The 57671-nt window shown below is 32.9% G+C and carries 55 protein-coding genes (1 of these 55 running past the window's edge); 28 read left to right on the plus strand and 27 right to left on the minus strand.

Features of this window, described 5'->3' with window-relative positions:
• The first annotated feature begins 190 nt into the window (after positions 1-190).
• From cyoE to tsaB, 15 genes are all read left to right on the plus strand, one after another.
• Positions 191-1093, plus strand: coding sequence for a heme o synthase (gene cyoE, locus Z053_RS0122255; protein WP_025667171.1), 903 nt, complete (start codon positions 191-193; stop codon positions 1091-1093).
• Positions 1084-1665 (plus strand): cytochrome c oxidase subunit 3, encoded by a 582-nt coding sequence (locus Z053_RS0122260; RefSeq protein ID WP_025667172.1) that lies wholly within the window; start codon positions 1084-1086, stop codon positions 1663-1665. The genes cyoE and Z053_RS0122260 overlap by 10 nt, the downstream gene beginning before the upstream one ends.
• Positions 1666-1804: 139 nt before the next feature.
• Positions 1805-2788, plus strand: a complete 984-nt coding sequence (locus tag Z053_RS0122265; protein ID WP_025667173.1) for a cytochrome c oxidase subunit 3 — start codon at positions 1805-1807, stop codon at positions 2786-2788.
• Positions 2789-2811: 23 nt separating this feature from the next.
• Positions 2812-3171, plus strand: coding sequence for a cytochrome C oxidase subunit IV family protein (locus tag Z053_RS0122270; protein WP_025667174.1), 360 nt, complete (start codon positions 2812-2814; stop codon positions 3169-3171).
• Between the two features lie 221 nt (positions 3172-3392).
• Complete coding sequence (locus tag Z053_RS0122275) at positions 3393-4046, plus strand: hypothetical protein (protein WP_025667175.1); 654 nt, start codon at positions 3393-3395, stop codon at positions 4044-4046.
• Positions 4047-4057: 11 nt separating this feature from the next.
• Positions 4058-4792, plus strand: a complete 735-nt coding sequence (locus Z053_RS0122280; RefSeq protein ID WP_025667176.1) for an SCO family protein — start codon at positions 4058-4060, stop codon at positions 4790-4792.
• A complete protein-coding gene (locus Z053_RS0122285) occupies positions 4785-5333 on the plus strand; it encodes a DUF420 domain-containing protein (RefSeq protein ID WP_025667177.1) in 549 nt (182 codons plus the stop codon). The genes Z053_RS0122280 and Z053_RS0122285 overlap by 8 nt, the downstream gene beginning before the upstream one ends.
• 45 nt (positions 5334-5378) lie before the next feature.
• Positions 5379-5579 carry a hypothetical protein gene (locus tag Z053_RS0122290; protein ID WP_407637492.1) on the plus strand — a complete coding sequence of 67 codons (201 nt, stop codon included), beginning with the start codon at positions 5379-5381 and terminating at the stop codon, positions 5577-5579.
• Between the two features lie 209 nt (positions 5580-5788).
• A complete protein-coding gene (locus Z053_RS0122295; protein ID WP_025667179.1) occupies positions 5789-6490 on the plus strand; it encodes an ABC transporter ATP-binding protein in 702 nt (233 codons plus the stop codon).
• Positions 6483-7712, plus strand: a complete 1230-nt coding sequence (locus Z053_RS0122300; RefSeq protein ID WP_025667180.1) for an ABC transporter permease — start codon at positions 6483-6485, stop codon at positions 7710-7712. Before Z053_RS0122295 ends, Z053_RS0122300 begins: the two co-directional genes overlap by 8 nt.
• A gap of 16 nt (positions 7713-7728) precedes the next feature.
• Entirely contained in the window at positions 7729-8991 is a 1263-nt protein-coding gene (locus Z053_RS0122305; protein WP_025667181.1) for an ABC transporter permease, read from the plus strand.
• A gap of 30 nt (positions 8992-9021) precedes the next feature.
• Complete coding sequence (locus tag Z053_RS0122310; RefSeq protein WP_025667182.1) at positions 9022-10140, plus strand: efflux RND transporter periplasmic adaptor subunit; 1119 nt, start codon at positions 9022-9024, stop codon at positions 10138-10140.
• 105 nt (positions 10141-10245) lie between these two features.
• Positions 10246-11760, plus strand: a complete 1515-nt coding sequence (locus Z053_RS0122315; RefSeq protein ID WP_231389258.1) for a TolC family protein — start codon at positions 10246-10248, stop codon at positions 11758-11760.
• A gap of 80 nt (positions 11761-11840) precedes the next feature.
• Positions 11841-13118, plus strand: coding sequence for an efflux RND transporter periplasmic adaptor subunit (locus Z053_RS0122320; RefSeq protein WP_025667184.1), 1278 nt, complete (start codon positions 11841-11843; stop codon positions 13116-13118).
• 134 nt (positions 13119-13252) lie between these two features.
• Positions 13253-13915: a tRNA (adenosine(37)-N6)-threonylcarbamoyltransferase complex dimerization subunit type 1 TsaB gene (gene tsaB, locus Z053_RS0122325; RefSeq protein WP_025667185.1), complete on the plus strand. Its 663-nt coding sequence runs from the start codon at positions 13253-13255 to the stop codon at positions 13913-13915.
• On the opposite strand, the gene Z053_RS0122330 is transcribed toward tsaB, so the two are convergent.
• From Z053_RS0122330 to Z053_RS0122375, 10 genes are all read right to left on the minus strand, one after another.
• The gene (locus Z053_RS0122330; protein ID WP_025667186.1) at positions 13869-14576 is read right to left on the minus strand and encodes a hypothetical protein; all 708 of its coding nucleotides are present in this window, start codon (positions 14574-14576) and stop codon (positions 13869-13871) included. The two genes, tsaB and Z053_RS0122330, sit on opposite strands and share 47 nt — an antisense overlap.
• A 327-nt stretch (positions 14577-14903) precedes the next feature.
• A complete protein-coding gene (locus Z053_RS0122335) occupies positions 14904-15614 on the minus strand; it encodes a hypothetical protein (protein ID WP_035096583.1) in 711 nt (236 codons plus the stop codon).
• A gap of 129 nt (positions 15615-15743) precedes the next feature.
• Positions 15744-17780, minus strand: coding sequence for a thioredoxin domain-containing protein (locus tag Z053_RS0122340; protein ID WP_025667188.1), 2037 nt, complete (start codon positions 17778-17780; stop codon positions 15744-15746).
• Between the two features lie 154 nt (positions 17781-17934).
• On the minus strand, positions 17935-18135 hold the full coding sequence (locus Z053_RS0122345) for a dodecin family protein (protein WP_025667189.1): 201 nt from the start codon (positions 18133-18135) through the stop codon (positions 17935-17937).
• 170 nt (positions 18136-18305) lie between these two features.
• Positions 18306-18689: a glycine cleavage system protein GcvH gene (gene gcvH, locus Z053_RS0122350; protein WP_025667190.1), complete on the minus strand. Its 384-nt coding sequence runs from the start codon at positions 18687-18689 to the stop codon at positions 18306-18308.
• A 4-nt stretch (positions 18690-18693) separates the two neighbouring features.
• Positions 18694-19788, minus strand: coding sequence for a glycine cleavage system aminomethyltransferase GcvT (gcvT, locus tag Z053_RS0122355; RefSeq protein WP_025667191.1), 1095 nt, complete (start codon positions 19786-19788; stop codon positions 18694-18696).
• 1 nt (position 19789) lies between these two features.
• A complete protein-coding gene (gene gcvP, locus Z053_RS0122360; protein ID WP_025667192.1) occupies positions 19790-22693 on the minus strand; it encodes an aminomethyl-transferring glycine dehydrogenase in 2904 nt (967 codons plus the stop codon).
• Positions 22694-22810: 117 nt separating this feature from the next.
• Positions 22811-24091, minus strand: a complete 1281-nt coding sequence (locus Z053_RS0122365; RefSeq protein ID WP_035096584.1) for a serine hydroxymethyltransferase — start codon at positions 24089-24091, stop codon at positions 22811-22813.
• Between the two features lie 241 nt (positions 24092-24332).
• Positions 24333-25166, minus strand: coding sequence for an AraC family transcriptional regulator (locus Z053_RS0122370; protein WP_025667194.1), 834 nt, complete (start codon positions 25164-25166; stop codon positions 24333-24335).
• A 267-nt stretch (positions 25167-25433) separates the two neighbouring features.
• Positions 25434-26345 carry a NifU family protein gene (locus tag Z053_RS0122375; RefSeq protein WP_025667195.1) on the minus strand — a complete coding sequence of 304 codons (912 nt, stop codon included), beginning with the start codon at positions 26343-26345 and terminating at the stop codon, positions 25434-25436.
• A gap of 519 nt (positions 26346-26864) precedes the next feature.
• On the opposite strand from Z053_RS0122375, the gene Z053_RS0122380 reads away from it, so the two are divergent.
• Positions 26865-27887, plus strand: coding sequence for a PorP/SprF family type IX secretion system membrane protein (locus Z053_RS0122380; RefSeq protein ID WP_025667196.1), 1023 nt, complete (start codon positions 26865-26867; stop codon positions 27885-27887).
• A gap of 63 nt (positions 27888-27950) precedes the next feature.
• Here Z053_RS0122380 and Z053_RS0122385 read toward each other — a convergent pair whose 3' ends face one another.
• Positions 27951-28463, minus strand: coding sequence for a rhodanese-like domain-containing protein (locus tag Z053_RS0122385; protein ID WP_025667197.1), 513 nt, complete (start codon positions 28461-28463; stop codon positions 27951-27953).
• A 43-nt stretch (positions 28464-28506) separates the two neighbouring features.
• On the minus strand, positions 28507-29679 hold the full coding sequence (locus tag Z053_RS0122390; RefSeq protein ID WP_025667198.1) for a vWA domain-containing protein: 1173 nt from the start codon (positions 29677-29679) through the stop codon (positions 28507-28509).
• Positions 29680-29896: 217 nt separating this feature from the next.
• On the opposite strand from Z053_RS0122390, the gene Z053_RS0122395 reads away from it, so the two are divergent.
• The 3 genes from Z053_RS0122395 (at position 29897) to Z053_RS0122405 (ending at position 33176) form a co-directional block, all read left to right on the plus strand.
• Entirely contained in the window at positions 29897-32110 is a 2214-nt protein-coding gene (locus tag Z053_RS0122395; protein ID WP_025667199.1) for a tetratricopeptide repeat-containing sensor histidine kinase, read from the plus strand.
• Positions 32111-32842 (plus strand): LytR/AlgR family response regulator transcription factor, encoded by a 732-nt coding sequence (locus tag Z053_RS0122400; RefSeq protein ID WP_025667200.1) that lies wholly within the window; start codon positions 32111-32113, stop codon positions 32840-32842. It abuts the gene before it with no gap.
• A gap of 115 nt (positions 32843-32957) precedes the next feature.
• On the plus strand, positions 32958-33176 hold the full coding sequence (locus Z053_RS0122405) for a hypothetical protein (protein WP_025667201.1): 219 nt from the start codon (positions 32958-32960) through the stop codon (positions 33174-33176).
• A gap of 141 nt (positions 33177-33317) precedes the next feature.
• On the opposite strand, the gene murI is transcribed toward Z053_RS0122405, so the two are convergent.
• From murI to Z053_RS0122445, 8 genes are all read right to left on the minus strand, one after another.
• Entirely contained in the window at positions 33318-34106 is a 789-nt protein-coding gene (murI, locus tag Z053_RS0122410) for a glutamate racemase (RefSeq protein ID WP_025667202.1), read from the minus strand.
• 91 nt (positions 34107-34197) lie between these two features.
• Positions 34198-34707 (minus strand): OmpH family outer membrane protein, encoded by a 510-nt coding sequence (locus tag Z053_RS0122415; RefSeq protein WP_025667203.1) that lies wholly within the window; start codon positions 34705-34707, stop codon positions 34198-34200.
• A 46-nt stretch (positions 34708-34753) separates the two neighbouring features.
• Positions 34754-35611 carry an OmpH family outer membrane protein gene (locus Z053_RS0122420; RefSeq protein ID WP_025667204.1) on the minus strand — a complete coding sequence of 286 codons (858 nt, stop codon included), beginning with the start codon at positions 35609-35611 and terminating at the stop codon, positions 34754-34756.
• Between the two features lie 35 nt (positions 35612-35646).
• Positions 35647-38277, minus strand: coding sequence for a BamA/OMP85 family outer membrane protein (locus Z053_RS0122425; protein WP_025667205.1), 2631 nt, complete (start codon positions 38275-38277; stop codon positions 35647-35649).
• A 4-nt stretch (positions 38278-38281) separates the two neighbouring features.
• Positions 38282-39019 (minus strand): isoprenyl transferase, encoded by a 738-nt coding sequence (locus Z053_RS0122430; protein WP_025667206.1) that lies wholly within the window; start codon positions 39017-39019, stop codon positions 38282-38284.
• A gap of 2 nt (positions 39020-39021) precedes the next feature.
• On the minus strand, positions 39022-39699 hold the full coding sequence (gene porG, locus Z053_RS0122435; protein ID WP_025667207.1) for a type IX secretion system protein PorG: 678 nt from the start codon (positions 39697-39699) through the stop codon (positions 39022-39024).
• A 99-nt stretch (positions 39700-39798) separates the two neighbouring features.
• The gene (locus Z053_RS0122440) at positions 39799-40683 is read right to left on the minus strand and encodes an NAD kinase (RefSeq protein ID WP_025667208.1); all 885 of its coding nucleotides are present in this window, start codon (positions 40681-40683) and stop codon (positions 39799-39801) included.
• Positions 40684-40729: 46 nt separating this feature from the next.
• On the minus strand, positions 40730-41386 hold the full coding sequence (locus Z053_RS0122445; protein ID WP_025667209.1) for a CBS domain-containing protein: 657 nt from the start codon (positions 41384-41386) through the stop codon (positions 40730-40732).
• A 100-nt stretch (positions 41387-41486) separates the two neighbouring features.
• On the opposite strand from Z053_RS0122445, the gene Z053_RS0122450 reads away from it, so the two are divergent.
• The 4 genes from Z053_RS0122450 (at position 41487) to Z053_RS0122470 (ending at position 46103) form a co-directional block, all read left to right on the plus strand.
• A complete protein-coding gene (locus Z053_RS0122450) occupies positions 41487-42200 on the plus strand; it encodes a pyridoxine 5'-phosphate synthase (RefSeq protein WP_025667210.1) in 714 nt (237 codons plus the stop codon).
• Positions 42201-42210: 10 nt separating this feature from the next.
• A complete protein-coding gene (locus Z053_RS0122455; protein ID WP_025667211.1) occupies positions 42211-42978 on the plus strand; it encodes an alpha/beta fold hydrolase in 768 nt (255 codons plus the stop codon).
• Between the two features lie 282 nt (positions 42979-43260).
• On the plus strand, positions 43261-44508 hold the full coding sequence (locus Z053_RS0122465; RefSeq protein WP_025667212.1) for an OmpP1/FadL family transporter: 1248 nt from the start codon (positions 43261-43263) through the stop codon (positions 44506-44508).
• A gap of 5 nt (positions 44509-44513) precedes the next feature.
• Positions 44514-46103 (plus strand): SGNH/GDSL hydrolase family protein, encoded by a 1590-nt coding sequence (locus Z053_RS0122470; RefSeq protein WP_316930206.1) that lies wholly within the window; start codon positions 44514-44516, stop codon positions 46101-46103.
• Between the two features lie 71 nt (positions 46104-46174).
• Here Z053_RS0122470 and Z053_RS0122475 read toward each other — a convergent pair whose 3' ends face one another.
• Positions 46175-47605, minus strand: a complete 1431-nt coding sequence (locus Z053_RS0122475) for a thrombospondin type 3 repeat-containing protein (RefSeq protein WP_025667214.1) — start codon at positions 47603-47605, stop codon at positions 46175-46177.
• 151 nt (positions 47606-47756) lie between these two features.
• Here Z053_RS0122475 and Z053_RS0122480 point away from each other — a divergent pair, with 151 nt between their 5' ends.
• From Z053_RS0122480 to clpX, 4 genes are all read left to right on the plus strand, one after another.
• Positions 47757-48104 (plus strand): phage holin family protein, encoded by a 348-nt coding sequence (locus Z053_RS0122480; protein WP_025667215.1) that lies wholly within the window; start codon positions 47757-47759, stop codon positions 48102-48104.
• A 95-nt stretch (positions 48105-48199) separates the two neighbouring features.
• Positions 48200-49522, plus strand: coding sequence for a trigger factor (gene tig, locus Z053_RS0122485; RefSeq protein ID WP_025667216.1), 1323 nt, complete (start codon positions 48200-48202; stop codon positions 49520-49522).
• A 101-nt stretch (positions 49523-49623) separates the two neighbouring features.
• Entirely contained in the window at positions 49624-50298 is a 675-nt protein-coding gene (gene clpP, locus Z053_RS0122490) for an ATP-dependent Clp endopeptidase proteolytic subunit ClpP (protein WP_025667217.1), read from the plus strand.
• A gap of 95 nt (positions 50299-50393) precedes the next feature.
• On the plus strand, positions 50394-51626 hold the full coding sequence (gene clpX, locus Z053_RS0122495; protein ID WP_025667218.1) for an ATP-dependent Clp protease ATP-binding subunit ClpX: 1233 nt from the start codon (positions 50394-50396) through the stop codon (positions 51624-51626).
• Between the two features lie 86 nt (positions 51627-51712).
• On the opposite strand, the gene Z053_RS0122500 is transcribed toward clpX, so the two are convergent.
• Both Z053_RS0122500 and Z053_RS0122505 read right to left on the minus strand, forming a co-directional pair.
• Positions 51713-52051: a hypothetical protein gene (locus Z053_RS0122500; protein ID WP_025667219.1), complete on the minus strand. Its 339-nt coding sequence runs from the start codon at positions 52049-52051 to the stop codon at positions 51713-51715.
• A 244-nt stretch (positions 52052-52295) separates the two neighbouring features.
• Complete coding sequence (locus Z053_RS0122505; protein WP_025667220.1) at positions 52296-53828, minus strand: GH3 auxin-responsive promoter family protein; 1533 nt, start codon at positions 53826-53828, stop codon at positions 52296-52298.
• Positions 53829-53973: 145 nt separating this feature from the next.
• Between Z053_RS0122505 and Z053_RS0122510 the strand changes: the two genes are divergently transcribed.
• Positions 53974-54768, plus strand: coding sequence for a DUF2797 domain-containing protein (locus Z053_RS0122510; RefSeq protein ID WP_025667221.1), 795 nt, complete (start codon positions 53974-53976; stop codon positions 54766-54768).
• Here the strand turns inward: Z053_RS0122510 and Z053_RS0122515 are convergent.
• From Z053_RS0122515 to Z053_RS29165, 4 genes are all read right to left on the minus strand, one after another.
• Positions 54765-56177, minus strand: a complete 1413-nt coding sequence (locus Z053_RS0122515; RefSeq protein ID WP_051476121.1) for a pyridoxal phosphate-dependent decarboxylase family protein — start codon at positions 56175-56177, stop codon at positions 54765-54767. The genes Z053_RS0122510 and Z053_RS0122515 overlap by 4 nt on opposite strands.
• A 149-nt stretch (positions 56178-56326) precedes the next feature.
• Complete coding sequence (locus Z053_RS0122520; RefSeq protein ID WP_025667224.1) at positions 56327-56965, minus strand: LysE family transporter; 639 nt, start codon at positions 56963-56965, stop codon at positions 56327-56329.
• Positions 56966-57083: 118 nt separating this feature from the next.
• On the minus strand, positions 57084-57524 hold the full coding sequence (locus Z053_RS0122525; RefSeq protein WP_152538376.1) for a hypothetical protein: 441 nt from the start codon (positions 57522-57524) through the stop codon (positions 57084-57086).
• A gap of 65 nt (positions 57525-57589) precedes the next feature.
• Positions 57590-57671, minus strand: partial view of a hypothetical protein gene (locus tag Z053_RS29165; protein ID WP_025667226.1) — the 3' end only. It continues 1178 nt past the right edge of the window; only the last 82 of its 1260 coding nucleotides appear in the window; its start codon lies off the right edge, out of view; it ends in the stop codon at positions 57590-57592.

Consider the following 57671-nt stretch of genomic DNA (forward strand, 5'->3'; position numbering starts at 1 on the left):
GATGGGTTTTAACTTAATATTGCCAAGCTTTTTATGAAAATATGATAAATACAATATCGATATAGTCATTTTATTGTTTTACTCTCTTAATTAGACAGTTGTTAAAAGGTGAAGTATAAGTTGTCTAAAATGCTTTTAAGATATATCTTTGCACCACTTTTAAAAAAGCTATTTAGAAAACGTGCAAGATTTGAGCGTGACCCAAACGGATACAATAAAAATCTCTGTTGTTCAGGATTTTAAGGAAATTACAAAAATGCGTCTTGCATTAAGTGTGGTTTTTTCGTCTGTTGCAGGATATTTATTAGGAGTAGAAACAGTTTCATGGAGTACCTTGATTCTTTTAGCAGTAGGAGGTTATTTTATGGTAGGAGCCTCAAATGCGTATAATCAGATTATAGAAAGAGATTTAGATAAGTTGATGGATCGTACTAAGAATAGACCGATTCCATCAGGAAGAATGTCTGTTAATACAGCTTTTGCAATTGCTACACTTTTTACAATTGCAGGGATTTCTGTGTTGTATACGATTAACCCTCAGACAGCAATGTTTGGAGCGATATCTATATTTATATATGTAAGTTTATATACACCTTTAAAAACAAAAACACCATTATCTGTTTTTGTTGGTGCTATTCCCGGTGCTATCCCCTTTATGTTAGGCTGGGTAGCGGCGACGAATAATTTTGGGATAGAGCCAGGAACATTATTTATGGTTCAATTCTTTTGGCAATTCCCTCATTTTTGGGCAATCGGATGGTTTTTGTTTGATGACTATAAAAAAGGAGGATTTTTTATGCTTCCAACGGGTAAAAGAGATCAAGGCACAGCAGTACAAGTCATCATTTATACAGTATGGACCGTGGTAACCTCTTTAATACCTGTTTTTGGAGTTACTGGTAAACTTTATCTTACTCCGGTATCAGGGATAATTATTCTACTGTTAGGAATAATTTTGATTAGATCTGCAATTCGATTATATAAGGTTAGAGATGCTAAAACAGCAAAACAATTAATGCTAATGAGTGTTTTGTATATAACATTATTACAAATCGTTTATGTAGTAGATAAATTTGTTAGAATATGGATTTAACACAAGGGACAACACAAGAAAAAGTTAATAGGTCTAAAAAAACCATGATGTGGTTTGCTATGATTAGTATGGCTATGGTATTTGCAGGACTTACTAGTGCCTATGTTGTGAGTAAAAGTAGAAAAGACTGGGGAATAGATCTTGTTTTTCCAAATGCATTTATATATAGTATATTAATAATAGTAGCAAGTAGTGTTACATTCTACTTTGTGAAAAAAGCAATCGAGAATAATAATAGAAGCTTAGCTACATTATTATTGCTCTCTACACTTGCATTAGGAATTATATTTATATTCTTGCAATTTGAAGGGTTTAGCGATATTATTAGACAAGGATATCATTTTACAGGTCCGACATCTAATATCGTTACTACATTTATGTTTATAATTGTAGTAACACATCTGGCACATATCATCGGAGGGATATTAGTGCTTTTAGTTGTAATTTATAATCATTTTAAACAAAAATATAAAACAGGTCAAACTCTTGGTTTAGAATTAGGTGCTATGTACTGGCATTTTGTTGATTTTCTGTGGGTTTATCTCTTTTTGTTTTTGTATTTCGTGAAATGATCTTAGATCATTGATTTAATACTATAAAAGAGATTGTTTTAAAGAAAAGCATCTGTGACAATTAAAAAATAAATTTGAGCAGGTGAAATGATAAAATTGATTATTTTTGTGGAAAATTTAACAATACCAAATTCTTTATATGGAAACAGCTGTTACTAAAACAGGTACTGAAGATAAAATCTGGGGAGGTGGCAATAAGCCACTCAAGGTAAGTTATGGTAAGATGATGATGTGGTTTTTTATCCTTTCAGATGCGCTTACATTCTCTGGTTTTTTAGCCTCTTATGGTTTTTCAAGATTTAAGTTTATAGATTCATGGCCTATAGCTGATGAAGTATTTAATCACTTCCCGTTCTTGCATGGAGTAGATGCTCCCATGTATTATGTAGCTTTGATGACTTTTATTCTGATTTTTTCTTCAGTAACTATGGTGTTAGCCGTAGATGCTGGACACCATATGAAAAAGAAAAAGGTGATTTTTTATATGTTCTTAACTATAATTGGTGGAGCAATCTTCGTAGGGTCACAAGCCTGGGAGTGGAAAAACTTTATCAAAGGAGAATATGGTGCGGTAGAAACCAAAGGAGGACAAATTTTACAATTTGTAGATGGAGAAGGACATAGAGTAGGTCTAAAAGATATTGCAGTTGTCAATACACATAAAGATAGGGCCCAACATGAGCGAAAAAATGGAATCTGGTTCAAAAAAGAAGCAGCTCTTCCTACCTATACTATTGAAGAAATAAGAAAAGGTTTTGAGAAAAGAAAAGATCTTTTAATAAGAACTCAGACCTTAACCGAAAAAGGACAGAAAACAATTTTATCAAGGACAGAATCCTTAAAAAGAATGCAGGCAGATGCTATTGGTATAGTAGAAGGAGCAAATCTTGTGCATAATGAGTATGGTACTCCGTTATTTGCCAACTTCTTTTTCTTTATTACTGGTTTTCACGGTTTTCACGTATTTTCTGGAGTAGTGATTAATATCATCATCTTTATCAATGTAATTCTGGGAACTTATGAGAGAAGAAAGAATTATGAAATGGTAGAAAAGGTTGGTTTATACTGGCACTTTGTAGATTTGGTATGGGTATTTGTATTTACATTCTTTTACCTGGTTTAATAAAAATTTAGTAGTTATATAGCATGGCACACGATACAGCACATCACGAATCGAATATAGGAAGAATCTGGAAAGTATTTATTCTATTATCTGTGGTTACAATAGTAGAAGTAATACTTGGGATTATAAAACCAGCATTTTTAGTAGAAACTACTTTAATTAGTATGAAACTATTAAACTGGATTTTTATTATTCTTACAATTTATAAAGCATATTATATTACATGGTCGTTTATGCATATGGAAGGTGAAACCAAAGGCTTAAGAAGATCGGTAGTTTGGACCGGAGTTTTCTTAATATGCTACTTGGTATTTATATTGCTTACCGAAGGAGATTATATATACGAGGTCTTTAGAAATGGATATGTAGCTTGGGATTTTTAATCCTATAAATGTATAAGTTAAAAGCATTGTAAAAAGACGGTTTGTTAAGCCGTCTTTTTTTATTTTTGCACAATTATTCTGAACTTATTTCAGAACTTTATACCATTCTGCTGTTTGATTTTTTTTGGAAAAGAAAATTGTATTACGGTAAATTAGAAGAATGAATGGTATTGGATATCGATTTTATAAATATCTAAGTAGAAAATAAAACTACTTATCAAATGAAAAAATTTCTTGTCTTAGGAGTCTTATTTGTATTACCCTTAGTGGCTTATTTATTTTTTGCTTCTGGAGTACATAATTTTGCCAAACTTCCTGTACTTAATGAATCTATAGGAGACCTTAAAAATTTTGAACCATTAACCGAAAAAGAAGTTAGTTTTTCTAATAAGATTACTGTACTTGGTTTCTTAGGTAAAGATATTCATAATAAACAGGGGAATGCCTTCAATTTAAATCAAAAGATTTATAAAAAAAACTATGGGTTTCGGGATTTTCAATTTGTAATGGTTTTGCCTTATGGTAGTGAGAATCCGGCAAAAGAACTGTTAGAAGAATTAGATAATATTACCGATGTTTCTGAGTGGAACTTTGTTTTTGGTACACCAGAAAGCATAAAGACCCTATTTAAGAGTTTAAAGACGCCACATCAATTAGATGATAATTTAGCTACGCAGTATGTGTATATAGTCGACAAAAATAGAGGACTAAGAGGTAGGGATGGTAGTATAAAAGAAAACGAATCAAAAGTATATGGCTATGATGCAAGCTCTGTTGCTGATTTGTCAAATGTTATGAGTGATGATGTAAAAGTGATTCTAGCAGAATATCGTTTGGCTTTAAAAAAATATAAAGCAGATCGTAAAGAGAAATAAAGAGCAAGCACATGAAAAAAAATTCATATATCGGGATATCGTTTATCATATTGATTTTTGGAATCATTTTTATTCCAAAGATTGTAAATAGAATTAAAAGCACTTCGATTGTTAAAAATGATAGGATGAGTGCCAGTAACCCTGTTGCTAATGAAAAACTTAGTTATATAAAACTTAATGGGACACCAAAAAAAGTTCCTGAGTTTGCATTCTTAGATCAGGATAGTATCCTAATTACGAATCATGACTATAAAGGTAAAGTATATATAGCAGAGTTTTTCTTTACCAGCTGCCCAACCATTTGTCCTAAGATGAATAAAAACTTAGTATATCTGCAAGATAAGTTAAAAGATTATGAAAATTTTGGAGTAGCTTCTTTTACGATCAACCCTAAGTTTGATACACCAAAAAGACTTAAGAAATATGCAGAGAATTATAAGGTTACAGATCCAGATTGGCATTTTTTAACTGGTGATAGAGAAGATATCTATGAACTGGCCAATGCTGGATTTAATATTTATGCTGCAGAGAACCCCGATGTGCCAGGTGGATTCGAACATAATGGCTACTTTGCTTTAATTGATCAGGAAGGATATATAAGATCGAGATATGATGCGTCGGGTAATCCAATTATTTATTATAGAGGAACAATTGGTGTGAAGGAAAAAGTAGATGAAAACGGGGAAGAAGAGCAAATAACAATTTTACTAGAAGATATAAAGAAACTATTAGATAAGAATGAGTAACAACAGCCAATCAGATGTAGAAAAAAAATACAATAAATGGATTGTAATTTTATCGATTCTTATCCCTCTTGCAGTGGCAGCATTGTTTGGAGTTAATCTTAGAAAGCTTGGGTTTGATGTACAACCTCTTACTTTTTTGCCACCAATATATGCAACAATTAATGGTTTAACCGCTGTGATTTTAGTAGCTGCTTTATGGGCAATAAAAAATAAGAATATTGCATTGCATGAGAAGCTCATGAAAACAGCTATTTTATGTTCGGTATTGTTTTTACTTATGTATATCGCATATCATATGACTAGTGATTCTACCCAATTTGGAGGAGAAGGAATGATACGATACATATATTATTTTATTTTGATTACTCATATAATCCTCTCAGTTGTAGTTATTCCTTTTGTATTGATTACTTATGTAAAAGCACTGGCAAAACGATTTGATAAGCATAAAAAAATTGCGAGAATTACATTTCCGATTTGGTTATATGTGGCTGTTACAGGAGTGATTGTATATTTTATGATATCACCATATTATGTTTAGTTTGAATATATGCGAATAAAAACCTTTTACATATTAATTCTTTTTTTGGTATTTACTATCTCGGTAGAAGCGCAATGCGCAATGTGTAGAGCAGTTCTAGAGAATGAAGAAGGACAGGAGGCAGCAAAAGGAATCAATAATGGGATTGTGTATCTAATGATTATACCATATGTTTTAATAGGGGTTGTAGGGTATATTATATATAGAAATAAAAGAAAATCGGCAACTACAAAAAACCTTAATTAAAGAGTTCTTAATTTTTTAACATTTTCCTAACAAGAAAAGATGTAACAAAAATACCATGTAGTTAGTCTTATGTAACAAGACGATGCTAACCAATCAATAAATCTTCAGGGGAAAACTGTAAGATTGATCTAAATACTGTACGGTATTTTTAGGCTAGTGGGTCTCAGTTTTATCAAGGTATTTTGCCTTACAAATCTTAATCCAGTATTATGATTGAAATAAAAGACTTACATAAATCTTACCAAATGGGAAGCAATTCGCTTCATGTACTTAAAGGAATAGATTTTAGTGTAAAAGAAGGCGAGTTGGTCGCTATAATGGGATCTTCGGGTTCTGGAAAATCTACATTGTTAAACATCTTAGGAATGCTGGATGAAGCAGATAGCGGAAGTTATTTTCTAGATGAAGTTCCTATCAAAGGGTTAAACGAAACCAAAGCAGCGCAGTATCGCAACAAATTTTTAGGATTTGTTTTTCAATCTTTTAATTTGATTAATTACAAGACAGCTCTAGAAAATGTTGCCCTTCCATTATATTATCAACGTAAAAAACGAAAAGAAAGAATTGATAAAGCAATGGAATATCTTGGCAAAGTTGGATTGGCAGAATGGGCGACACACTTACCAAGTGAGCTTTCTGGAGGACAAAAACAACGTGTGGCAATTGCCAGAGCATTAGCTGCAGATCCTAAAGTATTACTGGCCGATGAACCCACGGGAGCTTTAGATAGTAAAACTTCTTATGAAGTAATGGATATCATCCAAAGTATTAATGATGAAGGTAAAACCATATTAGTAGTAACTCATGAACCAGATATTGCTGATATGTGTAAACGTATAGTGCACCTTAAAGATGGTGTTATTGTAGAAGATAAAGAAGTAGAACAAGTTAGAGCATCTCAATATGTTTGATAGAGATAGATGGGGTGAAATATTTGAAGCTATAGGAAAAAATAAGCTGCGTACATTTCTTTCGGGATTTACTGTAGCTTTAGGAATCCTGATCTTTACAATTCTATTAGGACTGGGTAATGGCCTTCTCAATAGCTTTTTAAGCAGTTTTGTGGATGACGCTCAAAATATTATATTCATTCGTGGCGGAAACACATCAAAAGCATACAAAGGCTTTCAGGAGAATAGAAGAATTCAGTTTAAAAATGAAGATTTCGAATTTATAAAAAGCAATTATATAGGCAAAGTTGAGTTCGCTACCCCAAGAATATATAGAAATGGTTCTGCAAAATATAAGAAAGAATCTGGTAGCTATAGCATAAGAGCTGTACATCCCGATCATCAATATCTTGAGAAAACCATAATGATGAATGGGAGATATCTTAATGAATCAGATATTAACGAGCGTACCAAGAATATTGTTATTGGAAGATTAGTAGAGAAAGATCTTTTTAAAAATGAAAAGGCCTTAGGTAAAATGCTAAATGTAGATGGGATTGCTTATAAAATAATTGGAGTTTTTCAGGATAGTGGTGGTGATAATGAAGAGCGAATAATCTATATGCCATATAAAACCGTTCAGTTGCTTTATGGAAATAATGATCATATTAATCAGATAAACTTATCTTATAATATGGCAATGAGTACCGAGCAGGCTATTGCATTTTCTAAAAAAATAGAAGAAGATTTTAAAGAAAAATTTAAAGTAGCACCAGATGACCAAAGTGCAATCAGGGTACGAAGTTTTGCAGAAGATATTAAAGAGACCATGGTAATTCTTGGCGGTATTTATATGATCATATTTGTTGTAGGTATAGGAACCTTAATCTCTGGAGTTATTGGTATAGGTAATATCATGACGTTTAGTGTTAAAGAACGCACCAAAGAATTAGGAATTAGAAAAGCATTGGGAGCATCACCAAGATCAATCATAGCTATGGTGCTTCAAGAATCAGTTCTAATAACATCTGTCGCAGGATATCTCGGTTTGATTTTAGGGATTCTTGCGTTAAAACTTATAGGTAATAATCTAGAGAAGTTCTTTATTCTTAATCCTAAGGTTGATACAGGTATTATTATGACTGCCACAATGGTATTGATATTTTTTGGACTTTTAGCAGGATATATTCCGGCAAGAAGAGCAGCAAAAATAAAGCCTATAATTGCATTGAGAGATGAATAACTAAAAATCGATTGGTATGAAATTTATATTTGAAAGAGATACCTGGCAAGAAATTTATGGAGCTATTCGTAAGAATAAAGTAAGAACTATAATTACAGTTATCGGGGTAACCTGGGGAGTGTTTTTATTTGTGTTTCTTTTGGGAATGGCTAAGGGGCTAGATAATAGTTTTAGAAGTCAATTTAATGATTTTGCAACTAACACGATGTTTGTTTGGGGGCAACAAACCAGTATACCTAACGAAGGTTTTAAGAGGGGAAGACGAATGCAACTTACATTGAATGATGTCGAAACATTAGAATCTCAGGTTGATGATATTGAATATATCGCTCCTCGTAATGTTACTGGTCAATGGGGAACTCCACCAGGGCAATTTGTAAAAGGCTCTAAGTCGGGTGCATTTAAAGTATTTGGTGATTATCCAACGATCGACAAAGTATCAAAGAAAAAGATATTTAAAGGAGGAAGATTTATTAATGAAGAAGATATAAAATATGAACGTAAAGTCTGTGTTATTGGTGAAGATATTTATAAGCAATTCTATGATAAAGATGAAGAAGCAATAGGAGATTTTGTGAGAATAAATGGAATTTATTTCAAAGTAATAGGAGTATATAAGCCTACTCAATCTGGATTCGAAGGAGATGATTCTATTTTTCTGCCATTCACAACGTTTCAAACCATTTTTAACCAGGGTGAAAATATATCCTGGATGGTGATCACAGCCAAACCAGATAAGAATATTGTAAATACAGAAGCTACGATAAAAACTACACTTAAAAGAATACATAATGTGCACCCAGATGATACGCAGGCGTTTGGAAGTTTTAATCTAGGTGAAGAAGTAGCAAAAATTAATGGATTTCTAGCTGGTATGCGTTTGATTACTTATATCGTAGGAATAGCTACCCTTATTGCAGGAGTGATAGCAATAGGTAATGTTCTTTTAATTACTGTTAAAGAACGTACCAGAGAGATTGGAGTGCGTAGAGCATTGGGAGCAACACCAGCAGAAGTAAGAGGGCAAATCATGCTAGAATCTGTATTGCTTACCTTTTTGGCAGGATTATTAGGTTTTATTTTTGGCACGCTGTTACTTTGGGGTATCAATACCGCAATTGGTAATAATGACGATGTGCCCATTTTAAATCCTACAGTCGATTTCTTTGCGGTAACAGGAGCATTATTGTCAATAGTCTTATTAGGAACAATAATAGGACTTATCCCAGCGCAAAAAGCCGTAAGCATAAAACCAATTGAAGCATTAAGAGAAGAATAAAATAAATAACCAGAATAATCATCAATCCAAATGAAAAAGTTTTTTAAAATTTTATTAGTTGTAATTTTTGTGGCCTTACTAGGGTTTTCAGGTAAGTACCTTATAGATTCTAACAGTAAATCCCCGATTGTATTTACTACAGAAAAAGCGTTTAAAACCTCTATTGAAGAAAAAACAGTAGCTACAGGAAAAGTAGTTCCAGAGGATGAAGTAGCAATCAAACCTCAGATTTCAGGAATTATAGAAAAGATTTATGTTGAAGAAGGAGCGGCAATAAAAACAGGAGATTTAATCGCTAAAGTAAAAGTAGTACCTAATGAACAATCCTTAAACAGTGCAAGAGGACGTGTTAAAAATGCACAAATTGTTTTAAATAACTCTAAGGTAGAATATGATAGAAATAAAGCACTTTTTGATAAAGGAGTAATCTCTAGCCAGGATTTTAATAATATAGACCTAAGATATAATCAGGCAAGACAAGATCTTTCGAATGCACAAAGTGATCTTCAAATCATACGTTTAGGTTCTGCAGGAGGTTCTTCTACAGCTAATACTAATATACGAGCAACCGTATCAGGAACGATTCTCGAAATTCCTGTTAAAGAAGGAGATCAGGTGATCGAAAGTAATAACTTTAACGATGGAACCACAATTGCTACAATTGCAGATTTGAACAAAATGATTTTTGAAGGGAAAGTAGATGAAGCGGAGGTAAATAAACTAAAAATTGATATGCCTTTAAAAGTTAGCCTTGGAGCTATACGAGATAAAGAATTTGATGCAAAACTAAAATTTATTGCGCCAAAAGGAGATGAAGAACAAGGTGCAGTTCAGTTTAAAATTGAAGGTGAAGTTTTTCTTGATAAATCATATTTTATAAGAGCAGGATATAGTGCAAATGCTTCAATTGTTTTAGAAACAAAGAATGATATTCTTGCTGTAAAAGAAGCACTTTTACAATTTGATAAAGAAACAGAAGATCCTTATGTAGAAGTACGAACAGGAGATCAAAAGTTTGAAAGAAAAGATGTTGAAATTGGTATTTCTGATGGTATTAATGTTGAAATTCTATCAGGAATTACAGAAGAAGATGATATTAAAGTTTGGAATAAAACAGAGCCCATTAAAAAAGAAGATGAAAAAGGTTAAAGCCAGCATGTTTTAAAACAATATTTTTGATAGTGGTTAGATAATTAAAAATATTTTTTAAATAATCTGTAACAACATCAATCAAATATATACCTATACCATAGTATGAAAATAATAGTAAAAGATTTAGGCAAGTTCTCATCACAAAAGGACACTATAGATTTTAAACTTATGAGAATTAGAATTTTAATTTTATGTATTGCTTTCTTTGGAGTGCTAGAAACTCAGGCACAAGAAAAGAAATGGACATTACGCGAGTGTGTAGAATATGCTTTAGAAAATAATATTGCAATAAAACAATCGGCATTAGATGTAGAGGCAACAGAAATTGATAGGATTGATGCCATAGGAAATTTTCTACCATCATTAAATGCATCAGCTTCTAATTTTTGGAGTTCTGGTTTATCTACAGACCCTATTACCAACGAAAATAAAACACAGACATTTAGAAGTTCTAATTATGGTGTTAGTGCAGGAGTAACTATATTTAGTGGTTTAAGAAATATAAAAAGATTTCAAAGAGCTAAACTTAATAAGCTACTTAGTCAATATAATCTAGGTAAGTCTAAAGATGATATTGCATTGTTTGTCGCAAATAGTTATCTGCAAGTACTTTTAAACAAGGAATCTTTAAAAGTGGTAGAGAAACAACACGAGATCACATTAGAACAATTACAACGTACTAAAGATCTGGTAGAAGCAGGAGTATTACCTCAAGGAGATCTTCTCGAAATTGAAGCAACTTCTGCAGATGAATTAACAAGAATTGTACAGGCAGAAAATGCAGTACAGATTGCATTAATTGGATTAGCACAGCGATTACTGATTAAAAATTATGAAGATTTTGACATTGCAGAACAAGAGTATTTAGTTCCAGGATCAGAAATGTTAGAAAAACCTATTGATCAAGTAATTGCACAAGCTAGAGAATCAAGATATGAAGTACAGATCGCAGAGCAGAATAAACTTATAGCAGAAAAAGATCTTGAAATTGCAAGAGGAGCATATTATCCTACATTAAGCGGTTCTTTTAATTATAATACAAGAGAATCAGGAGCTAAGTCTTTTGCACGTGTTTTGGATGCGAATAATCCTGTCTTAACTCAGAGTATCGGTGTTGTAGAAGCAACAGGGCAGAATGTTATTACTCAAACTCCTAATCTACTTCTTGTAGAACAGGATGCTGCACCATTTATCGATCAGTTATATACCAATGATGGTATTTCTTATGGGTTATCTCTTCAGGTACCAATTTTTAATGGGTTTTCTGCAAGGAATGCTGTAAAAAGAAATAAGGTTAATGTAAAGCGTACAGAATTTCAATTAGAGCAAGCAGAATTAGATTTGGATAGTAATGTATACCAGGCATATCTAGATGCAAGAGGAGCTGCAGAGGCATATGAAGCTGCTCAAGTTTCTGTAAAAGCTCAAGAAAGAGCGTATGAATATGCAAAAGATCGTTATGATGTAGGACTAACTAACGCGTTTGATTTTAGCCAATCAAAATTTAGATTAGAAAATGCACAGAGCCAGGAAGTACAAAATAAGTTTGATTTCATTTTTAAATTAAAAGTGTTAGAACTGTATTTCGGAATAAAGATCGCTGATATAAAATTATAGAATAGTAGCATTCGGTTTTTTTGACTGCTATATAGAAAAAGATTGTATTTTATAGAATAGAATTAACGTTAAAGTAGGTCATGAATAAAAAAAAATTACTCTTCATTTTAGGTATAATTGTCATTGTAATTGTACTACTTGTTTATGGTAAGAAAGCCGGATGGTTTGGTGAAAGTGGAAACTTTAAAGAAGTATCGGTTACCAAAATAGACAAAATTGATATTGTAGAAACTGTTTCGGCTACGGGTAAAATACAACCCGAAGTAGAGGTTAAACTTTCTTCAGAAGTATCAGGAGAGATTATCGACTTACCAATCAAAGAAGGGCAACAGGTTCAAAAGGGAGATCTTTTGGTTCGTATAAACCCCGATATTATTCAATCAGGATTAAATAGATCCCAGGCGTCATTAGAAAATGTAAGGGCTGGATTGCGACAAGCCGAAGCTAGTTTAAAAGAATCAAAACTAAGCTATGATCGTAATAAGGCATTATTTGATAAAGGAGTGATTTCTAAAGCAGAGTGGGATAGAGCAATCTCTGCATATGAAGGAGCAGAAGCAGCTAAGCAATCAGCATATTATAATGTAAGAAGTGCTCAGGCAACTGTTAATGAAGCCAAAGATAACCTAAGCAGAACTACGATTTATGCTCCTATGACAGGTACAATTTCTAAGTTATCTGTAGAATTGGGAGAAAGAGTAGTAGGTACCCAACAAATGGCAGGTACAGAGATCGTACGTGTTGCCGATCTTAGTAATATGGAAGTAGAGGTAGATGTAAATGAAAATGATATCGTTAAAGTTTCAATTGCAGATTCTACAATTGTTGAAGTAGATGCTTACCTAAAGAAACAATTTAAAGGAATAGTTACAGAAATTGCTAATTCTGCAGAAAATGCTGTAAGTGCAGATCAAGTAACTAATTTTAGAGTGAAAGTTAGAATTTTGGAGGAGTCATATGCCGATTTACTAGAAGGTAAGCCCGAAAACTACTCTCCGTTTAGACCAGGTATGACTGCTACTGTCGACATTATTACAGATAAGAGAAAAGATGTGATAGGCGTTCCTATAAGTTCTATAGTAATTAAAAATGATACTTCTGATGTAAAAGAACCCTCTTCTAAAGATGAGATATTATCAGACACCAATAAAAAATTCGAATGTGTATTTGTTAAGAATGGTGAAACAGCCAAGTTAAGAGTGATAAAAACAGGTATTCAGGATGATAGTAATATTGAAATAACCAGTGGGTTGAAGCAAGGAGATGAGGTTATAACGGGGCCTTATAATGTGGTTACCAAAATACTTAAGACAGGAGATAAAGTAACTACCGAGAAAGAGAAAAAATCTACCAAATAGAAACCAGTAGTATTTTTAGGTACTCGTCAAAATTCTATCGGTTAAAACTTCGATAAAACATTTAGTAATGGACATGTTTAATTAGATCATTTTTTTTTGACTAATTAGAGTATATTTGCCTAAATTTTTGATAGATGGCTTATATCCTTTGTATAGAAACTTCAACAACTAATTGTTCTGTAGCTTTAGCTAATGATAAAGAGGTAATTGGATTAATAGAGGATTATGATAGCACATATTCTCATGCAGAACGGTTACATAATTTTATAGATCAAGTTATTAAAGAAGCAGGGTTAACCCCAAAAGATCTTTCAGCGGTTTCGGTTAGTAAAGGTCCCGGTTCATATACAGGATTAAGAATAGGTGTATCTGCAGCAAAAGGGCTATGCTATGCATTAGATATCCCATTAATAGCTGTGCCTACTCTACACTCATTAGCACTGCAGGTATCACAAGAAAAAGATAGCTATATTGTTCCTATGCTAGATGCCCGAAGAATGGAAGTATATTCTGCCGTTTTTACTAATAGGTATAAAGAAATAAGAAAAACAGAGGCAGAAATTCTTACAGATACTTCTTTTAGAGCACATTTACAGGAGAAAAAAGTATATTTCATAGGAAATGGTGTAGAAAAATTTTCAGCTATTTGTAACGATACTAATGCTGTATTTATAGAAAACAAATTGCCATCTGCAAATGAGATGGCAATGTTAAGTTATCCTAAATTTTTGAAAAAAGATTTTGAAGATGTTAGTTACCTCGACCCGTATTACTTAAAAGACTTCGTGACGGGCTAGAATCAGAGCTTTTTAATGCATTGTATCTAGCTACAAGTCGAATTAAATCTTCTTCTTTTCTCAAACGAATTCTTTCCTTTTTTAAATAATCTTTTAATTCGTTTTCTTTATCATTAAATGCTGCGAGCATTTCTTTTTTGTTCATTGGTAATTCCATGATAACACCAGACTCTTCAAGGTAATATGAGGTAATCATTCTAAGTGTTCCTGGATCAGAAGGGCCACTGATTATCGGACCTGTTTTTTCGGGATCTTTTACTCTGAGTGTAAATTTTTTATAAATACGATACCTGTCGGTTAATTCTACTAATACATAATAGCCATCTCTATTGCTTCCTCGTTGATTTTTGAATTCACAGTAATAGAAATAATCACCATCGATTCGAGCATGAATAGTTGGGCTTTTAACCACTTCGTATAATTTGGATTGCGAGCTATATTCTAGGGCATCAGAATAAATGTTATACTTAAGTTTAGCATCAAAAGTTCCTGATTTCTCATCGATAACACTAGATTCTTTATAACGACTCTTCATATAAATACTACCATCATAATCATCATATAAAGAAACTCTGGTAGTAGATGTAAGTAAATTTCGGGGTAATTGTGCAAGTAATGCAGACGATGCTGTTAAGCATAAAAAAAGTAATATTCTTCTCATAGTTTTTCGATTTAGGTATGATAAACTTAAAGAAATAACATTTTAAATACAATTAATATGCTTTTTTGATCAAATTTTTACGAATTTCATAATTCAAACATGTGAAGCATTAAATTATTAGGAATAAAATTGCGTTTTTAACAAATAATTCACATAGGTGTTTTACGGCAAAACCGTAATAATTGTAGGATTTAGACTACAATAAAAATATTTAATTACGGTTTAACGGTTTTAAAAAACCTATAAAAAACGCTTTTTTAACACTTTTTGGATAGCTTAAAATAAAAAATGATTAAGCGTTTTTTGCTACATTACTTAAAAAAAGTACTACAATGTGCTATAGAAGTTTACTAGTTTAAGCAGGTCCTTTTCTTTTTTTAGACTTAAATTTTCTTTACCAATAAAATCTTTTACTTCTTTTTGATGATCAGGAAAGATACTTACCGTTTTCTTTTTACTTGAATTAACTGGGACTAGTTTTTCACCTATTTCTAAATAATAGATATGTTGATCTGTAAACTTTGCAGGAGTATTTTTGTGGTATGAAGTATTCGCAATTTTAGCTTTAGTATATTTTTTTACAAGCAACTTGTATAAACTAATTTTGGTATTGTCTCTTAGTTTGATTAAATATCCCTTTTTGGTTTGATTGTTTAAATCTTTGTACTTCTTATAATGATATTCTTTATTATTAACACGGGCATATATATGGTCACTCTTAAGAAGGCCATGTAATTCAGAAGCTTCTAATGTTTTGCTTACTTCTATCTGATCGTCATATACATTATATCTCAAAAATAATTTTTGAATTTTTTGTTTAGAATTTGTATGTACTATTTCTCCTAATTCAAACTTTTCATTTTCATATGGAGAGCCTTTTGTTTTAGTTGTTTGGGTATTATTTGGATTTTTAAAGACTTTAACATTATTGTGCGTTTGAAATAAAGGGGTTAAATATTCTGCATGAGCAGTTCCAATTTGTGCATTAACGGCAAATACAAACATCGAAACTATAAAAAATAAGACTATTTTTTTCATAATAAGTGAATTTTGGATTAGTGTTGAAATAGTATGTTATATAAATCTGGCTCAAAAACCACGCCAGTTTAAATTAAAATTCAATATAGGTTTTTAGTTGAATATCTTATAGGTTTTCCTCAAGGGTATTTATTCTAAAGGTAAAATGTCTTTAAATTCTTCAACCGGATATTTACATGAATTATTTACACATAAATAAAACAAAGTTTTGTCTTTAACAAATCTATTTTTTAATAAGGCAGTATCAGAATCTGATGTACCTCCTGCTATTAGTTTATTTGGAATATAAGTTTGGCTTACTTCTTTTAATTTAATTTTTGCCTCTGTACCTATAATAACCAATTCATAAAAGTTAAAAGAAAAATTGAGCATAAGATCTAACCAATTAGAGTACCCTGATGCATAAGACTTGATTTGCGGTTTAATATTATGTAGCATTTGTTCACTTATTTCTTTGTAATTAGAGCGATCAAAATAATGAGATAGTAGAAATAGATTCTTAGCCATTATCGAATTAGATGCAGGGATTACATTATCACTGTATTCTATAGTACGTGTAATAAGTTTTGGGTCTTGATCAGAAGTAAAATAGAATATATTCCTGTTCTCATTAAAAAAGTGGTTTAAAGTGTATTGTGTAAGTTGTTCTGATATCTCTAACCATTCTGGATCAAATGTGTTTTGATATAAGGTTATAAAGGCTTCAATAACTAGTGCATAATCTTCTAAATACCCATTAATGGTACTTTTACCATTTTTATAGTTATGAAATAAAGATGTATCATTTTTTAACTGAGTGGTTTTGATAAAATTTGCATTTTTTATGGCAGCATCCAAAAACTTTTTCTCTCCAAATGCTCTATATGCATCCAGATAACCTTTTAGCATTAATGCATTCCAGGAAGTTAAGGTTTTGTCATCTAATCGTGGTCGAGAGCGTTTTTCTCGCTCATGAAGTAAAATTTGTTTCCATTGAGAGATTTTTTTAATCAAGACTTCACTGTCAATATTATTTTCAGTACAAAACTTTTGATGAGCATCCTTTCTAATTAAAACATAGTTTCCTTTTTCCCAGAAACCATATGAATTTATATTATAATAATTAGCAAAGAGGGTGTAGTCATTATCAGGTACTATTTTTTTTAATTCTTCTTTGGTCCATACATAAAAAGCACCTTCTTCTAGTTCTCCGTCCAAAGTTTTGCTATCTGCATCTAAAGACGAATAAAAAGCACCCTCTTTATTAGTAAGCTCTCTTGCTACAAAATCTAAAGTTTCATAAACCACATCTTTAAACCAGGGATCTTTGGTAACTAAAAAAGCATCAGAATACAGACTTACTAATTGTGCGTTATCATATAACATTTTCTCGAAGTGAGGAACATGCCATTTTCCATCTGTAGAGTATCGTGCAAATCCTCCTCCAACATGATCATACACTCCACCATATGATATTTTTATCAAAGTGTTTTTTACAAATTTTAATAGTGTTTCGTCTTTGGTTTGATAAGCATATCGAAGAAGGAAATGATAATTATTGGGCATCATAAATTTAGGAACTCGTTTTGTACCTCCTTTTTGATGATCAAAATGAGAACTCCATTCTTTTACAGAAGCCGCGACAAATTCTTTATCAAAATTAATGGCATTAGTGTTTACTTCAATAAGATCAATAGCCTTAATTCCTTGTTCTAGTTTTTCGGCATATTCTATTAGCTTATCGGGTTGTTTTTCATATAAATTTGCAATTTGTTTTAAGGCATCAACCCAATTTCCTTTAGGAAAATAGGTGCCTCCCCAAACAGGTCTTCCATCGGGCAATACAACCATATTAAGAGGCCAACCACCACTACCAGTCATTAATTGTACTGCACTCATATATACCTGATCTATATCAGGGCGTTCTTCACGATCTACTTTAATATTCACATAATTAGCATTCATGATTTCTGCTACCTTAGGGTCTTCAAAGCTTTCATGCTCCATAACATGGCACCAATGGCAAGCTGCGTATCCTATACTTACAATAATAAGCTTGTTTTCTTTTTTAGCTTGTTGTAGTGCTTCTTCTCCCCAGGGTTTCCAATTTACAGGATTGTGAGCATGTTGTAGGAGATATGGACTGGTTTCATGAATAAGATCATTAGTATAAGCGTGTTGTTCCATAGGTGGTTTATTTTGACTTGTGCACGTTGTGAATAATAGCGATAATGTAATGATACATAAATATTTCACCAGAGTCGATTTTAGTAATGTATAAAAATATAAAAAGCATCCCGAATACATCAGGATGCTTTTTATAAAGAAGTAATAAAACTTTTTATTTTACTTCAAAAGAGATTTTTAGGTTTACTCTGAATTCTGTTACATCATTGTCTTTAACCACAACACTTTGATCTGCAACATAAGCAGATCTAATGTTTTTTACAGATTTACTAGCTTGTTTTACAGCATTTCTAGTAGCATCTTCCCAGCTTTTTTCAGAATTTGCTAATACTTCGATAACTTTAATAATCGCCATGTTGTGAGTTTTTTAAATTAAAAAATATAAGAATATCTAAGATACAACAAACTGTTGCTTTTTAGAAAAAATAGCATGTATTCTTTTCCTGGATTTTTCGATATAACTATAAATTTATCGTTAAAAAGCATGTTGACATAAAATCATCTTATTTTTTTGATGAGTAACCGTTATTCTGCTCCTATTAATTTTTTATATGCATTAGCATCTAATAGATCGTTAATCTCATCTGGATTAGAGATTTCTATTTTAGCAAGCCAACCATCAGTATAGGGATCAGAATTTACCATTTCTGGATTTGACTCCAGCTCTTCATTAATTTCAACAACAGTACCCGAAACTGGCATAAAAATATCAGAAACGGTTTTAACTGCTTCAATAGACCCCATTACTTCTCCTTCATTAAGTTCTTCATCCAAAGATTCGAGTTCTACATAGACGATATCACCTAACTCACTTTGCGCAAAATCTGTAATACCGATATGAGCAATATTGTTCTCTATTCTGATCCATTCGTGATCTTTACTATACTTTAATTCTTCTGGGATATTCATAGTTTTATTTTTTTATGAAAGGTGTTTTTTTAACTATTGCTTTGATGCGCTTATTTCGAATTTCGATAAAAATGGTACTATCTGCTTTAGCGTAGGGAATAGTTACATAGCCAAGTCCTATTCCTTTTTCTAATATAGGTGATTGACTTCCTGAAGTTACTTTTCCGATACACTCATCATTTTCATTATATATTGTATACCCAGCCCTAGGAATACCTTTTTCTATCATTTCAAAACCAACTAATCTTCGAGTGACCCCCTCTGCTTTTTGTTTTTGTAAAGCTTCAGAATTAATAAATGGTTTAGTGAATTTTGTAATCCAGCCTAATCCTGCTTCTAATGGAGAAGTGGTGTCATCAATATCATTTCCATACAAACAGAATCCCATTTCTAATCGTAATGTATCTCTTGCTCCAAGTCCGATAGGCTGAATGTTATCTTCTTTTCCAATTTCGAGAATTGCATCCCAAAGTTGTTCTGCTCCAGAATTAGGAACATAAAGCTCAAAACCTCCTGCGCCTGTATATCCTGTAGCAGAAATGATTACATCTTGTATTCCTGCTATTTCACCCATAACAAAAGTGTAATATGGGATATCAGCAAGTGTTACTTTTGTGAGTTTTTGTAATACCCGGCTTGCAAGTGGTCCTTGTACGGCAAAAAGTGATATTTCATTAGAACGATCAATCATTTCTACATTGTCTGTATTATGACTTTTTATCCAGTTCCAGTCCTTGTCAATATTAGAGGCATTAACTACCAAAAGATATTCTTCATCACCTAGTTTATAGATAATAAGATCATCTACAACACCACCTTTATCATTAGGCATACAAGAATACTGAGCACTCCCAATATTTAATTTAGTGGCATCATTACTACTTATTTTCTGAATTAAATCTAACGCTTTAGGTCCTCTAAGGATAAATTCACCCATATGTGATACATCAAATATGCCAACACCTTCTCTTACAGTTTTATGTTCCTGTACTACAGAGGTGTATTGAAGTGGCATTAAATATCCTGCAAATGGGACCATTTTTGCTCCCAATTCCTGGTGTTTAGCTTCGAGAGCTATACTTATTAGTTCTGTTTCCATATTAATTTATAGTTATTTCTGTATTCTTTGTATCTTCTTCAAAAACCGAAACAGGTAGGCAACTACACATTAAATTTCGATCTCCATGGGCATCATTTACACGACCTACACTAGGCCAGAATTTATTGCCTTTTATATGAGGTAGCGGAAAAGCTGCTTTGGTTCTGGAATATGGCATATCCCAATTGTCTCGAGCGATAAACTCCATAGTGTGAGGAGCATTTTTTAATACATTTTGCTCTCTAGAGGCAGTTCCGTTTGCTATTTCTTTTATTTCATTTCTTATACTTATCATAGCATCAATAAAGCGATCAAGTTCTTCTATAGTTTCACTTTCTGTAGGTTCTATCATAATAGTTCCTGCAACAGGAAATGATACTGTTGGTGCATGAAATCCGTAATCCATAAGTCTTTTTGCAATATCGGTTACAGTAATATCTTCTTCTTTAAATGCTCTACAATCGATAATAAGCTCATGGGCATTGCGACCTTTTTCTCCTGTAAATAAGATAGGATAATGATCGACGAGTTTTTCTTTTATATAGTTAGCATTTAGAATTGCCATTTTTGTAGCAGAGGTCAATCCTTCGCCACCCATTAATGCGATATATGCATAAGAAATAGAAAGAATACTTGCACTACCCCAGGGAGCTGCAGAGATAGCCGCGATAGCCTTTTCTCCTCCTGCATTTTTTACTACAGCATTACCCGGTATAAATGGAGCAAGTTCTTTACTTACAGCAATTGGTCCCATTCCTGGTCCACCACCACCATGTGGGATACAAAAGGTTTTATGAAGATTAAGATGACATACGTCTCCACCAATAATTCCAGGGCTGGTTAACCCTAATTGAGCATTTAGGTTTGCTCCATCCAGATATACTTTTCCTCCATTATCATGAATAATCTCACAGGCTTCTTTAATATTTTCTTCAAAAACACCATGAGTAGATGGGTAGGTAACCATTAATGCCATTAAATTATCCTTATGTTTTTCGGCTTTAGCCCGCAAGTCATCGATATCGATATCTCCATTTTCTTTACAAGACACAATAACTACTTGTTGTCCTGCCATAGTTGCTGTTGCTGGGTTGGTACCATGTGCAGAGGAAGGGATAAGAGTTATGTTTCTATGAGTTTGGTTTTTATCTGCATAATATGCTTTTATAACCATTAAACCAGCAAGTTCTCCCTGGGCTCCACTGTTTGGTTGTAGAGAGGTAGTATATAAACCGGTAATTTCTGCCAGCCATGAGGCCAAATGTTCAAACATTTGATGGTATCCTTTTGCTTGATTTGTGGGAACAAAAGGATGAATATTGGCAAGCTCACCCCAAGATAAAGGCATCATCTCTGTAGTTGCGTTAAGTTTCATGGTACATGAACCTAAAGCAATCATAGAATGCACTAATGAAAGATCTTTATTTTCTAATCTTTTTAGATATCTAAGCATTTCATGTTCTGCCTGGTAAGAATTAAATACAGGGTGTTCTAGATAAGAAGATTTTCTTTGTAAAGAAGCAGGGATCGCAGTTGCATCAATTTTCCAATCTGTTACCTTTATCGTTTTACCCTTTGCAGTAGCAAAGATTTCGATAATATCTTGTAGATCGGTCAATGTAGTTTTTTCGTGAAGTGATATCCCTACATGATTATCATCAAAATACCTAAAATTGATTTCTTTATCGAGCGCTATTTTTTTGATACCTTCTTTATCTTCTACTTCTATTTTTAAAGTGTCAAAGAAATGAGTATTGGTTTGTGTATATCCGAGTTTCTCTAATTCCTGATTAAGCTTAGAGGTCGATAAATGAATTTTGTTGGCGATCTGAGATACACCATCTTTACCATGATACACTGCATACATCCCGGCCATTACCGCAAGTAATACTTGTGCAGTGCAGATATTAGAAGTAGCTTTTTCTCGTTTAATGTGCTGCTCTCTGGTTTGTAGTGCCATTCGGTATGCAGGACGACCATGACTATCTTCTGTTACCCCAATAATTCTACCAGGAATATGGCGTTTATACCCTTCCTTTGTAGCAAAATAAGCTGCATGTGGCCCCCCATATCCCAGAGGGACTCCAAATCTTTGTGAAGTACCAACAACTACATCTACTCCCATTTCACCTGGTGCAGCAATATGTGTTAATGCCATTAGATCTGATGCTACTGCAATTTTTACTTCATGCTTTTGTGCTTCAGTAATATATTGCGTTGGATCAGTAATTGCTCCATCACTATCTGGATATTGTATAAGAAGCCCAAAAAGATCAGGGTTTGACATATCAAGTTCGGCGATATCTCCAACAACTACATTAATGCCAATAGGTTCTGCACGGCCTATAATAAGTTCTATAGTGTGCGGAAATGTTTTTTTATCTATAAAAAATGTACTAGCTTGTTTTTTTGCTCTACTTTTTACACGGTATAAAAGTGTCATGGCTTCTGCTGCTGCTGTAGCTTCATCCAAAAGAGAAGCATTGGCAAGCTCCATCCCAGTAAGATCGGTTATCATGGTTTGATAGTTGATCAAGGCTTCTAGTCTACCTTGTGCTATCTCTGCCTGATATGGTGTGTAAGCTGTATACCAAGCAGGATTCTCAAGAATATTTCGTTGAATAACTGGCGGTACAATACAATCGTGATATCCCATTCCTATAAATGAACGGAATACTTTATTGTTTTCCATCATGGATTTGAAGCTGGTAAGAAACTCCAATTCTGTTTGTGCTGCTGGTAATGTTAATGGTTTTGCAGAACGAATGTTTTGTGGAATCGTTTCATCAATTAACTGTGTTAATGACGAAACACCAATCACGTTTAGCATTTGATCAATTTCCTTTTTGCCAGGACCTATATGTCTTGGTAGGAATTCTTGTTTAAGTGTACTTAGATCTTTCATCTGTTCTTTTTATTGTTCTTTAACGGTCAGATGGAATTCACCATTCAAAATTTTCGATAAATACAAACTTGGTTTATATGGCTCATTTCATAATATAACTATCCGCTAGACTGTTTTTTATTTATATAATGGAAAATTTTTCATCCAGTTATTTACTTCTGTCTTGATAGATGAAATCTTAGTGTCATTATCGTGATTTGCTAATACTTCATCTATAAAACCAACCATAGTATACATGTCATCTTCTTTCATTCCTCTGGTAGTAATAGCTGATGTTCCTAATCGCATACCAGATGTTACAAATGGTGATTTATCATCAAAAGGTACCATGTTCTTATTAATGGTAATATCTGCTTTTATCAATGTGTTTTCTGCTAATTTTCCTGTGATGTCTTTTGATCGCAGGTCAATAAGTGCCATATGATTATCGGTTCCGTTAGAGATAATATCATACCCTCTTTCTATTAAGGCAGCACACATCGCTTTGGCATTTTTTGCTACTTGTTCTACATACACTTTATAATCATCAGTAAGTGCTTCGCCAAATGCTACTGCTTTTGCAGCGATTACGTGTTCTAATGGCCCTCCTTGAGTTCCAGGAAAAACAGCCATATCCAAAATATTAGACATCATTTTGATTACTCCTTTTTTGGTTGCATGCCCCCATGGGTTTTCAAAATCCTGCCCCATCATAATCATACCACCTCTAGGTCCTCTCAATGTTTTGTGTGTTGTGGTGGTTACAATATGACAATGTTTTATCGGATCGTTTAATAAACCTTTGGCAATTAATCCTGCCGGATGAGAGATATCTGCCAATAATAAGGCACCTACCTGATCTGCAATAGCTCTTAGTCTTTTGTAATCCCAATCACGACTATAAGCAGATGCTCCACAAACAATTAGTTTAGGTTTTTCTCTTTCTGCTGTTTCTGCTACGGTATCCCAATTGATGAGACCTGTTTCTTTTTCTACTCCATAGAAACTAGGCTGATAAAGTTTACCAGAAAAGTTAACCGGTGATCCATGGGTAAGATGACCTCCGTGTGACAGATCAAAACCTAATATTTTGTCACCAGGATTAAGGCAACCTAGCATTACAGCTGCATTTGCTTGTGCTCCAGAATGTGGTTGTACATTTACCCATTCTGCTCCGAAGAGTTTTGCAGCTCTATCAATAGCAAGTGTTTCTACTTTGTCAACTACTTCACAGCCACCATAATATCGTTTTCCGGGAAGGCCTTCTGCATATTTATTGGTTAGAGAAGAGCCCATAGCAGCCATAACCTGTTTAGATGTAAAGTTTTCCGAAGCGATTAACTCTATTCCATGTTCCTGACGTTCTGTTTCTTCTGCGATAAGATTTTTTATCTCATTGTCCTGAATATCTTGTGCCATAATTTTCTTTTTTAACGTATTACATCCAATATTGTGCATCGGATTTTGGTTACTGTATTTTTTACAATGTTGGTTTTTGTTTTTTTTGATATATAGAATCTTTACGAATCAAAAATTAACCGATGCAAATTGTGAAGAATAAAATTGAAAAAATAGTACAAAATTGCAACCTAATATTTGTATTGGTTTTATGAAGTAAAATGGAGATAGAGTGCTGTATTGCGGTCTTTGAGAAGGTGAGTTAAATAATTACCTTGTTGGCGAATTGTTTTGGAGTAATGCCTATTATTTTTTTAAAATGCCGGGTGAAATGACTTTGGTCAAAAAAACCAGATTGGTATGCAACTTCTGTTGCAGATAATCTTTCGGTGAGTAGTTTTTTAGCTTTTTCTATTCTGAGATTCACTAGGTATTGATGTGGAGGAAGTTGATAATGTTGTTTAAAAGATTTGATCAATCCATATTCTGAAATACCTGTTAAGTTAGAAAGATCGTGAATAGAAACTTCTTCGAGGTAATGATTGTGTAAATATTCTTTGATTTGTTTTGCTACAATAAATTTTTCTGAAATTGGCTCATTATTTATTTCAGTATGTGCATACCTTTGGATTAGCTCTTTTAGAAAATCCATAAGTAAATATTCAGACTTTGGATTATGTTGATTGTATATCAGATTCGGAAATACAGTTTTTCCTTTTTTAAATAATACTTTGTTAGTTATAATGTTTTCTTTGAAAACTGGTAATTCTATAGACGAATTTAAGGTGCCCATAGCCTTTTTCATGATCCCAATGGGAACATACATAGTAAGAAAATTCCATGGTGAATTTTTTACAGGCTTTCCTGTATGTACTTCATAGGGGTTAAAAACAAGAATTGAACCAGTAGATAAAATGAAATTAGAAGAATCGTTAGAATAGTCGCCAATACCATAATCCATAAAAATTATAGTATAACTTTCATGAAAATGAGGCTTAAATTGATGCGATGTAAATGACCCTTTAAATAACTCTAAATTATCGAGAGCGTTATTTATAAAATGCTGGACATTATTATGTTTATTCTTGTCATACATTATCTCAATAATTTACTTTTGAACAATTTTTTTATCATTCAAAGCCCAAAAAAACCTTGGGGTGATTCTTAACTTATGATATAAGTAAAAGTATTTCTATACTTTTTTTAAGTAGCTAATATATGTTGGTTTTATAAATTATCTATAATCAATAGTTTGAAATGTATTAAAAATTGTATGTTTTGATGTTTTAGTACTATTTACGGATAATTTAGTATGATAGTGAATAGATAAAAACTATGTTTTTTGGTTCTTTATATATAAAAATTAACCATTTATAGCTTCTACATATTCTACTTTGTCTTTTAACATCTCTTTTAGCATGTTTTCGATTCCGTTTTTTAATGTAAAAGTAGAAGAAGGGCACCCACTGCAAGCTCCTTGTAAAATTACTTTTACTCCTTTACTCTTCGGATCATAAGAATCAAATAATATGTTACCTCCATCACTAGCTACAGCAGGTTTGATATATTCATCAATAATATTTACAATATCTTTTGAGACATCATCCAGGCTTTCAAAATCTAAATCAGACTGTTTTTTTACTTCTTCTTTTGTCACAACAGCATTTGCAGTTAAAACTTCTTTACCTTGCTCTAGATAATTACGTATAAAATCTCTAATCTCTGTGGTAATATCATTCCAATCTGCCATGTCATATTTCCCTATAGAAATATAATTTTCATCAATGTATACTTCCTTAACAAACGGAAAATGAAATAACTCTTGTACCAAAGGTGCTTCACTAGCATCATCAATGTTTTTAAATTCATGACCCACAGTAACTAATTTTTTATTAGCAACAAACTTTAATACAGCAGGGTTAGGTGTACTCTCTGCATAAATAGTAATAGGAACTTTTTTTGTGGTTTCAGCCTCAGTTTCAATAATAATAGGTTGACCACTATTGAGATAATTTTTGATTTGTTGTGCAACTTCTTCTTGCACATCTGGCCATTCTACAATATCATACTTATCTATAGCAACAAAATTTTGTGCAATAAATACCCTTTTTACAAATGGTAGATAAAACAATTGTTGTGCAAGAGGAGCGTTTTTGGCTTGATCTATATTCTCAAATTCATAACTGGTATGCTGGGTTAGAAAATAATTGGCTTCAAACTTAACAATACCCGGATTTGAAGTAGGCTCTATTTTTATTTCAAAACTCTTTTCCATGCGCTATTTTTTTGCAAATCTACTAAAAAGCAAGACGATATTAGTAATGTATGCGTAATGCTAACAATTTTTAACTAATCTTGAATATATGTAAATAAATAAAGTATATAATTTTAGCTTTTGTTGTTGAATTAGATAATAATATAAGCATAAAGATGAATAAGATTATTGATCAAAAATTTCGTCACTAATAATAAGTGATTTATCACAAAATCTTAATTAAACGTTGACTTATAGTGGGAATGTAGTTGTGTTAGCACAAAAATTAATGATCAAGGACTGATTTCTAATGTCTATAATTGGTTAAAAATAATAACCAGAAGAGGGGGTACATCCTTTGACTTGTTATGACTTCAAAAAGTATAGATCTTGTATTCTGACAAAAATTTATATCTTTGGAGCGATTGAAATACAATGATTTATTTAAAAAAATAAGGTGAAGCCTCACAATATAAACTGTTTTTAATAGTTTAGATTGAATTCACAAATTCTATTTAGCCCCTAAATAATAGTGCTCAAATGAACTTAAAAACATTCTATGTAGTAGTATTAGTACTGGTATCTCCGTTTGTCTTCTCGCAAGAAGGTATTCCTGTATACTCTGATTATCTATCTGATAATTTGTACTTGATACATCCTGCAATGGCTGGTGCATCAAATGCTAATAAAATTAGACTTACTGCCAGAAAGCAATGGTTTGATGTGAATAATGCACCTAATCTACAGACATTAAATATTAATTTTAGAACTGGCGAGAAATCTGGTTTAGGAGGAATTGTATATAGAGATGAAAACGGTAGGTTTTCCCAGACAGGACTGTATTTAACATATGCTTATCATCTTTTGTTTTCGAGAGATAGAACAGATCTAAACATGTTATCTTTTGGCCTTAGTGCCGGTTTGATACAATCTAATGTAGATTTAAGAGGGCTTGATGATCCTTTTGATCCAGATCCTGTAATTCTTGATAGAGTACAAAAAGATGTATATTACAATGTTGATGTAGGGTTATCTTATAACTATTTAGAATGGTATGCACATATTACTGTTAAAAACATATTGCCAACTGTTCGTGATATTTTTGATAATAATACCCCGATACGAGAATCTAATAATCAACGTAGATATATCTTTTCTTTAGGGTATTTGTTTGGTATTGGTGCTACTCCCTGGAGTTTAGAGCCATCTATTATGTATCAAGCTACAGATGAAACTCAAGAAAGCACCATTGATGCTAATTTAAAAGTATACAGAGATTTTAGTTCGAGCACTTTATGGGGAGGAATATCTTACAGACGTAGCCTAGATGGAGCAGAATTTTCTCAAGATGGCACTTCTGTAGAAAGCCAGCAATTGCAATACATAACTCCGTTTTTGGGAATTAATTATAAAAAATGGATGGCTGGGTATACCTACAGTTATCAATTAAATTCGGTAGTGCTTAGTAATGGTGGTTTTCATCAAATTACTCTAGGGTACGATTTTGGAAAACGTAAGGAAAGATGGGATTGTAATTGCCCTGCGGTTAATTCTAAAAACTAATCACAGTATAAAAATATTACATAAAAAATATAAATGGTTGCAAATTTGCAACCATTTATATTTTTATTTGGTAAAAGTACCATCAAATTGTAGCCTTTGATCTTTTATAGGGACCAAAGAAGATAATTCATATACATTTTTATAACCATATCCATAGAGATTTATAAATGTTGGGATATTTAACGCCAGAGGAGCCATTTTGGAAGCAAAATTAATAGAGTCTCCATCGATATTGTTATTACAATAAATCAAAATACGAGTCTTTTTGGAAGGTATTTTTTTTGCCAGTTTCCCTTCTGTGAAATCAGAAAAATTGATATGAGTTGCTCCTTTAAGGTGCTTTTGTTTGTAAGCACTTTCAGAACGAGTGTCTAATAAAATAGTGTTCTCATCTGTCATATACTTTAGAAAAGTCTCCAAAGGAATTAATCGTTCTTTTCTATATTCTAAAATTTCTTCAGATATTTCTAGAAAAGAATCATAATCAACATTCGATTTTGATAACTTCTTTTGTTGCTGTGCCTGCATTGACATAGGTATTAGAATTAGTATAATTACTTTAATAACTGTTTTCATCTTGACTGTTTATTTTTCTTGAAGTACCCTGTTTTTTTATGATTTATTCTTCCCAGGAGAAAGATTTTTTTCTTCCTTGCTTTTTGATAGCATTTAGTAAAGCAGCTTCTAGGTTTGTATCATCTTTTTTACTGTTTTCTTTGATATACGATACACGCTTTTTATTTAACTCTTTAATTTTTTGTTGTATCTCTTTACGCGTTTTGCTTTTTTCTGCGATATATTGCTTTAACTCAGCTTTAGATTTTCCTTTAAGCTCTTTTGGTAATTCGTCTTTTGCTACTTTTTCGACTTCAAAAGCTTCGTCTTCTGCAGCATCGATTAGATCCCAGCTTTTGTTTTTATAGAAACCAGAACTCTTACTAACGGTTCGACTTACAGCATTAGCAGAACTGTAGGATCTTGCATTACTATCCTGTTCAGCTTGTAATTGTCTTTTTTGAGCGCCTTGGTGACCATAATAGATATATGTACCATTTAATTTATGATTGAGCTTAAGAATAATATCATCATATGGTGTTGCAATATGTACGGTTTCACGATTATGATCAATTGCACTATATTCTCCAGTTGTAATATCGGCTCCGTGTTTCCACATTGTCTCAATACCTTGTCTATAATTACCACAAAAAATGGTGTTAATCGTAATATCTTTTTCTAATGCATCTGTTGCTGCATCTTTATAATCAACCGGCCCTTGGGTAAAGGGTTCGTTGCCAGCTATGAAGATTAGTTTTAAATGATCATTATTTTTTTTCCAACCTAATTGATTAATTGAAGTATTGATCACTTTACCACAATATTCATTTCCTCCATTAGTTGTAAGTGCAAAAAGTTCTTTGGATATTTCATCTAAATCATCAGAGAACGGTAAGACTTGTCTAATAAATCCTTCTTGAGATGGTAAACCATCATTACCATATTCATATAATGCTATTTCCAGCTTTATTTTGTTATGACCGCATTTTGCATAAGAAAGTTCATTTACGATTTCCCATAGTTGAGCCTTAGCCTGGTCAATAAGCCCATCCATACTATTACTGGTGTCTAATAGTAAAGCTACTTGTATGTTACGTGTATTAGGATCGGTTTTGGTAGTTTGTATTAGGTGGTTTTTTTCTTTTTGAAATGCGAGATCGGAGTTCGGTTTATTATTTGCGTTACAAGAAATAGTAACAAGTAAACATAACATGCTCCATGTAAAAAATGTCTTCATAGTTTCCTTTTTTAATTTTGGATAAAACTATAGTTAACTTTTTTGATTAAAAATCTATAATGAGGGACTAGTTAATATAAATGAGGGAACTTACTCTTTTGATTAGGGAAGTTTCTTTTTTGTCCTAAAAAGCTACTGTAAAACAGTATAATCAAGTGATTCTAATTTTATTATCCCACTTAAATGGGTTAAGTTTACCTTGTTTTAATAGTATATAATGAAGAAGATTGGTTTGATAATAGTATTTCTTTGGTTCCTTCCTGTATTGGTTTTGGGGCAAGAAAACGCTAGAATGAAACGACCAGAATCGATGAGTATTAAAGGTTCTGTGAAGGAGAAGAGCACCCGAAAAGCAATTAGAGATGTTGATGTGACTGTTCTGGGAAAAGGGACCGTTACAACTGATGTTTTTGGTGATTTTAGGATTGAAGCCCGTGTTGGAGATGAACTTGTAATTACTCATGATAGTTTTAATACTATACGATATACAATTAAGGATGGCCAAAGAATTGATATTGAAGTACAGGATAATCCGCAAGAGGCTAAATCACCTTCGATTTCAAAACAAAAAAGAGAGTCGAGATATCAGGAAAACCTTAGAGCAGCAAAAAGTTCTTTGAAAAAGGATGCCGCTACGAGTATAGAATATATCACTAATGCATTAGAAACAATACGAGATGATGATCCTTCATCAGACGATAAAAAAGCCGAATTATTTGAATCGTTAGCAGATATTTATGAGTACTGGAAACAGCCAGATCTTGCAGAGAGTAACTACCTTCTTAGTCTTAAAAATAAATATAACGCAGATGTAAAAATTAAATTAGCTAATGCTCAACTAGAAGGAAAAAATTACCAGGCAGCTCTAAATACTTTTGATGAATTACGGCGATCCAGGTTGAGTAATACTCAAAAGGCTATTGTTTATGAAGGTCTGGGAGATAGTTATAAAGGGTTGCAAAATTATCCTGATGCCATTACTAATTACAATAAAGCTCTTTCTATAAGCCAGAGAAAAAAGCTGGATGATAAGGTGATTTTGTTAAACTCTAAGCTAGCCGAAGTATTACAACAAGAGGGGAATATTAGAGATGCAGAGGAGTATTTGGATAATTCGGTGCAACTGGCACAACAAAAGGATAAAAAAACATCTGCGAGACAACGATCTGTTGCAGCAGATTTTTATAACAAGAGTAATAGCTATGGTAAAGAGATACAATTAAGAAAAGAAGCACTCGAGGATATCGAAGAGATTGAAGAAAGCAATGATAATGATGGTCCACAGGCAGAGAAAGACAATTCTTTAACTACTCAAGTGCAAAATTATAAAATTGCCAGTGCTTTTGCAGCACAAGAAGCATATGATGAAGCCATACCATATTTAGAAGAAAGTATTAAAGAGGCAGAATCAAAAAATGATCTTATTGTTCAAAAAGATGCTACCCGAAAACTAGGAGAAGTATATCGAGAAAAAGGAGAGTTAGAAAAAGCATCAGATGCCTTCAAAGAATATGAGGTAATCATAGATAAGTTATATATTCAAAAAGATCAGGAGATATCACAGGCAACTCGTTTTAGCAGAGAACTAGCGCAGAGAGCAAATAGAATTACTACATTAGAGAAAGATAGGGAGTTAAATGAAGCAAGATATGAATTGGCATTTGCTTCGCAAGAAATAGCAAATCAACAAAGTATACGACAACAAATTGTAATCTATTTTTTAATTGGGTTAATGGTTTTATTACTTCTTGCTGGGTATTTGATGTATCGTAATATGAAGCAACAACGATATGCAAATAATATTTTAGCTTTAAAATCACTACGCTCCCAAATGAATCCACATTTTATTTTTAATGCTTTAAATTCTGTGAATACATTTATAGCAACAAGTGATGAAAGAACAGCAAATAGATATCTTACTGATTTTTCGTTATTGATGAGAGCTGTTTTAGAGAATAGTGAAGAAGATTTTATTCCTCTAGAAAAAGAGATAGAACTCTTAAGATTATATGTGCAATTAGAGCATTTTAGGTTTCAGGATAAATTTGAATATACAGTTGAGGTTGATCCAGAAATCGATATTAATGAATATATGATTCCTCCTATGTTATTGCAGCCATATGTAGAAAATGCGGTATGGCATGGACTACGATATAAAATTGAAAAGGGGCTGTTATCCATACGTTTTCAAAAAGCAACATCAGAAAGTATAGAAATTACAATTACTGATGATGGAATTGGACGTAAAAAATCTAAAGAACTGAAAACGCATAATCAAAAACTTCAAAAATCCAGAGGAATGGGTAATATCAAAAAGAGAATTGCCATCCTTAATGAAATGTATAAAGATAAGGTTGATGTGTTTATATCGGATCTCGAAGATAATACAGAAGGAACGCAGGTAAAATTAATTCTTAAGAAAGACAAGTAAATGAACTTAACCGCAATCATAGTAGATGATGAAGCTAATAGCCGAGCGATACTTAGAAATTATTTAGGTAAGTATTGCCCATCGGTTACCATTTTGGGAGAGGCAGCCAGTGTAAAAGAAACATTGGTATTGCTAGAATCTTACACTCCTGATATGTTGTTTTTGGATGTAGAAATGCCATATGGCAATGCATTTGATTTATTAGAACAAGTACCTGATCGCACATTCGAAATTGTCTTTGTAACCGCCTATGATCATTATGCGGTAGATGCTCTAAACGCTCAGGCAACCTATTACTTGTTAAAACCTATTGCAATTGATAATCTTATCAAAGCTGTTGATCATGTAAGTTATATCAAGCAAAGGGAAACCGCTCTATTGGATACTGTTTTAGTTCCTAAGGTGACAACTGTTGAAGGTAAAATCACTATTCCGCAACAAGATGGTTTCGAGGTTCTACAAATTTCTGATATTATGTATTGCGAAGCTGATGATAACTATACAAAAATTTACCTGGATAAAGGCCAAAAGTTAGTAAGTAAAACGCTAAAATATTTTGAAGAATCCCTAAATCCACACGGGTTTGTAAGAACTCATAAAAGTTATTTGGTGAATGTTAGTAAAATAACACGATATCGGAAGGGGAAGGGGGGGAGTATTGTACTTTCTTCAGGAAAAGAGTTAGCGGTGTCTTCTTCTAAAAAAGGAACATTATTGAATTATTTTAAATAATCCTAATCGATAATTATGAAGTTTTTATTTTTTCTGTTAAAACACTTTAAAAAAACAAGTGTTAGTTATTGTAATTTGTAATATCCACTATTATTAACTACAAAAACTTAAAATAATGAAAAAAAGAGAATCGTTAAAAAAGCTATCTCTAGAAAAAATCAAAATTTCTAATCTGGCCTCTAAAGCTATCAAAGGAGGAACAGCTAACCCATCATTACACAGTTGTGCCGGACAGGGTAATAACCCAGGTCAAACTTGTTATACTAATAATTGTGGAGGTACTGGTGGAGGAACGGGTACTGGTGGCGGAATTAGTGGTCCTATTTATTGTTAATCTATCTTTTGTAAGATATGAAGATTGTCTAGAAGTAATCTGTTTGTTGTCTTTTTTGAAAATTAATTTGTTGCTTTTTCTTGTAAAAACTAAGAACATGATTTTTTAGACAATCTTTTTTAAGTTTATATAGTATAAAAACTAAAAATCTAAAGTTTTTACAGTATATGTAATAGTGTTTTTGTGTAAAATATTCTTTAGTATATCTGCATTACCATTAGTATATAAAGTGTGTTCACCTATTTTAGAGTCTAGGTTTAAAAGTTGATTTGCGATCAATACAGCTTTGGTTTGTCGTGCAACAGCTTCTCCCGAATCGATAATTGTAATCTGATCGGAAAGGATTTTTTTTAGAAGAGGGATTAGATAAGGGTAATGTGTACATCCAAGAACTAAATGGTCTATGTTTTTGTCAAGCATAGGAGTGATATAAGAATGAAGTAAAGTATGCATTTCATCTGTGTTTATCTTTCCATTTTCGATAAGTTCTACCAATCCAGTACCAACAACTTCAATAACTTCAATATTTTGAGTATACAGATCCGACGTTTTGACAAATAATTCACTAGATAAAGTACCTTTTGTGGCGAGTATACCTACTTTTTTTGTTCTGGTATGAATAGCAGCAGGTTTTATAGCAGGCTCGATACCTATAATGGGTACGTCATACTTAGATCGTAGTGTTTTTATGGCATTTGTAGTTGCGGTATTACATGCAACCACAATGATCTTGCAATTTAGCTCAAGGAGCTTCTCGGTGTTTTTAATGCTTAATGCTGTAATCTCTTCTTTGCTACGCTTACCATAAGGAGCATATTTGCTATCAGCTAGAAAGATAGTATCCTCATGTGGTAATAGAGAGGTGATTTCTTTCCAGATAGTTGTTCCACCAACACCTGAGTCAAATATACCAATAGGTTGATTTTGCATAATTACATGATAGTTTATCTCAAAAATAAAAAAACAGTGAGATGTCATCTCACTGTTTTTTTATTTTTATTAAAAGTTTAAAGTAAAACTGTTAAATACCTAAATCTTTTTTTACATCTGCCATTAGGTTTTTACCATCAGCCATAATTACTCCGGTACCTGTAGTAGAATCTAATACATATTGAAAACCTTGCGCTCTTGCTACCTTTTGGATAGATGTACGTGCTTGTTCATAGATAGGCTTCATTAATTCGATCTCTTTTTTCTGAAGATCTTGAAGCGCATTTGTTCTATAATCGTTAATGCTTTTTTCTGTAGCCTGTACTTCTTGTTGTCTTTTTAAATTCTCTTCATCCGTCTTAGTTTCAGCTTCCTGAGAATATTTTTTAATAGTGTTTTGTAACTCTAACACCATATTTCTGATTTCTGCATCATAAGTCTTATTTAATTTTTCGATCTCACTTTTTGCAGCTTTAAAAGCAGGCATTGCTTCTACAAGCTCCTGTGATGCTATATGTGCTACTTTAGATTGAGCATTCACAAAACTTGAGCTTCCTATGGTAATTGCAATAGCTACTAATAACGTTCTAAATTGTTTCATTTGTAAGTATTATTAAAGGGTGTTATAAATTTATAAAATTAATTATTTAATCATTGTCTTTTCTACTATCAGCATCAGACGATGAGTCATTATTTTTTAGATTTTCTCTTTGAGTTTTTAAAGCTTTAATAGAATCTTTCTTTCTTTTTTGTAATTCTAATAATCGGGCTCTTCTTTCTTCGAACTCTTTCTTTTTTGCAGCTCTTATAGAATCTCTTTGAGCTTTACGCTCTGCAAGAAGTTGTTCTCTTTCTGATAATCTTTTTTGAGCTTCACGTTCTCTGTCAGATACTTCAGCTTCTTGTTCTGCATTTCTTTTTTCAGCTCTTTCCAGGGCTTTCTTATCTTTCTTACTATTGAGCTGTTTTCTTTTTGAAGCTCTATTTATTCTAAGTAACACCTGATCACTTATATCGAATCGATCTGCAGAATATAACATTACTAAATCTGCTGATTTATCAAAAACGAAATCGTATTTTTTGTTTTTAGCAATTTCTTGAACTGCTACAAAAACTTGATCCTGTACTGGTTGAACTAATCTCTTTTTTTGAATAAAAAGATCTCCATTAGGGCCAAATCGTTTTTGTTGATATTCTAATATTTCTTTTTCTTTAAAAAAGATATCTTCTTCTCTTTCTTCGATTAGCTCTTTGGTTAGTAAGACTCTTTCATTATTAAGGTCTTTACGCATTTCTTCAACTTCTTTAAGTTCTGCTTCTATTTCAACTTTCCATTTTTGTACTTTGGTTTCGAGTTCAGAAGAAGCTTCGTTGTATTCTGGAACGTTTTCCAGAATATAGCTCATATCGATATAGCCAATCCTAATACCTTTCTGTGCATGTACTGCGTTTGTGAAAAATAGCCAACTGACTGCTGCAACTAGTAAAAGACCCTTTGTTTTCATAACTTTGTGTGTATATAGAAATAATCGTGCCAAAACTAAAATTGTTGTCCTATAATAAAATGGGTTTCCCATCCATTAGCCTGATTTGTTCCCGGAATAGGATCAAAACCATACCCAAAATCTATACCTAATAACCCAAATGCTGGCATAAAGATACGCAAACCTGCTCCAGTAGAACGACTTAATTGGAAAGGATTAAAACTTTTAAAGCTATCATAAGAAGCTCCACCTTCCAAAAATCCTAACACATATATCGATGCAGCGGGTTTTAGTGTTATAGGATAACGAAGCTCTAACGAATATTTATTATAAATTGTTGCCCCATCAGCATCAAAATCTTGATTATTAGTTCTACTTTGTGGTGTAATAGATTGATTTGGGTATCCTCTTAATGAAATAACTTCACGACCATCAAGACTTGTAGCCCCTAATCCATCTCCTCCTAGGAAAAAACGTTCAAAAGGAATATTACCTCTATTGCTATTATATGCACCTAAAAAACCGTACTCTGCTTTTGTTTTTAGAACCAAAGGCTTTTTTCCAATATTTACTAAACTTGTGTACCAAGTACCATCAAATTTTAGCTTATAGTATTCTAGCCACTTAAAACGCTCCTGATCGATTTCTCCAATCTCTGTGCCTATTTCAGCACTTCTTACAAGATCTCTCGAATTACTATTGTCTAGATTACTTCTTTCTTCTTCTAAAGCATCTCTACGATCTTTTAAGTCACTGTAGTCTACGCCATCAAAAAGAGAGTAGGGTACAGAAAGTTTAGCAACAAGATTAAATTCTGATCCACCTGTTGGGAAAATAGGGTTTACTGTAGTGTTGTTTCTATTGATTCCTATAGTGTAGGATAAATCATTAGAAGATCCATTACCAAAAGTAAATAATCGAGTGTTATAGTTTTTAAGATTATAATGTCTTACACTAATAGCTTGAGATAATGTAAAGTAGTTATCTGGCCAATTTAATCTTTTAGCTATACCTATTGACCCACCAGTAATAAGAAATTTACTATCTCTGTCTACTCTACGTGTTCTGTTATTAAGCAAGAACTGGATCGTATGAGAAAATGAGGTAGAGAGTTGATATGGTCTTTTTCCTCCTAACCATGGTTCTACAAAAGAAAGACTATAGGTTTGAAAGAATCTACTAGCTTGGGCCCTTATTCTAAGCGTTTGCCCATCTCCCATGGGTAGAGGGCTATAAGATTCTTTGTTAAAAATGTTACGTATTGAGAAATTGCTAAAAGCTAATCCCAGAGTCCCTACAAAACCACCTCCGCCAAAACCTCCCTGAAGCTCAATTTGGCTGGATCCTTTTTCTACTACAGGGTAATTAATATCAATAGTTCCTGCCTGAGGATTTGCATTTTTAAATTGTGGTTCAAGTTGTTCTGGATCAAAAAATCCTAACTGACCCAATTCACGAACAGTTCGTACCACAAGATCTTTACTATAGCGTTGACCCGGTCTGGTTCTAAGTGTTCTGTAAATTACATGATCATTTGTTTTATCATTTCCGGTAACGGTAATGTGGTCAAAATAAGTCAGCTTTCCTTCACGAACTCTGATTTCAAAATCAAGAGTATCATTATATACTTTTGTTTCTACAGCATCAATAGAAGAAAATAAATATCCGTTATTTTGATATAAATTAGTAAGATCATCTGCATCGGGCTTACTATTATCAGCAATTTGTTTTTCTAAAAGAACACCATTGTACACATCTCCTTTTTTGATAACAAGTTGTCGGGCTAATTCTCGGTCGGTATATACACTATTACCTAGAAATGTGATATTACCAAAATAATATTTATTACCTTCTTCAAGATTAAGATTAAGCGATACGCTATTATCATCTTCTACAATCAAGCTGTCAGAGGTAATACGAGCGTCTCGATATCCTTTTTCTTTATATTTTGTAATAATATTATCTTTATCCTCCTCGTAATCTGCTCGGATATATTTTGATCGTTTCCAGAATCTTAAAAATTTCTTACGCTTGGTGTTTTTCATTGCTCTGCGCACCTTGGCATCAGAAAGTTGCTCGTTTCCTTCTATGTTGATTTTATCAACTTTAACCCGATCTCCTTTGTCGATCAAAACTACCATGTTTACCTTGTTGCTTACAACGGTATCTTTAACAGGAATGGTGTTGATAACAACTTTAGTATTCAGAAATCCGTCTTTTTTATACTTATTAGCAATAAAATTACGAGTTGTAGTTATTAGATTTTCTGTAACCTTTGCTCCTTTGGTTAATCCATTATCTTTAATTAACTCTTCAGATTTACGCTTTTTAATTCCTTGAATACGGGCTTCGTTTAACTCAGGTACTTCTTGTATGTTAATTTCGAGATCAGCAACATCTCCTTCTACATTACTAATGTAAAAGTTAATATCACTAAATAATTCGAGATCCCATAATTTCTTAATGACTTTACTTATTTTATCTCCAGGAAGAAAAATACGTTCTCCTTTTCTAAGGCCGGTAAAAGTAATTACTGTATTTTCATTGTAACTGGTAATCCCGGTAACTTTAATATCCCCAATAATATATTCTTTCCCGTTAGCACCAGGTAAATTTTGTGCAGAAAGTGATGTTGATATTAATAAGGCGAGTAACGTAAAATACGTAATAGGTAGTTTTTTTGTCATTTCTTTAACTGAGCTGCTCACTAGTTTTTCCAAATCTTCTTTCTCTTTTTTGATAATTGTATATGGCCTCAAATAAATCGGCTTTTTTAAAGTCCGGCCATAAAATTTCTGTAAAATATAATTCTGCATACGCAATTTGCCATAATAAAAAATTACTGATACGTTGTTCCCCACTGGTACGTATCAATAAGTCTACATCGGGCAGGTCTTTTGTATACAAATGCTCATTAATGACTGATTCATTTATAAGATGTGGCGAAATTACACCATTTTTAACTTTAATACTTATTTCTTTGATAGTTTTTATAAGCTCTTCTCTGCTTCCATAGCTTAGCGCTAGAGTAAGTGTCATATGTGTATTGGATTTGGTCTTTTCGATAACTTCTAAAAGTTCTACTCTTGCTTTTTCGGGAAGCGACTGCAAGTTTCCAATAGCATTAAGTTTAATATTATTATCCTGAAGTGTTTTGATTTCCTTTTTTAAGGAATTCACCAAAAGTTTCATTAAGGTGTCTACTTCAAGTTTTGGTCTGTTCCAGTTTTCTGTAGAGAAAGCATATAATGTAAGATATTTAACGCCTATTTCGGCACTGCTTTCTACAGCTTCTTTAACAGCTTTAGTTCCGTTTTCGTGACCAACGGCTCTAAATAGACCTTTCTTTTTGGCCCATCGCCCATTACCATCCATAATAATGGCAACGTGCTGTGGGATATTAGAGTTTAATTGTTTTTTATCAATCATTTTTAGAAAGCACAAAAACATGGTATTCTACCCCAGGTATACGATATTGTTATACCTGTAAATACATACCAGTCATTGTTATTTAAATTACCAAATCCTGTTCCATATCTATCATCAGGATTACTGCCGTCAAGGTTATCAGTAAATGTGTATCTGGCACCTATTTCTGCACCAAAAACAAAATTTCTACCTAATGTTTTTTTAATCCCTAAAACCATAGGGATCGCGAAACTCCATTTATCTGCATATGCGTCGATTTGATTATTCGCATCTACAGCTAATGCACCATAATTAAATGTCGTAATTCCTGTATATAGATAAGGGGTAAATTGGGATTCGCCGTCGTAAAGATACCAATCCCAGAAATTAAATTCCATTCCTAGCGATATTTCTTTTACAGAATTGCTAAAACTTAGTCCTCTTTGTTTTCTTCTATCATCTCCTTTATCGTCATTAGCATTGAGTTTGGCATATAAAAATGAAGCTCTAAAAGCATGTCGTTTACTTCGATTCCATTTTCCGATAGCTCCAAAAGCGACATTATTAGGTAAAATATAGTATGTAGATCCTACATCTCCTATATAGTTAGCTCCTCCAGCCATCAAACCTACTTCGTAAGTTTGTGATGCGATTGGTTGTACAAAAAATACAACAATTATAAGTGATGCTAAGTATCTCATAGATTTTCAAAAGTTTGCAAATATAACAATTAAGTTTAGTACACAAGAATTTGAGTAAAATAGTATGAATAAAAAACACTTTTTAGCACATTTTATTGTTCAATTGCGTTTATCTTCCCCCCAAAGCATCTTTTTACGCAATGTTTTTAGAAAGCTTTCGTCTTGCAGAACTACCATATTAATTTTGAATGGAGCTTTTTTGATAACTACTGTGGCTTCATTTGGTAGTGTGTGTATTCTTGAGTCTAAAGAAATTAAGTAGGTATCTTCTCTTCCCGAAACCTGTAATTTAATTTCTTGATTATCTGGTATAACAAGGGGTCTTACATTAAGATTATGAGGAGCGATAGGAGTTAGTACCATGCTTTCTGCGTCAGGCATCATTACTGGGCCGCCACAACTTAATGAGTATCCTGTAGAGCCGGTAGGAGTAGAAACAATTAGGCCATCTGCCCAATATGAAGTAAGAAATTCATTATTAAGAGTGGTGTGAACAGTAATCATAGAAGTTGTATTTCTTCGACTTACTGCAATCTCATTCATTGCAAAGTTTAATACTCCAAATTCTTCTGTTGCAGGTAAAGTTTCTACCGTTACGAGGCTTCTTGAAGAAATATAAAACTTTTTGTCAAGGATGAGCGCTATAGTGTCCTTAATTTCTTCTTTTTGAATGGTTGCTAAAAAGCCTAATCTTCCGGTATTGATCCCTGCAATTGGGATCCCTAAATCTCGAACATAGGTGATCGTTTTGAGAATAGTACCGTCTCCTCCAATACTAAAAAAAAGATCATACGATGTGTCCAGTTCTTCAAAAGTGCTAAAATGAGAATATGTTTTATCTATTTCATCATGAAGATTTATTAATTCAAGAAAATTTTTCTCAATTACAACTTCTACACCATTTTTGTCAAGAGTCTCTAATAACTGTTGAATATAGATTCCCGAATTTTTATGATAGAACTGCCCGTATATACCGATCTTCATTATGATTTGATTTGTGTTATTAGTATTATAGATTAGGTAAACTGTCCTATATATTAAGGTATTTTGCTAAATATTGAGATCTTTCTTTAAGATTTGTTAAAAATGTATCTTCCTGATGTCTTGAAACGATGTTATAGCTATATCTTCTAAATGTTTGTACAATATTATTAATATCACTATCACTAATCTTTAATGTTATTTGGGCGACATCATTTTTCATATTTGATATAAATAAACCTAATACTTTGGCATTATTTGATTCTACAATTTGTGAAATTTCACTAAAAGAATAATCCAGAACTCCTTTTTCTACTATTAAAATATTACCAGGTTCACTAAGAAACGGAGTTTCGTTAAAAAGGTTCATGATATCACCAAGTTCAAAAAAGCCTAAATAACTATTATCATCATCAAGTACAGGCATAATGTTAGAGTTACTCTGTGCAAAAGCTTCTAGAATATCCAACCAGTTATCACCTTTTCTTACATAAAACCCTTCGAGGGCATATTGATATGCATCCAAAGTTTTGTCAGTTTCAAAACATCGGATATCTGCTTCAGAAATGCATCCTAAATATATATTCTGTTTTATTACAGGAAAATGGGTATAGGTAAGTTCATTAAATAGTAGTTGTGCCTCTGTTACTTTGACAGTCACATCAAGAGGTTCTATTTCATTAACTATGTACAAATTCGTTTTCATAACTTTTAGGGGCTATATTATGCAAAATAATCAAAAAATATACAATCAAGGCGTTCTCAACTTTGTATTTTTGCTTTTTTAGTAAAAGACATCAAAAACCATGACAAAGTTAAGTGTTAACGTTAATAAAATTGCAACTTTACGTAATTCAAGAGGGGGGAATACTCCTAATTTAATACAAGTAGCCACCGATATTCAGCATTTTGGAGGAGAAGGAATTACAATACACCCAAGACCAGATGAAAGGCATATACGATATCAAGATGCATATGATTTAAAGCCAATTGTACATACAGAGTATAATATAGAGGGAAATCCTATTCCTAAGTTTATAGAGTTGGTATTAGCTGTTAAGCCAACACAGGTTACTTTGGTGCCTGATGCAGAGGATGCTATAACGAGTAATGCAGGTTGGAATACAAAAAAACATGAAAGTTTTTTGAAAGAAGTGATATCAGAGTTTAAGCGTAATGATATTAGAACCTCAATATTTGTAGATCCCGTTTCTGAGATGATAGAAGGTGCTGTAAGTACAGGGGCAGATAGAATTGAATTGTATACCGAAGAATTTGCTTCAGAATACGCAAAAGGAAATTTGAAAGCAATACAGCCTTATTCGGATTGTGCTCAACAGGCAATTGACCTTGGGATCGGAGTAAATGCAGGTCATGATCTCTCTTTGGATAATATTAAGTTTTTCAAAGAAAATATCCCTGGTCTTCTCGAGGTTTCTATTGGGCATGCTTTGATAAGCGAATCGATATATCTGGGGTTAGAGAATGTAGTTAATATGTATTTACATCGACTAAAATAAAACTGTAGATATGAAGTTACATGCAAACGTTTTTGGCGAAGGGCAACCTTTTATAATTCTTCATGGGTTTTTAGGAATGGGAGATAACTGGAAGACACTTGGGAAGAAAATCTCTGAACAAGGATTTCAGGTTCATTTGGTAGATCAACGAAATCATGGTAGAAGCCCTCATAGCGATGAGTTTAGTTATGATATACTTGCAGATGATTTAGCGACGTATTGCGAAGAGTACCATTTGCAGAACTGTAATATTTTGGGACACTCTATGGGAGGGAAGACAGTAATGCTTTTTGCTTCAAAATATTCTGATTTGATTGATCGTTTGATTGTAGCCGATATAGGACCAAAATATTATCCATTACATCACCAGGATATTTTAGACGGGTTAAGTGCTTTGGATTTTGAAATTTTAAAATCCAGAGGAGAGGTGGATCATGAGTTAAGTATGTATGTGCCTGATACAGGTGTAAGAATGTTTCTTCTTAAAAATCTGTACTGGAAAGATAAGGGAGTTCTCGGATTGCGAATGAATTTGGAGGCCTTGATGAAAAATGCTCACGAAATAGGAGTAGAACTACCAGAAAAATATAGTTATTCTGGACATACTCTCTTTCTAAAAGGAGAACGATCTAATTATATTTTGGATGAAGATGAACCCAGAATAAAAAAACAATTCCCTAATTCAATAATCGCAGAAATTTCAAACGCGGGTCATTGGTTGCATGCCGAAAACCCGGCGAATTTTTTGGAAGAAGTGTTAGAATTCGTCAAAAAATAAAGAAAAAATGCTATGTATGCATAATATTTTGATGATTTCGTTGGATAATTGGTATTTTCTATTAAATTTGGAAAATCAAATTTTAATATAGAACTTATCTAAACTTTTTGTTTACCTACGAATTTTACATTTTGGCCTCTAAATTCTTGTGTCTTTACCATAATATGGCGTGGTGATGCCTTCATGAAACCTTTTATTCTAGATTAACTGCCAAAATTTTTTACTCACAAACAAAAAAGTAGACAAGTTCATTCTAACATAACAAACAATACTAAATTAATTATGAGAAAACTTTTATTATTTATTCTGTTCGTCTCGGTAACTTTGGTTACGTATGCAGGCGGATATAGAGTTAGTGTGCAAGGACAAAGAGCTGTTGCCATGGGGCATACTGGAGTAGCGGTGGTGAATAGTGCTGAGTTGGTATTCTTTAACCCTGCGGGTCTTGTGTACTTAGAAAATAAATTAAACGTAAGTGTTGGTGTAAGTGGGATTTTTACAGATGTAATATATCAAAATCGAGAATTAGGTACTTCTTCAGAAACAGATAGTTCTGTGGGAACTCCTCTTAATTTATATGGCTCTTATAAAGTAAATGACTGGATGTCTATTGGTTTAGGAGTATATACTCCTTTTGGTAGTGAAGTAGAGTGGCCAACAAACTGGGCTGGTTCTCATTTGGTAAATAATATTGAATTGGCAGCAATTTATATACAGCCAGTGGTGTCGTTTAAGATTTCTGATCAATTTAGTATCGGGGGAGGACCTATTTATGTTACCGGCTCTGTGAATTTTAATCGTAATGCTAGTAGAACAACAACCGATCTAGAAGGTAACCGTTCTAATATTACGGTCGACGATTCTGGAGTTACCAATTGGGGATGGAGTATAGGTGCAATGTTTAATCCTACCGAAGATTTGCATATAGGATTTAGTTATCGTAGTGAGATTATTATGGAAGTTGAAGGAGGAGAAGCTACGTTTTCGAATTTTCCAAATTCTCCTGCAACACCTGCTAATGGAACTACGACTTTTAATGCAGAGTTACCGTTGCCAGCAGAACTTACTCTAGGGCTTTCATACGAATATAAGAAATGGGTATTTGCATTTGATTATAATAGACAATTCTGGGATGTATATAAGTCGCTGGATCTTACCTTTGGTAATGGCTCTAGTTCGGTGAACCCTCGTAATTATAAGAATTCTTCGGTATACCGACTTGGATTGCAGTATCAGGCAACAGATAAAATCACTCTAAGAGCTGGATATTACCGTGATGAAACTCCGGTGCAACCAGGTTATTTTGCTCCAGAAACTCCTCGTAACGACTCTGATGGATTTACTGGTGGTTTAAGTTTTGCCGTAACACCTAAGCTAGCTATTGATGCTTCGTTCTTTTACTTGAGATTTGAAGAGGTAGATGCTTCTTATGATTTTGGTACAAACTCGACTGGCGGTAGAGAATCTTTTGGAGGAACATATAAATCCAGCGCATTTGCTCCTGGACTTGGTTTAACTTATAAAATGTAATAAAGATGATGAGGAAAAATATAAAATACTTAGCGATTCTTGCATTAGGAATAATAGCATGTGAACCAGAATTTGATAACCCGATTGATGAGGCAGGAACGTATACAAGTGGAGAAGCTGATTTTAGTAACTATGTAGCATTGGGGAACTCGCTTACAGCAGGTTTTGCTGATGGAGCGTTATATATAACAGGACAGGAAAATTCGTATCCTAATATACTATCTAAGCAATTTGTATTTGCGGGTGGTGGAGATTTTACGCAACCTTTAATGTCGGATAATACAGGAGGGTTTAGTAATGATCCGGTTACCTTCCCTCCGAGATTTGTGTTGGTATTTGATGCAGATGGTAAGCCGGTTGGTCCAGCAACATATACAGGAGCAGTACCTTCAACTGACTTCACGAATAATCTAGCCAGTTCTTTCAATAATATGGGAGTTCCCGGAGCAAAAAGTTTTCATTTGGCTGCACCAGGATATGGTAATGTAGCAGGAGTGTCAAGTGGTTCTGCGAATCCTTATTTTGCAAGATTTGCTTCTTCTGCAACAGCAACGGTTGTAGGAGATGCTGTAGCTCAAAACCCTACGTTTTTTAGCTTATGGATAGGAAATAATGATATACTTAGCTATGCTACTTCTGGAGGTGTAGGCGCAGATAATAATGAAGTGCCTAACACTGATCCGTCTACTTATGGTCCAAATGATATTACAAATACTACTGTGTTTGCAGGAGTTTATAGTCAATTAATTGATGCACTTACTGCAAAAGGAGCTAAGGGAGTGTTGTTAAACTTACCAAGTGTAACTTCTATACCATTTTTTACAACGGTTCCTTATGCGCCATTAAGTCCTTTGAATCCAGATTTTGGACCACAAATACCTACGCTTAATGCAACCTATGCGGGATTAAATCTTGCGTTTGCAGGTATTGGTGTTCCAGAAAGAGCGATAGAATTTTCTACTACCGGAGCAAGTGCTGTGGTAATTAAAGATGAGTCGCTTGATAATAAAACGGCACAATTGACTGCGGCTTTAACGCCTACATTTGGAGCGGCAAAAGCAGCCCTTTTTGGTGCGCAATACGGTCAGGCAAGACAAGCTACAGCAGAAGATTTGTTAGTACTTACAAGTTCTAGTATTATCGGAAAACTTAATGAGGCTAGGTTTGCAGAATTAGTTGGTTTAGGTTTGTCTCAGGAAGAAGCAGGACAATTAGCAGTTAATGGTGTTAGTTTTCCTTTAGAGGATAAGTATGTGTTAATACCTGCAGAACAAACAGCTATAGAAAATGCTCGTACAGGATTTAATGCTACTATTGCGGGCCTTGCTACGGCTAAAGGATTAGCGTTTTATGACGCTGCAGCCGATTTGGCACAAGCTGCAAACGGAGGTATTCCTATTGATGGAGGAATGATTACATCAGAATTTGTTAGAGGTGGAGGATTCTCATTAGATGGGGTGCACCCAACACCAAGAGCTCATGCTTTGATAACCAATGGAGTATTAGATGCTATTAAAGCTACTTATGGAGCTAACTTGCCAAGGGTTAATCCTGCAGATTATGGTACAGTTACCTTAAGTAATGATGTTAATTAAGATACTAATTGTATCAGATATATCTAAATATGCCAGGATAAATTATTTATCCTGGCATATTTTATACTTTTTTAATTTAGTTTATATATTTTGTAGGTATTATTTTTGTCTTTCACAATATATTTACCTTTAGGTAATTGATTAATAATATTAATTTCATCTAGCTTGTTTTGGGTTTTGCTTTCCTGAATTAAGAGGCCTTCAAATGAAAAAACTTTGAAATTATTTTGATTTAATTGATATGTTAAATTATTCATTGATGAAATTAGATTCATATTTGTGTTGGAATAACTTCCTATAGTTTGTTTTTGAATTGTTTTTATTGTCTCTCCTGCTAACTTAGAATTGGAACTATATTTGAAAGAGAAAACAATAATATTATCAGAATCAGTTTCATTAGATTCTTGTACCTGATTGTTGTAGTCTATATGGCCATAAACATAGTAGGTTCCATTGTTGACTAGATTTAGACCTCCAATAAATGATCCTACATTATATGTAACTGATACTGTTTCCGGAGTATTGGGATTAACGGATCCGACATCTGTAGTAAACATTCCATAAACTGGATGCTGATTTGCAATTGGATATGCATCTGAGTTAATGGATGCTAAAAATTGGGTATTGGATGAATTCGCAAGACCTGCGTCATTATTGTTGATGGTTATTTCAAATACTGCATTCTTATCTTTTTTCAGAATGGGTACCTGTCCATTAAAAACATTGTAAGTGGTATTGTCAACCTTGATTTTGAGACCACTAATTTTTAGATTTGGTTTAGCATTATTGTCAATGTCGTCACAAACATCTCCAATACCATCGTTATCTGAATCTGACTGATCAGAATTACTGTTTAAAGGGCAATTGTCTGAGGAATCATTAACTCCATCATTGTCATCATCTGCATCGCAGGCATCTCCTGTACCATCATTATCTGTATCTATTTGTGAAGGATTGGAGGTGCTAGGGCAATTGTCACATAAATTTCCTTTTCCATCGTTATCTGAATCCAGTTGATTGGGATTTGCAGTGTTTTTGCAATTGTCAATTGAGTTATCTACACCATCATTATCGTTATCAGTTGTATATCCATTTAAATCTTCGGGACCTATTGTTTTGAAAAAACAGCTTGTTGCTAATGGGTTGAATACATGAAAGCGATAAAGACGAAATTCAAATTGTATTTTAGGTCTAGATTTTGGAGATAAATACAAAACTTTTGATCTGTAATTAAAAATTGCATTATTTCCACTAAAGAATTCATCGTTACCTCCGATGATTTCTGTTTCCCAGTTACTTGTAGGAACTGAGTTATTGTCTAACGTTCTATATTTTATTACAAATGCTCCGAGTCTGTTATTAGCTACGTCACTATTAAAAAATCCATTGTTGTTAAATGTAATGTTAAAAACTTGACCGCCATCTGTTCTTGGTCCGGCATATTCAAATTTTAGATTGTTATAGGCAGATGAACATTGGGAGGAAACTGTTTGTTGAAACAATAATAAAAAAAAGTAAATTTTAAGATTATTTTCATGATGTATTTGGTTTTAAGATTTATATAAAATTACTATATTTCACATGTTTTATTATTGTGGGCGACTCTCAAACTTTTTACGGGTTTTAGTGAAAAAAAATGGTAAAAAAAGAAGTATGAATTTTATTCTTAAACTTATTTTAAATGCATTAGCAGTACTCCTATTAGCTAAAATCCTGCCGGGAGTCGGAGTCGATAATTATGTTAGCGCATTAATAGTTGCAGCTGTTTTGGCAATTTTGAATACAATTGTAAAACCTTTACTGATTATTTTAACACTCCCAGCTACAATACTTACTTTGGGGTTGTTTCTTTTAGTTATTAATGCAGCAATTATTTTATTGGCAGATTATTTTATAGCTGGTTTTAGTGTAAATGGATGGTTGTGGGCGCTGATCTTTAGTGTCTTGTTATCTGTGTTTCAATCAATACTACATTCTATTTTAAAGAAAGACGAAAATTAATGTAACGCTTACTGTTTTTCAAGGAGTTAAAAATTTGTTGTGATCTAAAAAAGTATTACTTTTGCAAGCCAATTTTTAGAGTAAACGTAGAGATAATGAATATTTCAAAAGAGCAATTAGACGAATTAAATGCAGTGGTAACCGTAGATATCGCTAAAGAAGACTATAGTGATAAGGTCGAAAAAATCCTTAGTGATTATCGTAAAAATGCTAACATTCCTGGTTTTAGAAAAGGTCACGTTCCTATGGGACTTGTTAAAAAACAATACGGAAAAGCAGTTTTGGTAGATGAAGTAAATAAACTGTTACAAGATGCATTAAATAAGTATCTTACAGAGGAAAAACTTGATGTATTAGGAAATCCATTACCAAAGGAACAGGAGAACTTTGACTGGGATACCGATGATTACTCTTTCGAATTCGAACTTGGATTAGCTCCAAAATTTGAAGTAAAGCTTAATGGTAAAAAAGCGATCACTCACTACAAAATTGTAGCGAATGATGAGATGATCGATAATCAAATCAAAACCATCCAGAAACAATATGGAAAGCTTATATCTAAAGATGTTGTAGAGAAAGATGATTTGGTAGCTGGTTCTTTTGTAAATGAAGAAAAAGAAATTGATAATGCATTTACTGTTTCTTTAGATAAAATTAAAGGTAAAAAGAATCTTGATAAATTTATAGGAGCAAAAGTAGGTGATGTTATCAAGTTAAAAACAAAAGGATTGTTTGCCGATGATCACGATTTGATAAGTGCTTTAAAAATAAACCATGATGAAGCACACGACCTTAATATAGAAGTAGCTTTTACAGTTTCAGAAATAAATACTCAGGAACTTGCAGATTTAGATCAGGAATTATTCGATAAACTATATGGTGCAGGTGTTATAAAATCGGTTACTGATCTGAAAGAAAAAATAAAAGAAGATGCCGAACGTCAATTCGAGCAACAGTCAGAACAACAACTGCTTAATGATATTACTGAAAACGTTTTAGAGAATACTAAATTTGATCTCCCTAATGAGTTTTTGAAGAAATGGATTAGAGCAACTGGTGAGAAACCTTTGACAGAAGATGAAGCAAAGGACGAATTTGAAAAAAGTGAAAAAGGATTACGTTATCAATTGATCGAAGGTAAAATAATTAATGACAATAACCTTCAGGTAACTTTTGAAGAATTGAAAGATTTTGCAAAAGAGTTAATTAAAGGTCAGATGGCTCAATTTGGGCAAAATTCTCCAGAAGATAAAGAGCTAGAGGATATTGCAGCAAGAATATTATCCAATCAAGAAGAGGTTAAAAGAATCTCTGAACAATTGATGAGTAAAAAGCTACTTAATTATTATAAAGAAAATGCAAAGCTAAAGATAAAAGAGGTTAGTTTTGATGAATTCATAAAAGAAGTTTACAAATAATTAATGTTGTAATTTACTAAGGAATTATACTTATATTTAGGGCGTTAAACTATCTTTGGGTTAACGCCTTTTTTATCAATAAAAATTTCAGAAAAAGAAATATGGATTACGGAAAAGAATTCGAAAAATACGCTACTAAGCATCATGGTATTAATAGCAACTATTATAACCAGATCGTTAGTAGTATGTATCCAACCGGGATGACTCCTAATATCATAGAAGAGCGTCAAATGAATATTGCTATTTTTGATGTTTTTTCGAGGTTAATGATGGATCGTATTATATTTTTAGGAACCGGGATTAATGATCAGGTTGCTAATATTGTTCAGGCCCAATTGTTATTTCTCGAAAGTGTAGATTCTTCTAAAGATATTCAGATTTATATCAATTCTCCAGGAGGAAGTGTCTATGCAGGCCTTGGTATTTATGATACAATGCAATTTATCAAACCAGATGTAGCTACTATATGTACAGGTATGGCCGCATCTATGGGAGCTGTATTATTATGCGCAGGACAAAAAGGAAAACGTTCTGGATTGCCACATAGTCGCGTTATGATTCATCAACCATTAGGAGGTGCTCAGGGACAAGCAAGTGATATAGAAATTACTGCACGTGAGATTTTGATATTAAAAGAAGAATTATATAAAATTATTGCCAAACACTCCGGACAAACCTACGATAAAGTATACGAGGATAGTGATAGAGATTATTGGATGAAAGCAGATAAAGCTCTAGAGTATGGAATGATTGATGAGATTTTGACTAGAGAATGATGTGATTTTTCTTGTTAGTTAGGGGATTTTTCCCTTATACTTGTATGTATATACGAAAACAAGAGAAGTTTTTATGAAAATGAAAATAAATAACTATGGCTAAGGAAGATTTAGAATGCTCTTTTTGTGGAAGAAAGAAGCCTGAAACCAATTTACTTATTGCAGGGTTAGATGCCCATATTTGTGATCGATGTATTGTTCAGGCGCATGGAATTGTGGTGGAAGAAGCTAAAGATGAAGAAACGGGTGAGCTTAGTAGCGAATTAATGTTACGAAAGCCTATGGCTATCAAGAAGTTTTTGGATGAGTATATAATAGGGCAGGAGTTTACAAAAAAAGTAATGTCTGTAGCAGTATATAATCATTATAAACGCTTATTGCAACCACAAACAGAAGATGATATTGAGATTCAAAAGAGTAATATCATTATGGTAGGGCAAACGGGTACCGGAAAAACATTAATGGCTAAGACCATTGCCAAAATGCTTAACGTTCCATTAGCTATTGTAGATGCAACTGTACTTACCGAAGCAGGTTATGTGGGCGAAGATGTAGAAAGTATTCTTACACGACTACTTCAGGCTGCAGATTATAATCTTGAGAAGGCACAACGTGGTATTGTATTTATTGATGAGATAGATAAAATAGCTCGTAAAAGTGATAATCCTAGTATTACCAGAGATGTTTCTGGAGAAGGAGTGCAACAAGCTTTACTTAAGTTACTAGAAGGAACTGTAGTAAATGTTCCGCCAAAAGGTGGGCGTAAGCATCCAGATCAAAAATTTATCGAAGTAAATACCGAAAATATTCTTTTTATAGCAGGTGGTGCTTTTGATGGGATCGAAAAAATGATTCAGAAACGATTAAATATGCAGGCTGTTGGATATAGTGCCTCTAAAAGTGAAGACGCTATAGAGAAAGATAATCTGTTACAGTATATCATTCCTAGAGATTTAAAAGATTTTGGATTGATTCCTGAGATTATTGGTAGACTTCCTGTGCTTTCCTATATGAATCCTTTGGATGAGCAAACCCTTAGGTCTATTTTAACAGTTCCTAAAAATGCCATAATAAAGCAATATAAGAAGTTGTTTGAAATGGATAATATTGGCTTCTCAATTACTGATGGTGCATTAGAATATATTGTAGAAAAGGCTCTTGAGTATAGATTGGGCGCAAGGGGTCTTAGATCACTTTGCGAAGCAATTTTAACAGATGCAATGTACGAACTGCCAGAAAGCGAAGAAACAGAGTTTAGAGTAACTAAGGATTATGCCGAAAAGAAGCTTAATAAGTCTACGATTAAAAAGCTTAAGGCGGTCTCTTAAAGTAAAAGAAAAAAGCTTTACATAAAAAAAACACCTTTATAAATTTATAAAGGTGTTTTTTGTTGGTTGATTAGTTGATAATATATTTATTCTGTATATGATATTCGATCCTTATTGTTGGTAATGATATCTTCTGTATTTTTTAATACAAGATCACTGTTGTTAAGGTATATTTCTAAACCATTTTGTCGAATTAAAGCTTCATAAAATGTTGCTTTAGAAATTTCACTATAACAAGTGTCTTCTTCTAATGTATTTTCTGTTTTTAAAGCCCTTGTAGAAGAAGAAACATCAGTAGTAGTCTCTTTTGAAGTTACATCAGCCGTTTCATTGGCATTAGTAATATGATTTTCGGTTTTGATTTCTTGTGCGTTAATTCCTATGGTTAGCAGTAATAAAGTAATGCAAGATATCGTAGTTTTCATATTTTGGGGCTTTGATATATTTAATAACTATCTGAGGACAAATTTAATATGAAAATGAGAGCCTAAAAAATGATTTGATATTTTTTAGATCAAACGCTTTTTTTGAACGATGAAATACTAATTTTTTTGTTAAAAACGACAATTCTTACATAGTTTTTTTACGGTTAAACCGTAAAAATTTATATTTTAATTTATGTTTTTTATAGAAAAAAGATCGATTTAGAAACACTTAACTATTTCTTAATCAAGGAGAATAAGAACTCACATTATTTAGGGCAATTAGTTCGTTAATATACGTTCGTTTATTAGAAAGTCTTGGGACTTTATGTTGCCCACCCAGCTTATTATTCTTTTTCAACCAATCATAGAATAGATTTTGTCTTGCAATACGTATATGAAGGATGTTAAGAGTTGTATTGTTATATCTTTTGGCCTCATAATCACTATTTACCTGTTGCAGATTTTGATCGAGAATATAAGTAAATTCTTTAATGTCTTCGGGATGCTTTTTAAATTCAATGATCCACTCATGTGCGCCTTTTTCTCGTTCTTTCATAAAAATTGGCGCCACAGTATAATCTACAATCTCACTATTAGTGATTTTGGTTGTTTTTCTAAGTGCTTCTTCTGCATTTTCGATAATAAGCTCTTCTCCAAAGACATTAATATGATGTTTGGTTCTTCCTGATACCTTGATTCTATATGGGTCTGTAGAGGTAAATCGAATAGTATCTCCAATTTTATAGCGCCATAATCCAGCATTAGTTGTAATGATAATAGCATAGTTTTTCCCAACCTCTACTTCGCTTAGCGGGATCACTTTTTCAGTTTTGGTGCCATAGGTATCCATTGGTATAAACTCATAAAAGATCCCGTAATCTAGCATCAATAGTAACTCAGAAGAATTGTTATGATCTTGGATAGCAAAGAAACCTTCAGAAGCATTATATATTTCGTAATATTTAAAAGAGTTTCTGGGTAAAATTTTGCTGTATTGGTCTTTATAGGGTTCAAAACTTACTCCACCATGAAAATATACTTCGAGATTATTCCAGATATCGAAAATATTCTCATTTCCTGTCATTTCCAGCACTTGATTAAGTAAAACCAACATCCAAGAAGGAACGCCTGCTAAACTGGTTACATTTTCCTGAATGGTTTCATTAACAATAGCCTTCATTTTATACTCCCAATCACTCATTAATGATACTTCGTTACTGGGAGTAGAGCTAAACTCTGCCCAAAAAGGCATATTGTCTATAATTATTGCAGATAAATCTCCAAAAGAAGTTCCGTTTTCTTTGTACAATTCTTTACTACCACCTAACCTAAGACTTTTTCCTGTAAAGAGTTTTGATTCCTCATTATTGTTAAGGTACATACATAAGAGGTCTTTACCAGCGGCAAAATGACAATCTTCTAGTGATTCTTCACTAACAGGGATGAATTTACTTTTAGAACTGGTAGTACCACTAGATTTTGCAAACCACTTAATAGGAGTGGGCCAAAAAATGTTGTGTTCACCCAAGCGACTTCTTTCGATTATCGATTCATAATCTTCATAAGACCTTATAGGTACTCTTTCTTTAAAAGTTTCATAATTACTTATAGTCGCAAAATCATAGCTTTTCCCAAATTCTGTATTCTTAGCTGTTTCTAATAGCACATGCAGCAACTCAAGCTGAACCTCGTTAGGATACTTAAGAAAAAGCTCCATTTGATGAAAGCGTTTTTTTAAGAACCAGCTGGCTATAGAATTAACTAATGGGATTGGCATTTTTTAATGTATATTTAGGCAGAAATAATGTACACCAATTCTTAATATAAGATCGGGATATATTATTTTTGTTGTTATCAATTAGAAACTAAAATAATAAAAATAATCACATTCTTCTTATTTGATTATTATATAACGAAATTTTATGCAATATCAGGGGGTGCTAACAAAAATGCAAACAGAAATTAATGATCCTATTCAGTATTATCTGGTTTTCGAATCAGATTTTATTCACATGAATCAGTTATTGGATAAAAAAGTACGAATAGAATTTGTAGGATATCAGTGTCTTGCCTGTGGTGAAAATAAAAAAATATTTAGACAAGGGTATTGTTATGATGATTTTTACAATCAACCTCAAGTCGGAGATTGGGTAATGCGTCCAGAATTAAGTACTGCACATTTAGATATTGAGGATAGGGATTTAGAATTTGAAAAAAAGGCACAGCTTCAACCACATATAGTATACCTGGCTAATTCTAGTAATGTTAAGGTAGGAGTAACCAGAAAATCCCAGGTGCCTACAAGGTGGATAGATCAAGGAGCTCATGAGGCTATAGAAATTGTTGAGGTTCCTAATCGATATTTGGCAGGTATTACCGAAGTGGCTTTAAAAGAAAAGGTGGCTGATAAAACAAATTGGCGTACTATGCTTAAAAATGAAATAACAGATGAAGACCTGATCTCTTTTAAAGACAAACTAAAAGATTTTATACCAGATGAGGTAAAAGAGTATTTTGTCGAAAATGGAAAAGAGACTCAACTTCGTTTTCCTGTACTTCAATATCCTAATACTGTAAAAAGCCTTAATCTGGAGAAAACACAAGAGTATTCTGGTGTGTTAAAAGGAATTAAAGGACAATATCTTATTTTTGAAGATAATACAGTCTTTAATGTGAGAAATAACGAAGGGTACGTGGTTAGTTTAACAATAACCTAATATGGTTCTTTTGTAATTATAGCCAATTCTTCTTTTCCGTAAATTTCACATTGTTGTAACGTACTTTTAATGTCATCAATGGTTGTTCTGGGATTTATAAGGCACATCCTAAGTACGATCTGACCTTGTAAAACTGTAGTTACCAATATTGCCTCTCTAGAATCGACTATTTTTTTAGAAATATTCTGATTGATACGATCTAATTCTTCTTCAGAAAGTTGATAACCAATAGGGTGATATCTAAAGTTAATTATAGCTAATGTAGCTGGTGATGTAATTTCCCAATATGTACTTTTTCGTAAGATATTTTCTGTTTGTTCGGCAAGATCTATATTGTATTGTATGGCTTTTCTAAAAGATTCGAGACCAAACGTTTTTAATGACATATAAAACTTTAAAGCACGAAAACGTCGGGTTAATTGAATACCATGATCATAAAAATTAATTTCAGATTCATTGCCTTCTATATCTCTTAGGTATTCTGGTTTCTCGCTAAATGTACCACTTAACCAATTATGATCTTTGACCAATAAACAACCTATCTCATAAGGCTGAAAAAACCACTTGTGTGGATCTACAGTTAGTGAATCTGCTCGCTCGATACCTTTTAAAAGCTTTTTTCCTTTATTTGCCAAAATTGCTGCACCTCCATATGCTCCATCAACGTGCATCCACAAATTTTCTTCCTGGCAGATATTTGCAATTTCATCCAGAGGATCTACAGTTCCTGTATTGGTAGTTCCTGCAGATGCTATTATGCAAAACGGTTGAAACCCTTCAAGACGATCTTTGGCAATTACATTTTTTAATTTATTTAAAGAAACTTTAAATTCTAGATCGGTAGGAATAAGTCTGATCTGCTCTTTTTTAAAGCCAATTACTTTGATTGCTTTTATGTTTGAAGAGTGAGCCTGGTCTGATAAGTAGATTATTGCTTTAGAAAAATCTTCACCACATTTTACCCTTCTGGCTGTTACCAATGCGGTAAGATTTGCCATCGAACCACCACTGGTAAATATTCCTCCTCCCATTTTTGTCGGAAACTCAAAAATCTTAAGTAACCAGTTCATAACTACTATTTCTAATTCTGCTGCTGCCGGAGATGCGGCCCAACCGCCAGAAAAAATATTAAAACCTGTAGCGATAGTATCGGCCATAGCACTTATGTAGTTACTTGGGCCAGGTACAAAAGAGTATGATTTTGGATGTGATACAATACTACTGTTCGGAATGACTTGATCCATTACAAAATCCAGAACTTCGTTTGCAGGAGTAGGGTGATCAGGAAGGTCTTCTGTTAATAAAGAATCCATTTCTTCTCTTGAAGCAATAGTTACAGGCTTTTTTGAGTTCTGAGTCTCAAAATGATCCACAATATGATCTATAATCTTATATCCATAGCTTTGCATTTCTTCTTTTGGCAAGCTTAACTTAGAGTTGAAATCGTCTTTATTCACAGCAATATAATTTTATCAGAATTGCTGACAAATATAAAAACACTTAACAGATAATTACTTGTACAAATGGTTTAAAAAATGGTATTTTGGTATAGTTTCTTTCATTCGGCTAAAAAATTGATGCCTTGAAAAATAGAAATAACAACCAGAATTATTCCTATAGTCCTAGAAAGTTTAGCTTTTGAATCGCCTGGTTGTTGTGCAATTTTATTTCCCCATCGACTATAAAAATATAATGTTCCTATTTTTCCTAAGTAAACTCCAAGAAAGAAAAGAAAAAGAGAGATGAGTGGGTTTTGAACTGTGAGTTTAAAAATATATTTGTTTACCAGTGAAATTGCTAAAACCCAGTAAATAATTACAGGAGGGTTTAATATGGCTAGAGAAAAACCAGTAAGGAATTTAGATTTGGATAGTTTTAATTTTTTGGATTTATGTTTAGTATTTATTTTATTCTTAAAAAGTAAGAAATACACGCCAATAGAAAAGAAGAGTATAATGAACGCAATTTGAATCCATTGATTTTCTCGAAAAAAATCAGATAACTCCATACTGCTGTGCAATGCAAAAAGAGCTAATAATACTTCGCCAATCCCTGCTGCTAGTGCTATGTAGGATGCGTTTTTAATATTTTCTTTGACAGAGGTATGAATAACAGCCAGATTGACTGCTCCCAGAGGTAGCGCCCCTATTACGGCGGTAACAATTCCCAAAAAGAGATATAGTACAGATAGTGTCATAAATCCTTAGTAGTTATAAACAAAGTAATCTTACAGCTAAATAAAACAATAGAAGCGGCAATTGCCGCTTCTAACCCTAAGTAAATATGATAATTTAAACACATTACTAATTTAATTTTTAAAAATTTCCGTTAACTCCTATCCTCATTTTTTTAATGACTTCTTCATAGTAGAGGATTGTCCAGATAATTTTTTCTGTATCAGCATAAGGAACTAATTCTTCGATAGTTTCTTTGGTAACTTCTAAATTTTTTTGCGTAGACTCTTTATTATTTCTAAGGATTTTTAGATGTCGTGAATCTTCTTTAATGCCAATATCACTTAGTCGTACACCAGGTTCATTAGTAAGTGATAGAAACGGGAGTATGGTCATGATCTCCTCGACTCGATCTTGGTATAGTTTTACGAGTTGGCCTTTCTTTAAGGCTTGCAGATCATTAATTGTGTGAAATTTATTGGTCTGACTCCTTTGCGTAAAGAATATGGCTTCATTTGCTTGTTGCGCATAAATCGTACTTATTGAAAGAAAGAAGATTAAGCTTGTTAATAATTTTGACATAGTGTTTGTAATATACATTTGATTTTGATTGATTTTGTACAGTAAAATCAGAGCAAACTATTTTATTATTGCATCACCATATAATTGTTTAATGATTTTTTTAACTGAAACTTTGGTACAATAGAGCTTTTGGGGTCACTAAATAAA

The sequence above is a fragment of the Aquimarina megaterium XH134 genome (assembly GCF_000520975.1).
In the GTDB taxonomy this organism is placed as follows: domain Bacteria; phylum Bacteroidota; class Bacteroidia; order Flavobacteriales; family Flavobacteriaceae; genus Aquimarina; species Aquimarina megaterium.

Coding starts and splice junctions, on each gene's coding strand:
- Z053_RS0122260 (WP_025667172.1), top strand. CDS start 1,084: ATGGATTTAACACAAGGGACAACACAAGAAAAAGTTAATAGGTCTAAA.
- Z053_RS0122265 (WP_025667173.1), top strand. CDS start 1,805: ATGGAAACAGCTGTTACTAAAACAGGTACTGAAGATAAAATCTGGGGA.
- Z053_RS0122270 (WP_025667174.1), top strand. CDS start 2,812: ATGGCACACGATACAGCACATCACGAATCGAATATAGGAAGAATCTGG.
- Z053_RS0122275 (WP_025667175.1), top strand. CDS start 3,393: ATGAAAAAATTTCTTGTCTTAGGAGTCTTATTTGTATTACCCTTAGTG.
- Z053_RS0122280 (WP_025667176.1), top strand. CDS start 4,058: ATGAAAAAAAATTCATATATCGGGATATCGTTTATCATATTGATTTTT.
- Z053_RS0122285 (WP_025667177.1), top strand. CDS start 4,785: ATGAGTAACAACAGCCAATCAGATGTAGAAAAAAAATACAATAAATGG.
- Z053_RS0122295 (WP_025667179.1), top strand. CDS start 5,789: ATGATTGAAATAAAAGACTTACATAAATCTTACCAAATGGGAAGCAAT.
- Z053_RS0122300 (WP_025667180.1), top strand. CDS start 6,483: ATGTTTGATAGAGATAGATGGGGTGAAATATTTGAAGCTATAGGAAAA.
- Z053_RS0122305 (WP_025667181.1), top strand. CDS start 7,729: ATGAAATTTATATTTGAAAGAGATACCTGGCAAGAAATTTATGGAGCT.
- Z053_RS0122310 (WP_025667182.1), top strand. CDS start 9,022: ATGAAAAAGTTTTTTAAAATTTTATTAGTTGTAATTTTTGTGGCCTTA.
- Z053_RS0122315 (WP_231389258.1), top strand. CDS start 10,246: ATGAAAATAATAGTAAAAGATTTAGGCAAGTTCTCATCACAAAAGGAC.
- Z053_RS0122320 (WP_025667184.1), top strand. CDS start 11,841: ATGAATAAAAAAAAATTACTCTTCATTTTAGGTATAATTGTCATTGTA.
- tsaB (WP_025667185.1), top strand. CDS start 13,253: ATGGCTTATATCCTTTGTATAGAAACTTCAACAACTAATTGTTCTGTA.
- Z053_RS0122330 (WP_025667186.1), bottom strand. CDS start 14,576: ATGAGAAGAATATTACTTTTTTTATGCTTAACAGCATCGTCTGCATTA.
- Z053_RS0122335 (WP_035096583.1), bottom strand. CDS start 15,614: ATGAAAAAAATAGTCTTATTTTTTATAGTTTCGATGTTTGTATTTGCC.
- Z053_RS0122340 (WP_025667188.1), bottom strand. CDS start 17,780: ATGGAACAACACGCTTATACTAATGATCTTATTCATGAAACCAGTCCA.
- Z053_RS0122345 (WP_025667189.1), bottom strand. CDS start 18,135: ATGGCGATTATTAAAGTTATCGAAGTATTAGCAAATTCTGAAAAAAGC.
- gcvH (WP_025667190.1), bottom strand. CDS start 18,689: ATGAATATCCCAGAAGAATTAAAGTATAGTAAAGATCACGAATGGATC.
- gcvT (WP_025667191.1), bottom strand. CDS start 19,788: ATGGAAACAGAACTAATAAGTATAGCTCTCGAAGCTAAACACCAGGAA.
- gcvP (WP_025667192.1), bottom strand. CDS start 22,693: ATGAAAGATCTAAGTACACTTAAACAAGAATTCCTACCAAGACATATA.
- Z053_RS0122365 (WP_035096584.1), bottom strand. CDS start 24,091: ATGGCACAAGATATTCAGGACAATGAGATAAAAAATCTTATCGCAGAA.
- Z053_RS0122370 (WP_025667194.1), bottom strand. CDS start 25,166: ATGTATGACAAGAATAAACATAATAATGTCCAGCATTTTATAAATAAC.
- Z053_RS0122375 (WP_025667195.1), bottom strand. CDS start 26,345: ATGGAAAAGAGTTTTGAAATAAAAATAGAGCCTACTTCAAATCCGGGT.
- Z053_RS0122380 (WP_025667196.1), top strand. CDS start 26,865: ATGAACTTAAAAACATTCTATGTAGTAGTATTAGTACTGGTATCTCCG.
- Z053_RS0122385 (WP_025667197.1), bottom strand. CDS start 28,463: ATGAAAACAGTTATTAAAGTAATTATACTAATTCTAATACCTATGTCA.
- Z053_RS0122390 (WP_025667198.1), bottom strand. CDS start 29,679: ATGAAGACATTTTTTACATGGAGCATGTTATGTTTACTTGTTACTATT.
- Z053_RS0122395 (WP_025667199.1), top strand. CDS start 29,897: ATGAAGAAGATTGGTTTGATAATAGTATTTCTTTGGTTCCTTCCTGTA.
- Z053_RS0122400 (WP_025667200.1), top strand. CDS start 32,111: ATGAACTTAACCGCAATCATAGTAGATGATGAAGCTAATAGCCGAGCG.
- Z053_RS0122405 (WP_025667201.1), top strand. CDS start 32,958: ATGAAAAAAAGAGAATCGTTAAAAAAGCTATCTCTAGAAAAAATCAAA.
- murI (WP_025667202.1), bottom strand. CDS start 34,106: ATGCAAAATCAACCTATTGGTATATTTGACTCAGGTGTTGGTGGAACA.
- Z053_RS0122415 (WP_025667203.1), bottom strand. CDS start 34,707: ATGAAACAATTTAGAACGTTATTAGTAGCTATTGCAATTACCATAGGA.
- Z053_RS0122420 (WP_025667204.1), bottom strand. CDS start 35,611: ATGAAAACAAAGGGTCTTTTACTAGTTGCAGCAGTCAGTTGGCTATTT.
- Z053_RS0122425 (WP_025667205.1), bottom strand. CDS start 38,277: ATGACAAAAAAACTACCTATTACGTATTTTACGTTACTCGCCTTATTA.
- Z053_RS0122430 (WP_025667206.1), bottom strand. CDS start 39,019: ATGATTGATAAAAAACAATTAAACTCTAATATCCCACAGCACGTTGCC.
- porG (WP_025667207.1), bottom strand. CDS start 39,699: ATGAGATACTTAGCATCACTTATAATTGTTGTATTTTTTGTACAACCA.
- Z053_RS0122440 (WP_025667208.1), bottom strand. CDS start 40,683: ATGAAGATCGGTATATACGGGCAGTTCTATCATAAAAATTCGGGAATC.
- Z053_RS0122445 (WP_025667209.1), bottom strand. CDS start 41,386: ATGAAAACGAATTTGTACATAGTTAATGAAATAGAACCTCTTGATGTG.
- Z053_RS0122450 (WP_025667210.1), top strand. CDS start 41,487: ATGACAAAGTTAAGTGTTAACGTTAATAAAATTGCAACTTTACGTAAT.
- Z053_RS0122455 (WP_025667211.1), top strand. CDS start 42,211: ATGAAGTTACATGCAAACGTTTTTGGCGAAGGGCAACCTTTTATAATT.
- Z053_RS0122465 (WP_025667212.1), top strand. CDS start 43,261: ATGAGAAAACTTTTATTATTTATTCTGTTCGTCTCGGTAACTTTGGTT.
- Z053_RS0122470 (WP_316930206.1), top strand. CDS start 44,514: ATGATGAGGAAAAATATAAAATACTTAGCGATTCTTGCATTAGGAATA.
- Z053_RS0122480 (WP_025667215.1), top strand. CDS start 47,757: ATGAATTTTATTCTTAAACTTATTTTAAATGCATTAGCAGTACTCCTA.
- tig (WP_025667216.1), top strand. CDS start 48,200: ATGAATATTTCAAAAGAGCAATTAGACGAATTAAATGCAGTGGTAACC.
- clpP (WP_025667217.1), top strand. CDS start 49,624: ATGGATTACGGAAAAGAATTCGAAAAATACGCTACTAAGCATCATGGT.
- clpX (WP_025667218.1), top strand. CDS start 50,394: ATGGCTAAGGAAGATTTAGAATGCTCTTTTTGTGGAAGAAAGAAGCCT.
- Z053_RS0122500 (WP_025667219.1), bottom strand. CDS start 52,051: ATGAAAACTACGATATCTTGCATTACTTTATTACTGCTAACCATAGGA.
- Z053_RS0122505 (WP_025667220.1), bottom strand. CDS start 53,828: ATGCCAATCCCATTAGTTAATTCTATAGCCAGCTGGTTCTTAAAAAAA.
- Z053_RS0122510 (WP_025667221.1), top strand. CDS start 53,974: ATGCAATATCAGGGGGTGCTAACAAAAATGCAAACAGAAATTAATGAT.
- Z053_RS0122515 (WP_051476121.1), bottom strand. CDS start 56,177: ATGCAAAGCTATGGATATAAGATTATAGATCATATTGTGGATCATTTT.
- Z053_RS0122520 (WP_025667224.1), bottom strand. CDS start 56,965: ATGACACTATCTGTACTATATCTCTTTTTGGGAATTGTTACCGCCGTA.
- Z053_RS0122525 (WP_152538376.1), bottom strand. CDS start 57,524: ATGTCAAAATTATTAACAAGCTTAATCTTCTTTCTTTCAATAAGTACG.